This window comes from Bacillus sp. COPE52 (assembly GCF_003355115.1).
Lineage (GTDB): Bacteria > Bacillota > Bacilli > Bacillales > Bacillaceae_G > Bacillus_A > Bacillus_A toyonensis.
The window spans coordinates 3,303,373-3,361,043 of sequence record NZ_CP031292.1 but is presented as its reverse complement, the minus strand read 5'-3'; the positions used below and the strand labels follow the sequence as shown (position 1 = coordinate 3,361,043).

Annotated in this window: 55 protein-coding genes and 3 pseudogenes (1 of these 58 running past the window's edge); 48 read left to right on the top strand and 10 right to left on the bottom strand. The window is 34.8% G+C overall.

Annotated features, from left to right (window positions below; translation table 11 throughout):
• Positions 1 to 226: 226 nt before the first annotated feature.
• A pseudogene (locus tag DPQ31_RS16895) lies at positions 227 to 844 on the top strand (MBL fold metallo-hydrolase); the annotation flags it as partial.
• A gap of 177 nt (positions 845 to 1,021) precedes the next feature.
• On the opposite strand, the gene DPQ31_RS16890 reads toward DPQ31_RS16895, so the two are convergent.
• Positions 1,022 to 1,345 carry a winged helix-turn-helix transcriptional regulator gene (locus DPQ31_RS16890; protein ID WP_208730760.1) on the bottom strand — a complete coding sequence of 108 codons (324 nt, stop codon included), beginning with the start codon at positions 1,343 to 1,345 and terminating at the stop codon, positions 1,022 to 1,024.
• 124 nt (positions 1,346 to 1,469) lie between these two features.
• Here DPQ31_RS16890 and DPQ31_RS16885 point away from each other — a divergent pair, with 124 nt between their 5' ends.
• The 3 genes from DPQ31_RS16885 to DPQ31_RS16875 all read left to right on the top strand — a co-directional run bounded on the left by DPQ31_RS16885 (position 1,470) and on the right by DPQ31_RS16875 (position 4,729).
• Complete coding sequence (locus tag DPQ31_RS16885; protein WP_087970313.1) at positions 1,470 to 2,003, top strand: NAD(P)H-dependent oxidoreductase; 534 nt, start codon at positions 1,470 to 1,472, stop codon at positions 2,001 to 2,003.
• A gap of 256 nt (positions 2,004 to 2,259) precedes the next feature.
• Complete coding sequence (locus DPQ31_RS16880; protein WP_199632191.1) at positions 2,260 to 3,762, top strand: class I adenylate-forming enzyme family protein; 1,503 nt, start codon at positions 2,260 to 2,262, stop codon at positions 3,760 to 3,762.
• 190 nt (positions 3,763 to 3,952) lie between these two features.
• On the top strand, positions 3,953 to 4,729 hold the full coding sequence (locus DPQ31_RS16875; protein ID WP_199634277.1) for a GNAT family N-acetyltransferase: 777 nt from the start codon (positions 3,953 to 3,955) through the stop codon (positions 4,727 to 4,729).
• A gap of 31 nt (positions 4,730 to 4,760) precedes the next feature.
• Here the strand turns inward: DPQ31_RS16875 and DPQ31_RS16870 are convergent, their stop codons facing one another.
• Positions 4,761 to 4,970 carry a hypothetical protein gene (locus tag DPQ31_RS16870; RefSeq protein WP_000801649.1) on the bottom strand — a complete coding sequence of 70 codons (210 nt, stop codon included), beginning with the start codon at positions 4,968 to 4,970 and terminating at the stop codon, positions 4,761 to 4,763.
• 84 nt (positions 4,971 to 5,054) lie between these two features.
• Between DPQ31_RS16870 and DPQ31_RS16865 the strand changes: the two are divergent.
• From DPQ31_RS16865 to DPQ31_RS16845, 5 genes and pseudogenes are all read left to right on the top strand, one after another.
• Positions 5,055 to 5,804: pseudogene (locus DPQ31_RS16865) on the top strand (Nif3-like dinuclear metal center hexameric protein).
• A gap of 164 nt (positions 5,805 to 5,968) precedes the next feature.
• Positions 5,969 to 6,817: a phosphotransferase gene (locus tag DPQ31_RS16860; RefSeq protein ID WP_087948726.1), complete on the top strand. Its 849-nt coding sequence runs from the start codon at positions 5,969 to 5,971 to the stop codon at positions 6,815 to 6,817.
• Positions 6,818 to 6,844: 27 nt separating this feature from the next.
• Positions 6,845 to 7,402, top strand: a complete 558-nt coding sequence (locus DPQ31_RS16855) for a DUF7010 family protein (protein ID WP_087948727.1) — start codon at positions 6,845 to 6,847, stop codon at positions 7,400 to 7,402.
• A gap of 25 nt (positions 7,403 to 7,427) precedes the next feature.
• Positions 7,428 to 8,255, top strand: a complete 828-nt coding sequence (locus tag DPQ31_RS16850) for an MBL fold metallo-hydrolase (protein WP_087948728.1) — start codon at positions 7,428 to 7,430, stop codon at positions 8,253 to 8,255.
• Between the two features lie 16 nt (positions 8,256 to 8,271).
• Entirely contained in the window at positions 8,272 to 8,838 is a 567-nt protein-coding gene (locus tag DPQ31_RS16845) for an SGNH/GDSL hydrolase family protein (protein WP_087970316.1), read from the top strand.
• 43 nt (positions 8,839 to 8,881) lie between these two features.
• Here DPQ31_RS16845 and DPQ31_RS16840 read toward each other — a convergent pair whose 3' ends face one another.
• Positions 8,882 to 9,298, bottom strand: coding sequence for an SRPBCC family protein (locus tag DPQ31_RS16840; protein WP_097959805.1), 417 nt, complete (start codon positions 9,296 to 9,298; stop codon positions 8,882 to 8,884).
• A 79-nt stretch (positions 9,299 to 9,377) separates the two neighbouring features.
• Positions 9,378 to 10,388: an aldo/keto reductase gene (locus tag DPQ31_RS16835; RefSeq protein WP_097959806.1), complete on the bottom strand. Its 1,011-nt coding sequence runs from the start codon at positions 10,386 to 10,388 to the stop codon at positions 9,378 to 9,380.
• Positions 10,389 to 10,789: 401 nt separating this feature from the next.
• On the opposite strand from DPQ31_RS16835, the gene DPQ31_RS16830 reads away from it, so the two are divergent.
• The 5 genes from DPQ31_RS16830 (at position 10,790) to DPQ31_RS16810 (ending at position 15,172) form a co-directional block, all read left to right on the top strand.
• On the top strand, positions 10,790 to 11,134 hold the full coding sequence (locus tag DPQ31_RS16830) for a winged helix-turn-helix transcriptional regulator (protein WP_087970319.1): 345 nt from the start codon (positions 10,790 to 10,792) through the stop codon (positions 11,132 to 11,134).
• A 190-nt stretch (positions 11,135 to 11,324) separates the two neighbouring features.
• Positions 11,325 to 11,651, top strand: coding sequence for a winged helix-turn-helix transcriptional regulator (locus DPQ31_RS16825; RefSeq protein ID WP_098911667.1), 327 nt, complete (start codon positions 11,325 to 11,327; stop codon positions 11,649 to 11,651).
• 311 nt (positions 11,652 to 11,962) lie between these two features.
• On the top strand, positions 11,963 to 13,135 hold the full coding sequence (locus tag DPQ31_RS16820) for a cyclopropane-fatty-acyl-phospholipid synthase (protein ID WP_098911666.1): 1,173 nt from the start codon (positions 11,963 to 11,965) through the stop codon (positions 13,133 to 13,135).
• Between the two features lie 205 nt (positions 13,136 to 13,340).
• Entirely contained in the window at positions 13,341 to 14,402 is a 1,062-nt protein-coding gene (locus tag DPQ31_RS16815) for an oxidoreductase (RefSeq protein ID WP_208730759.1), read from the top strand.
• Positions 14,403 to 14,434: 32 nt separating this feature from the next.
• Complete coding sequence (locus DPQ31_RS16810) at positions 14,435 to 15,172, top strand: GntR family transcriptional regulator (protein ID WP_000146294.1); 738 nt, start codon at positions 14,435 to 14,437, stop codon at positions 15,170 to 15,172.
• A gap of 227 nt (positions 15,173 to 15,399) precedes the next feature.
• Here the strand turns inward: DPQ31_RS16810 and DPQ31_RS16805 are convergent, their stop codons facing one another.
• Complete coding sequence (locus DPQ31_RS16805) at positions 15,400 to 15,744, bottom strand: winged helix-turn-helix transcriptional regulator (RefSeq protein ID WP_000860824.1); 345 nt, start codon at positions 15,742 to 15,744, stop codon at positions 15,400 to 15,402.
• 642 nt (positions 15,745 to 16,386) lie between these two features.
• On the opposite strand from DPQ31_RS16805, the gene spxA reads away from it, so the two are divergent.
• The 8 genes from spxA (at position 16,387) to DPQ31_RS16765 (ending at position 21,633) form a co-directional block, all read left to right on the top strand.
• Positions 16,387 to 16,782, top strand: a complete 396-nt coding sequence (gene spxA / locus DPQ31_RS16800) for a transcriptional regulator SpxA (RefSeq protein WP_000236192.1) — start codon at positions 16,387 to 16,389, stop codon at positions 16,780 to 16,782.
• A gap of 46 nt (positions 16,783 to 16,828) precedes the next feature.
• On the top strand, positions 16,829 to 16,963 hold the full coding sequence (locus DPQ31_RS16795) for a BA3454 family stress response protein (RefSeq protein ID WP_000573527.1): 135 nt from the start codon (positions 16,829 to 16,831) through the stop codon (positions 16,961 to 16,963).
• 110 nt (positions 16,964 to 17,073) lie between these two features.
• Positions 17,074 to 17,208: a BA3454 family stress response protein gene (locus DPQ31_RS16790; protein ID WP_000573526.1), complete on the top strand. Its 135-nt coding sequence runs from the start codon at positions 17,074 to 17,076 to the stop codon at positions 17,206 to 17,208.
• Between the two features lie 218 nt (positions 17,209 to 17,426).
• Positions 17,427 to 17,840 (top strand): Rrf2-family transcriptional regulator SaiR, encoded by a 414-nt coding sequence (gene saiR / locus DPQ31_RS16785; RefSeq protein WP_001083461.1) that lies wholly within the window; start codon positions 17,427 to 17,429, stop codon positions 17,838 to 17,840.
• Positions 17,841 to 18,001: 161 nt separating this feature from the next.
• Entirely contained in the window at positions 18,002 to 18,334 is a 333-nt protein-coding gene (locus DPQ31_RS16780; protein WP_000987479.1) for an IDEAL domain-containing protein, read from the top strand.
• Between the two features lie 296 nt (positions 18,335 to 18,630).
• Entirely contained in the window at positions 18,631 to 19,113 is a 483-nt protein-coding gene (locus DPQ31_RS16775; protein WP_087970325.1) for a DUF2975 domain-containing protein, read from the top strand.
• A 10-nt stretch (positions 19,114 to 19,123) separates the two neighbouring features.
• Positions 19,124 to 19,342, top strand: a complete 219-nt coding sequence (locus tag DPQ31_RS16770; protein WP_000974630.1) for a helix-turn-helix domain-containing protein — start codon at positions 19,124 to 19,126, stop codon at positions 19,340 to 19,342.
• A 971-nt stretch (positions 19,343 to 20,313) separates the two neighbouring features.
• Positions 20,314 to 21,633, top strand: a complete 1,320-nt coding sequence (locus DPQ31_RS16765) for an aromatic amino acid transport family protein (RefSeq protein ID WP_001014167.1) — start codon at positions 20,314 to 20,316, stop codon at positions 21,631 to 21,633.
• Positions 21,634 to 21,796: 163 nt separating this feature from the next.
• Here DPQ31_RS16765 and DPQ31_RS16760 read toward each other — a convergent pair whose 3' ends face one another.
• On the bottom strand, positions 21,797 to 22,279 hold the full coding sequence (locus DPQ31_RS16760) for a VOC family protein (RefSeq protein WP_097959811.1): 483 nt from the start codon (positions 22,277 to 22,279) through the stop codon (positions 21,797 to 21,799).
• 548 nt (positions 22,280 to 22,827) lie between these two features.
• Here DPQ31_RS16760 and DPQ31_RS16755 point away from each other — a divergent pair.
• The 6 genes from DPQ31_RS16755 (at position 22,828) to DPQ31_RS16730 (ending at position 28,993) form a co-directional block, all read left to right on the top strand.
• The gene (locus tag DPQ31_RS16755) at positions 22,828 to 23,301 is read left to right on the top strand and encodes a heme-degrading domain-containing protein (RefSeq protein WP_098911665.1); all 474 of its coding nucleotides are present in this window, start codon (positions 22,828 to 22,830) and stop codon (positions 23,299 to 23,301) included.
• Between the two features lie 45 nt (positions 23,302 to 23,346).
• The gene (locus tag DPQ31_RS16750) at positions 23,347 to 23,820 is read left to right on the top strand and encodes a tautomerase family protein (RefSeq protein ID WP_208730758.1); all 474 of its coding nucleotides are present in this window, start codon (positions 23,347 to 23,349) and stop codon (positions 23,818 to 23,820) included.
• A gap of 601 nt (positions 23,821 to 24,421) precedes the next feature.
• A complete protein-coding gene (locus DPQ31_RS16745; protein WP_208730757.1) occupies positions 24,422 to 25,636 on the top strand; it encodes an MFS transporter in 1,215 nt (404 codons plus the stop codon).
• A gap of 16 nt (positions 25,637 to 25,652) precedes the next feature.
• On the top strand, positions 25,653 to 26,492 hold the full coding sequence (locus DPQ31_RS16740) for an aldo/keto reductase (protein ID WP_208730756.1): 840 nt from the start codon (positions 25,653 to 25,655) through the stop codon (positions 26,490 to 26,492).
• 412 nt (positions 26,493 to 26,904) lie between these two features.
• Entirely contained in the window at positions 26,905 to 27,978 is a 1,074-nt protein-coding gene (locus DPQ31_RS16735; protein ID WP_097959629.1) for a WD40/YVTN/BNR-like repeat-containing protein, read from the top strand.
• A gap of 415 nt (positions 27,979 to 28,393) precedes the next feature.
• Positions 28,394 to 28,993 carry a nitroreductase family protein gene (locus DPQ31_RS16730; protein ID WP_208730755.1) on the top strand — a complete coding sequence of 200 codons (600 nt, stop codon included), beginning with the start codon at positions 28,394 to 28,396 and terminating at the stop codon, positions 28,991 to 28,993.
• A 304-nt stretch (positions 28,994 to 29,297) separates the two neighbouring features.
• Here the strand turns inward: DPQ31_RS16730 and DPQ31_RS16725 are convergent, their stop codons facing one another.
• Positions 29,298 to 29,615 carry a winged helix-turn-helix transcriptional regulator gene (locus DPQ31_RS16725; protein ID WP_001000106.1) on the bottom strand — a complete coding sequence of 106 codons (318 nt, stop codon included), beginning with the start codon at positions 29,613 to 29,615 and terminating at the stop codon, positions 29,298 to 29,300.
• 304 nt (positions 29,616 to 29,919) lie between these two features.
• Between DPQ31_RS16725 and DPQ31_RS16720 the strand changes: the two genes are divergently transcribed.
• The 12 genes and pseudogenes from DPQ31_RS16720 to DPQ31_RS16670 all read left to right on the top strand — a co-directional run bounded on the left by DPQ31_RS16720 (position 29,920) and on the right by DPQ31_RS16670 (position 45,204).
• Positions 29,920 to 30,657: a GTP cyclohydrolase II gene (locus tag DPQ31_RS16720; protein WP_097959632.1), complete on the top strand. Its 738-nt coding sequence runs from the start codon at positions 29,920 to 29,922 to the stop codon at positions 30,655 to 30,657.
• Positions 30,650 to 31,753 (top strand): bifunctional diaminohydroxyphosphoribosylaminopyrimidine deaminase/5-amino-6-(5-phosphoribosylamino)uracil reductase RibD, encoded by a 1,104-nt coding sequence (ribD, locus tag DPQ31_RS16715; protein WP_199632195.1) that lies wholly within the window; start codon positions 30,650 to 30,652, stop codon positions 31,751 to 31,753. The genes DPQ31_RS16720 and ribD overlap by 8 nt, the downstream gene beginning before the upstream one ends.
• Before the next feature lie 59 nt (positions 31,754 to 31,812).
• Positions 31,813 to 32,382, top strand: coding sequence for a 5' nucleotidase, NT5C type (locus tag DPQ31_RS16710; protein WP_000668230.1), 570 nt, complete (start codon positions 31,813 to 31,815; stop codon positions 32,380 to 32,382).
• A 911-nt stretch (positions 32,383 to 33,293) separates the two neighbouring features.
• Complete coding sequence (locus DPQ31_RS16705) at positions 33,294 to 34,523, top strand: aminopeptidase (RefSeq protein ID WP_097959635.1); 1,230 nt, start codon at positions 33,294 to 33,296, stop codon at positions 34,521 to 34,523.
• Positions 34,524 to 34,670: 147 nt separating this feature from the next.
• The gene (locus DPQ31_RS16700; RefSeq protein WP_208730754.1) at positions 34,671 to 36,044 is read left to right on the top strand and encodes an alpha/beta hydrolase family protein; all 1,374 of its coding nucleotides are present in this window, start codon (positions 34,671 to 34,673) and stop codon (positions 36,042 to 36,044) included.
• Positions 36,045 to 36,518: 474 nt separating this feature from the next.
• A complete protein-coding gene (locus tag DPQ31_RS16695; protein ID WP_097959637.1) occupies positions 36,519 to 37,103 on the top strand; it encodes a TetR/AcrR family transcriptional regulator in 585 nt (194 codons plus the stop codon).
• 62 nt (positions 37,104 to 37,165) lie between these two features.
• Positions 37,166 to 37,789 carry a GNAT family N-acetyltransferase gene (locus tag DPQ31_RS16690; RefSeq protein WP_208730753.1) on the top strand — a complete coding sequence of 208 codons (624 nt, stop codon included), beginning with the start codon at positions 37,166 to 37,168 and terminating at the stop codon, positions 37,787 to 37,789.
• 508 nt (positions 37,790 to 38,297) lie between these two features.
• Positions 38,298 to 38,603: an MCP four helix bundle domain-containing protein gene (locus DPQ31_RS29860; RefSeq protein ID WP_395935043.1), complete on the top strand. Its 306-nt coding sequence runs from the start codon at positions 38,298 to 38,300 to the stop codon at positions 38,601 to 38,603.
• Positions 38,575 to 39,102: pseudogene (locus DPQ31_RS16685) on the top strand (methyl-accepting chemotaxis protein); the annotation flags it as partial. The gene DPQ31_RS29860 and the pseudogene DPQ31_RS16685, both read left to right, overlap by 29 nt.
• A 377-nt stretch (positions 39,103 to 39,479) precedes the next feature.
• Positions 39,480 to 41,708 (top strand): putative mucin/carbohydrate-binding domain-containing protein, encoded by a 2,229-nt coding sequence (locus DPQ31_RS16680; protein WP_208730752.1) that lies wholly within the window; start codon positions 39,480 to 39,482, stop codon positions 41,706 to 41,708.
• Positions 41,709 to 41,872: 164 nt separating this feature from the next.
• On the top strand, positions 41,873 to 43,570 hold the full coding sequence (locus tag DPQ31_RS16675; RefSeq protein ID WP_208730751.1) for a M4 family metallopeptidase: 1,698 nt from the start codon (positions 41,873 to 41,875) through the stop codon (positions 43,568 to 43,570).
• An 839-nt stretch (positions 43,571 to 44,409) separates the two neighbouring features.
• On the top strand, positions 44,410 to 45,204 hold the full coding sequence (locus DPQ31_RS16670; RefSeq protein ID WP_097959640.1) for an SDR family NAD(P)-dependent oxidoreductase: 795 nt from the start codon (positions 44,410 to 44,412) through the stop codon (positions 45,202 to 45,204).
• Between the two features lie 199 nt (positions 45,205 to 45,403).
• On the opposite strand, the gene DPQ31_RS16665 is transcribed toward DPQ31_RS16670, so the two are convergent.
• The 3 genes from DPQ31_RS16665 to DPQ31_RS16655 are packed head-to-tail and all read right to left on the bottom strand — an operon-like array spanning position 45,404 to position 47,851.
• Positions 45,404 to 46,399 carry a zinc-dependent alcohol dehydrogenase family protein gene (locus DPQ31_RS16665; protein WP_208730750.1) on the bottom strand — a complete coding sequence of 332 codons (996 nt, stop codon included), beginning with the start codon at positions 46,397 to 46,399 and terminating at the stop codon, positions 45,404 to 45,406.
• Positions 46,400 to 46,458: 59 nt separating this feature from the next.
• On the bottom strand, positions 46,459 to 47,457 hold the full coding sequence (locus DPQ31_RS16660; RefSeq protein ID WP_208730749.1) for an oxidoreductase: 999 nt from the start codon (positions 47,455 to 47,457) through the stop codon (positions 46,459 to 46,461).
• Complete coding sequence (locus tag DPQ31_RS16655; protein WP_208730748.1) at positions 47,447 to 47,851, bottom strand: MerR family transcriptional regulator; 405 nt, start codon at positions 47,849 to 47,851, stop codon at positions 47,447 to 47,449. Before DPQ31_RS16655 ends, DPQ31_RS16660 begins: the two co-directional genes overlap by 11 nt.
• A 426-nt stretch (positions 47,852 to 48,277) precedes the next feature.
• Between DPQ31_RS16655 and DPQ31_RS16650 the strand changes: the two genes are divergently transcribed.
• The 8 genes from DPQ31_RS16650 to gntP all read left to right on the top strand — a co-directional run.
• Positions 48,278 to 49,231: an LLM class oxidoreductase gene (locus tag DPQ31_RS16650; RefSeq protein WP_087970380.1), complete on the top strand. Its 954-nt coding sequence runs from the start codon at positions 48,278 to 48,280 to the stop codon at positions 49,229 to 49,231.
• 13 nt (positions 49,232 to 49,244) lie between these two features.
• Positions 49,245 to 50,198 carry an NADP-dependent oxidoreductase gene (locus tag DPQ31_RS16645; protein ID WP_208730747.1) on the top strand — a complete coding sequence of 318 codons (954 nt, stop codon included), beginning with the start codon at positions 49,245 to 49,247 and terminating at the stop codon, positions 50,196 to 50,198.
• Positions 50,199 to 50,288: 90 nt separating this feature from the next.
• Positions 50,289 to 50,837, top strand: coding sequence for a glucose-6-phosphate dehydrogenase (locus DPQ31_RS16640; protein WP_208730746.1), 549 nt, complete (start codon positions 50,289 to 50,291; stop codon positions 50,835 to 50,837).
• Positions 50,838 to 51,201: 364 nt separating this feature from the next.
• Positions 51,202 to 52,686, top strand: a complete 1,485-nt coding sequence (gene zwf / locus DPQ31_RS16635; RefSeq protein ID WP_208730745.1) for a glucose-6-phosphate dehydrogenase — start codon at positions 51,202 to 51,204, stop codon at positions 52,684 to 52,686.
• Between the two features lie 39 nt (positions 52,687 to 52,725).
• Positions 52,726 to 54,720 carry a transketolase gene (gene tkt, locus DPQ31_RS16630; protein WP_208730744.1) on the top strand — a complete coding sequence of 665 codons (1,995 nt, stop codon included), beginning with the start codon at positions 52,726 to 52,728 and terminating at the stop codon, positions 54,718 to 54,720.
• A gap of 112 nt (positions 54,721 to 54,832) precedes the next feature.
• Positions 54,833 to 55,726, top strand: a complete 894-nt coding sequence (gene gnd / locus DPQ31_RS16625) for a phosphogluconate dehydrogenase (NAD(+)-dependent, decarboxylating) (RefSeq protein ID WP_208730743.1) — start codon at positions 54,833 to 54,835, stop codon at positions 55,724 to 55,726.
• A 109-nt stretch (positions 55,727 to 55,835) separates the two neighbouring features.
• Positions 55,836 to 56,504, top strand: a complete 669-nt coding sequence (gene fsa, locus DPQ31_RS16620; RefSeq protein WP_000667688.1) for a fructose-6-phosphate aldolase — start codon at positions 55,836 to 55,838, stop codon at positions 56,502 to 56,504.
• Positions 56,505 to 56,875: 371 nt separating this feature from the next.
• A protein-coding gene (gntP, locus tag DPQ31_RS16615) for a gluconate permease GntP (protein WP_208730742.1) crosses the window boundary here: on the top strand, positions 56,876 to 57,671 show its 5' portion. 530 nt of this gene lie beyond the right edge of the window; only the first 796 of its 1,326 coding nucleotides appear in the window; the start codon lies at positions 56,876 to 56,878; its stop codon lies beyond the right edge, outside the window.

Genomic DNA, 57,671 nt, shown 5'->3' with positions numbered 1-57,671 from the left:
ATTTGTAAGAATGTCGGTTCTTTTTTCTGTAACAATTGCCAAATCCATTCCAGCTATAACCAGGATAAACACACGAAATTCACGAAACCTATATCGGATTGTATCAAAAGCTTCCAACTCAAGTGATCCTGCTTCGCTTGTTTATCCTCCTACAGAAAAACGGGTGAAAGTTCCACTGTTAAGAGAAAAAGACAGTCTTTAATATTTTAGGTATGGAGAAAAGTGTTCTTTAATGGTAGAATCAGGTAACTCTAAAGATCATGTTGAATTGTTTAATGAAGCTGTGCGTAATGAAGGATTAAGGAAACTGGAAAGAATTGTAATTATACATTGGCACTGGGATCATATTTTAGGGATGCATGCAGTGGAAGGAATTACAATTGCCCACAAAAGAACGAATGATAAATTAGCAGAATTGGCTATGTGGGAATGGACAGATTCTGAAATGAAAAAGAGAGTAGCAGAGGTTGAGATTGAATTTGTAGATACTTGTATACGTAAAGAGTATCCTTTGTTATCTGAAATAGGAGTAGTGACTTCCGATATTTCCTTCAACGGTTATATGGAAATTGATTTAGGAGGTATTGTTGCACAATTACATCATGTAACCTCTCCACATAGTGACGATTCTGTTTACATATTTGTACCTCAAGAAAAAGTATTATTTATTGGCGATGCTGTTGGAGTGGATTATTATAATAATTGCCACTTAGATAAAGAAAAATTGAGGTCTTTAATTACAGCGATGGAAGGATTTGATTTTGATATTTGTGTAGTAGGGCGTGCTGAGCCAGTAAGCAAATCAAATCTTGTTAATATCATGAATTTTCTACTGGAACGTTAAGAAAGATTGTGCCCCCATAATTCTAGTTTTCTTCTTTATTAACTCTTAAAAGTATGAATCTATATCAAATGGGGGTAATCTATTTTCTTAACTTAATAGTTATGTGACAATACTCCTATTACAAAATTTCAAAAGAATTCTTTGTATAGAAGATGTAACAAAGTAGGTAGAATTCTTTTAGTCATTTAATCTTTTCATCTGATGATCTTTTCCCCATTCAAATAGTTCATTCATAATATGCATTAAAGATTTTCCGTGTTCACTTAGTGTGTACTCAACCTTTGGTGGTACTTCTTGATATACGGTACGATGGATAATCCCATCAGCTTCAAGTTGCCGCAGTTGCTGTGTAAGAACCTTTTGTGTAAGGTTTGGAATTTCTCGTTTAATTTCATTTGTTCGCATTTTTCTATCCATCAAAACACATAAAATATAAACTTTCCATTTTCCGCCGATTACATCGAGTGTCGTTGCAATTGGGCAGTCATCATTTTGATTCATAAAACACCTCCAAAGGTACCTCAAGGTTCCTATAGTACCTGAAAGTACGTACTTTTCAATTATATGTGACTCATTCATACTAATACTAAAGGGTTTGAATTATTTATAAGGGGGAAGAAAATATATGAAAACACTTGTAATTGTAGCACATCCTGATATTGAAAAGTCTCGAATTAATAAAAGATGGGTAGAAGAACTTGAGAAACATTCTGATGAAATTACGGTGCATGAACTATATAAAGCGGCACCAAATTGGGAGTTTAATGTTGAAGAGGAACAAAAGCTATTAGTAGAACACGACCGATATATATTTCAATTTCCATTCTACTGGTACAGCTCACCACCACTATTAAAAAAATGGTTTGACGATGTATTAACATATGGATTTGCTTACGGATCTAAAGGGGATAAAGTGAAGGGAAAAGAGTTTGGTGTAGCTATTTCTATAGGTGGATTAGAAACAGACTATGAAAATAGCGGGATCACAATGATTGAGTTGACGAAACCATTTCACGCTACAAGCTTATACACGGGAATGGAATTTATACCTTCGTTTTATTTATATGGTGCAGAATATAAGCTAAGTGATGAAGAGATTAATAATAGTGCGCCTGAGTATGTGCAATATGTGATGAATAAGAAGTATTCTAATATATAAGGAGAAATAGCCATTTACTTGATAAGTAGATGGCTATTTTTAAATCCCGCTATTTGTGGACAGCAGGACTCCTACCTCAAAAATCAGCGAATACGAGGGAGTTAGGTGAGATTTGGGCTGCCTGCAAAAGCCCGATTGGTGAGGGCTGATTAAAGTTTCACTTTATTCGTTTTAAATTCACTAAGTGTAATCTTTAGTAAATTAATAGTTAATCTGATAAAATAAAAACCCTAACATATATAAAGGGGAGTTTTACTTGAGAACGATGCGACAATTATTACAAAAGAGAGCAATGCAATCACCAAATTTGGAAGCGCTTGTAGGCGGAGAAAAAAGATATTCATTTCAGCAGTATAATGAACGAGTAAATCAGTTTGCGCATTATTTGTTACATAACGGTGTGCAAAGAGGGGATCGTATAGGAATCTTATGCAAAAATAATCACCCGTTTCCAAGCGTTATGATGGCAAGCTTAAAAATTGGAGCGGTATTTATTCCGCTAAATCATCAGCTTACTGTTTATGAACTAGAAACGATTGTAAAAGAAGCGAAATTAAAAGTATTAGTTATTGATGAAGAATTTAGTGAAATTTTATTAAAAATTGATGCCGTTAAAGAAATTCCTTATGTAATTAAAACGACAAAAGAAGGCTTCGGTTCATTTGAATTAAAATTACAAGAACAGCCGATGACAGAACCGAACGTAGAAGTTCATGAAGATGATGATGCAATTTATTTATTTACTTCAGGAACGACTGGACAGGCAAAAGCATGTGTAATTGGTCATAAAAACTTACATCACTATTTTGCTGAGGTTGCGGGACAAAGAGAAATTCCAGCAGGTGAACGCTTTTTATCCGTGCATCCATTGTTTCATATGAGTGGCGTGCTTTCTATTTTAAATTGCATTTATCATGGTGTTACGATGATTTTCTTAGCTGATTCGAATCCTACTCTTATTTGGGATAAGATTGAAGAAGAGAAAATTACTACGATGCTTGCATTCCCGGCTGTTTATAGCTACATGCTTGATGAACTAAATAAAAAAGAACGTAACATTTCAACCTTTAAAGTAGCACAAAGCGGTGGAACAAAAGTGCCAGAAACGCTCATTCAAAAATATTTGGAAAAAGGAATCTATATGGTGCAAGGCTATGGTAGTACAGAAGGTTGGGTTGTAACTTCATGGCATCCAATGATGGGAAAAGAAAAGATGTCTTCTGTAGGGAAAACACTAAAACATGTAGAGTTAAAAATTGTTCACCCAGAAACAGGACATGAACTAACAACAAATGAAGTTGGAGAGATACATGTAAGAAGTCCATACATGTTTAAAGGGTATTGGAATAATGAAAAGGCGACAAAGAAGGTAGTAAAAGATAATTGGTTTAACATGGGCGATGCTGGCATGATAGATGACGATGGATTCTTGCATATTATGGGAAGATATAAAGATGTTATTATACGCGGTGGTGACAACGTATATCCAGACCAAGTAGAAGATATTATTCATGAAATACATGGTGTTTTAGAAGTTGCAGTAGTTGGAGTTCCCAATGATTTTTGGGGAGAGGTTCCAACAGCGTATATTGTAAAAGACATTCAAACATTTTTAACAGAAGAAGAGATTATGCAGCATTGTAAAGAAAAATTGGCAAGCTATAAAATACCAGAAGTTGTATTTATGGAAGAATTACCGAAAAATGCTTTAGGGAAAGTGTTGAAGAGGGAATTAAGGGATGCTTTTTTTGCGAAATAAAAAGGGTATTAAATAATGAGAAATCCAGTTATGTAGTATGTATAACTGGATTTTTGTTTATAAAAAACATAATAATTTACTAAATTTTGTATTTTGTGTAAGATGATAAAGAATATTCAATCAATAACCGAGGGTGAGATATAAATGAAACTTCAGGTGAATGTATTGAACCAGGGGTAGGGGAAACGAAGTGGTGAAGAACGACCTTACAGTTATCAAAAATTTATTTGGCTCTTCTAAAAAAGTATTAAATGGCTTACCAAATGCAGTCACAATTGAAGAAATAGAAGAGGATGTTCTTTATGATGTACAAACTTATACAGAGAAGATATGTAGATTTGAAGAGGTTTGTTTTAACTGGGAGTTAAAAAGAGCGAGTATTGTATTAAACAAAAGGTTTAATGGTTATAACTCAAGTGCGAGAGTGTTACTTGATGCAGGTTTTTCTTTGCACGCAGCAAAAATAGAAGTGTGTAGAGGGTTAAACAATGTAGAGGCGCTTGAAAAACAATATACATATTGTTCAATAGAAGAAACATTATCAGAAAAAGAATTTAAATATATTTGGGAACAATGTATGTTGGATTCAGGGAATCAAACTTCAATTTTAACTATCGATGAGCATTTTTATTCAGTGCAAACAGAGTTAGGTAAGGGCTGGGAAAAGTCATGTATTGTTTTTTATGATAAAAATGAGCCAATTGGTATGTCCATACCGCATATAGAATCTGGAACAGAAAGTGAAGGACGGTTATTTTATTTTGGGGTAATGCCTTATTGTCGCGGGAAAGGAATTGCTTCCCAACTACATCTTCAATCTCTACATATGTTAAAGGAAATGGGTGCTACTTATTATATTGGGAGCACACATACGTCGAATCAAAAGATGCAGAGGATATTTTGGAGAAATAATTGTTTGTTGAAAACGGAGATAGAGCTTTATTATAAAATTTTTAATGAGGGTTAGAAAAAGCCCGGCATATAACCGGGACTTCTCCTTATCTATTCAACACTTCAATATATGAAGCATTTCCCGTTGTTCTTAAAGCGGAGCGAAAATTATTATTTTCTAAAGTCTCAGCAACTTGTTTTAATTGCTGCGCATCATCGTGGTGAATAAGTAAACTGTCTGCGCCACTTTCTTCTATATGAATGTGTTCGACATTTCCAATCGCATCATGTACAGCTTTTAAAAATTCAGGTTTCATATTGTCCTCCTATATGTATGTAACGTTGTTATTTAGTATTTCCTTATTTATGAAATATAAAAGTAAATGAAAGGAGAAATGAAAATGAATATAACGCAGTTTAACGAACATATAAAATCGCTATTTGGAGAGCATCTTCATAAATACGGCGATGATGAATATGGTTATACTCATATAAGTAAAGAGGAGTTTCATAAAATCGGTTACACAACAAATTTGACACTAGAGACGATTGAGGAAGCGTATAAAAATGGAGTCGATATGATAGTTACACATCATGCTCCTTGGAGTTTTTTGTTTGGCATGGAAGAGGCTTGTATTGAGAAATTAAAACAATATGAAATGAATCATTTTTGGATTCATTTGCCGTTAGATTTTGTTGAATTTGGTACGTGTACGTCATTATTTAAGGAAATGGGGATAGATACAATTCTAGAATACTCTACGTATTAGGAAGAGGAATTACCTGGAATAGGAGAATTTGAAGAAGCGATTGCATTTTCAAACTTGGTTGAAAAACTTGAAGAAAGAATGGAAGAGAAAGTGAAGAGCTGGAGGAATCACGATAAACCAATAAAACGGATTGCGATTTTAACTGGTGCAGGTAACAATACAAATTTGATTGAGCGAGCATTAGAAAAAGGTTGTGATACGTATATAACAGGAGAAAAAACATTATATACAGTGCAACATGCAAAATTTAAAGGTATCAACTTAATAGTAGGTAGCCACACATTTACAGAAGTGTTTGGTGTAGAAAGTTTGGCTCGTAAATTACAAGAGAGAGATCGTGCAATAGAAATTACTAGATTAAATGAAGATCATTTGGAATAAAGAAATCGCATCGCAATATCATAAATGGAATGAATTATATGATGAAGTAATGAAAGTGTAATTTGTTATATTAAGATGGGTGGGAGGAATCCCCTTATGTCTGTCAAATAATAGTAAAGTTTCCTTTTGAATTAAGGGAATATTCAGAGTGTAAGGGTGAGGGAATGGACATTTCAATAATCGCTGCACAACTAGTTAAAGAGAAGGTTATTTTACATTATCCAAAAAACATGAAAGGTTTGAACGGGGGAACGACAAGTACGATATATTTGTTGGATGAACAATACGTTGTAAAACTGAATGAATCGGATGTAATACGTGAAGAAGCTTATTTTCTTCAGTTTTATAAAAAGAATGATGCGTTTCCAAAGCTTTTATATAAGGATCCGTTAAGTCGATATATTGTTTATTCATTTCTTGAGGGGACTACTTCGTGCAAATCTGGCCATAAACGAAGTATACTGTGCAAACTTGTAAAGGATGTTATCAATAAGTATGAAAAAATTCCAAAGGTGAGTGGCTGGGGATGGAAGGACAGTACGGTTCAATCTTGGAATGAATTTTTAACAGTAACTGTGATGGAAGCTCACGAAAATGTAAAGTCGTACATAAGTGATGAAGAATGTAGACTTGTTTTTAAGTTAGCAAATAGTCCGAATAGAGGGGCTGGAATAGATGAGCCATTTTTATTACATGGCGATTTCGGATTCCATAATTTTATAGTTCAAGAGAATAGGTTACATGGAGTAATTGATCCTTTACCAGTATTAGGAGATCCTATATACGATTTAATTTACGCGTTTTGTTCAACTCCGGAAGATTTAACGAAAGAAGCAATTGATTATGTGATGAAACAAAGTGTATTTCATAGAGAAGACCGTAATTTATATGAAGAAATGGTCATAGGTTTATATTTGCGGATAGATACGTGTTTAAGACACCACCCGAAAGATTTAGAAGATTATTTAGCAGCTTGGCGTTATTGGATGGGCGAGGTTGAGACTACTTTATAGCACAAATATTTTTGGGGAGATGGTGAGATGAATATTGCAGAAGCGAAAAAGGATTTAGCAATCAAAACGAAGAGAGGATTACCGATTATATTAGCTGGTGTTTTATTTTGGATGGTTATGAGTATAACGGGCTTTGTTCTTTCTGAAAAACAAGTGGTGTGGGTATATTTAATCGGTATGGGATGTGTGTTTCCTGTCGGCTTAATGATAGCTGCTATATTGAAAATTGATATGTTTGCGAAAGGAAATCCGTTAGGGATTTTGGCAGGATTAATTGGTGGGATAAATGTATTGAATATTCCGCTTGTATTACTTGCCTATTTTCAATTTCCAGAATGGTTACCTTTTGTAGTAGCAATGTTAATAGGTGTTCATTTTATCCCGTACGTATGGATTTATGAAAGCAAAAGTTATGGTCTATTGTCAGTAGGGACTGTATTCGTGACGTCAGTTTGCGGGATTCTGTTTGCAGAAAAAGGATTTACGGTGATTCCATTGTCGGTTACAGCTGTTTATTTACTTACTTATATAAGTTTATTAATTGAAAATAAAAAAGCAGATCAGTATCAACAAAAATCAGCTTAATAAAAATATAGGGATAGGGGGAATTATGATGAAAAATTTCGTTTGTACAACGTGTGGTGTGGAGTATGCAGCGAGTGTAGAGGAACCGGTGAGTTGTCATATTTGTGATGAAGAAAGGCAATATGTGAATCCGAAAGGGCAGTCTTGGACGACTTTAGAAAACTTGCAAATAAGTGATACATATAAAAATGAAATAATCGAAGAAGAAAACGGGCTTTATAGTATTACGACAAAACCAGGGTTTGCGATCGGTCAAACAGCATTTGTAGTGAAAATAGAATCATATCGATTACTATGGGACTGCATTACTTATTTAGATGAAATGACAATTGCGAAAATAAAAGAGCTTGGCGGATTAGATGCAATTGCATTGTCTCATCCTCATTATTATTCAACGCAAGTAGAATGGGCAGAGACATTTGATGTACCAATTTATATACACGAAGATGATAAAGAGTGGGTGATGCGCCCGAGTAGTCGTATTATTTATTGGTCTGGTGAGTCTTTACAATTAGCTGATGGATTGGTCATTCATCGTTTAGGAGGTCATTTTAAAGGTGGATCTGTCTTACATTGGGAAGAAGGTAATGATGGAAAAGGAATTTTGTTAACAGGTGATATTATTCAAGTTGTAGCGGATGAGCGATGGGTAAGTTTTATGTACAGCTATCCAAACTTAATTCCATTACCAGCGAGAAAAGTGGAAGAAATGGTGAATCGAGTGAAGCCGTTACAGTTTAATCGTTTATACAACGCTTTTCATCGCGTAGTAAAAGAGAATGCAAATGAGGCAGTGGAACGTTCTGCTGAAAGATATATTAAGGCGGTAGAAGGAAAGTTATTTCATACGTAAAAGGAGAGCAAGTCTAATGAAAACGTTAGTATGCTTCGGTGATAGTATTACAGCTGAAGATGTATTTTTTGATGGTACACCTAGATTAACACCAAGGTTACAAAGGATATTCTCAAATTGGGAAGTGGTGAATGCAGGTGTTCCAGGTGATAATACATTCGATGCGTTAAATAGGATTGAAGAAGATGTATTATCACATAAACCAGATTTCGTAACAGTTTTTCTTGGCACGAATGATGCAGTTTCTTTTTCACAAGGGTCATTACAAGCATACAAAGAAAATTTAGAGAAGATTGTGAACCATATTTCGTCAGGTAAAGTACTGCTTATTAGTCCTGCACCAGTTGATGAAGAAAGACAGCATAATAGAACAAATAAAGTGCTCGGTCAGTATGCAGACGTGGTAGAGGAAGTGGCGAAAGAAACAGGAAGCTATTTTCTAAATTTGTATGCTGAAATGATTCAAGAACGGAATTATAAAACATTTGTAGAAAATGATGAAAGAGATGGGCTACACTTTGGACCAGAAGGGTATGAGTATGTAGCGAAGTTGATTGGTGAAAAGTTAAAAGGGATTTTATAAAAAAGCAAAGCGATATCGCTTTGCTTTTCATTGTTTTTAGTAGTCAATCTAGAAATGCTTGCTGCAATGCTTTCAGTCCATCGCTGTAGATGCTATGAAACAGATTTATTGCCTCTTCATCACTAACCTCTACAGGGGTGAAAGTGCCAGACCACTCTACTAATGATGTGTTACTTTCAGTACCTTCTTTCACCTGGATTGTAGATAGATAATTAGTGACTGGGAATGGTGCATTCATGATTGAATACGTGTAGTAGCGTTCTTTCTCATTGAATACTTCTAAGCGTTCTATAATCGTATCACCATCTGGATTAGCTAGGTGACGTACACGACCGCCTTCCGTTAATTTACTGCTAGGTATATAAGGTAACCAGTCTGGAAGGGAGTTGAAACCGCCTATTAATTGCCATACTTGTTCAGGTGAACCGAACACTTCCATAGATGTAGTAGTATGTGCCATGTTCATTACGCTCCTTTTTATCTCGATATTTGCGAGCAAATAATCAGTGGGGGATGACCCCACTGATTAAGGTTTCAAATTATTTTACGTTGATTGGTAGTGGTGCATTAGGTGCTACTAGTTTTTGTTCGCGCATTTCTTCCCAGAATGCTACTGGAATTATTGTGTTTAAAGCGTTTTGATCTTCTACAATTCGTTCTGGTTTACTTGCACCAGGAACAACAGCAGCAACTGCTGGATTTGCTAATGAAAATTGTAATGCAGCAGCTTTGATGCTGATTTCGTGACGATCTGCAAGAGCTTTGATTTTCTCAACTTTTGCAATAATTTCTGGCGATGCTTTTTGATATTCGAAGTGAGCACCTCCAGCAAGAATACCTGAGCTATATGGGCCACCAACAACAATATCCATATTATGCTTAACAGCTGCAGGCATTACTCGTTGCAATGCACGCTCGTGGTCTAGTAATGAATAACGACCAGCTAGTAAAGATATATTTGGCTTCGCTTCTTCTAAATCAAGCATAAGTTCAATCGATTCTACTTTGTTTACTCCAAGTCCCCAGCCTTTAATGACGCCTTCTTCACGTAAGCGTGTTAGCGCACGGAATGCTCCTGTTCGAGCAATTTCAAATTGTGAAATCCACTCATCACCATAAAAGTCTTGTGCTAAATCATGAATGAAAACAAAGTCTAGTCGATCTGTTTTTAAACGTTTCAAACTTTGCTCGATAGAACGAAGTGTTGCATCTGCGCTATAATCATTGATCATTTTATTTTTACGACCAAATTCGAAGAGTCCACCTTTTTCACCTAAATCACGTGCAGATGGATCTTCTAGTTCATCTGAAATCGTTCGACCTACTTTTGTGCTTAAAAAGTAATCATCACGATTTCTTTTTGATAGTGCTTCACCAAGACGAATCTCCGCTAAGCCAGATCCATAAAGTGGAGCTGTATCAAAGTAACGAACGCCATTCTCCCAAGCAGCATCCACTGTAGCGATTGCTTCTTCTTCTGGGATATTACGGTACATATTTCCTAGTGGTGCTGTACCAAAACCGATTTTTTCATTTAGTAATTTACTCATTATAGATATCCTCCTAAAATATATTTGAAAATCAATATATATATCATTTTATTGTCTGACAAAAGGCATGATAAAAGTATATAAACAGTTAAAAAAGTACGTTAGCACTAAAAGATAACATGGGTAATTTCTAACACTGCATGACTCACTCAACTCTTACAAATGCTATTATGAAATGTATTTTACATAATGAAAAGTACGTACTTTAAAGTGATATAGATACTAAAAAGTAATACAGGTACTTTTTGGTGCCGTACTACTCATCTGCTGTTTACGTATGCTATTATGAAACATGTTTAATACAATAAAAAGTACGTACTTTAAGGTGCTATAGATACTTAAAAGTAATATTTAAATCTTTAGCTTAATTGCCTTATAACATTATTAAAGGAGATTTTTATATGAAAACATACAATATTCCTGTAGAGGCGACTTTAGAGGTTATCGGTGGGAAGTGGAAAGTAGTTATCCTTTGTCATTTAAAGAAAGACAAAAAGAGAACGTGCGAATTAAAACAATTAATGTCTGGTATTACGCAAAAAATGTTAACACAACAATTACGGGAACTAGAAGAAGATGGTGTAATCGAAAGAAAAGTGTATAACCAAGTGCCACCAAAAGTAGAATACTCTTTAACTGATTACGGTCATTCTTTAGATTCTATACTCGATTCTCTTTGTAACTGGGGAGAAAATCATCTTGAAAAGAATGGTAACACGTCTATGCTTATAACAGTAGCTGAATAAAGAAGGAAAAAACGAACGAGAATATGTTCGTTTTTTCTTTTTGTATAGAAGGAGATTTTTAAGCGGCATAATTCCTTTTTGGTAATATAGGTACTTTTTTGTGCTGTAGGAACTAAAATGTACCGTATAGAAAATTAGTTATTTTTACGTAACAATAGAGAAGAAATTTAGAAAAAAGGAGGGAGATCGCGTGAAACAATATAATATACCGATAGAAGCAACTTTAGAAATTATCGGTGGAAAATGGAAGGTCGTCATTTTATGTCACTTAACGAAAGGAACGAAGCGAACGAGTGAGTTGCAGCGTCTAATTCCTGAAATTTCTGTTAGAATGTTGACGCAACAATTACGTGAGCTGGAAGATGATGGTGTAATTACACGTGAAATCTATAAAGAAATTCCACCCCGAGTAGAATACTCCTTAACTGATTATGGGTGGTCTTTGCAAAATGTATTAAATCAATTGACCGTATGGGGAGAACAATGCATAGATAGAAAAAATAGTAAAGTTAAGTGAAATCTCTATATGTAATACTAAAAAACACCACCTAATGACGAGGTGGTGTTTTTTAGTATAAAAATTTAGAAAGTAAAAGTAAGGATCTATACCATATTAACGACTGTTTTAGCCGTGATGAATAATTGATTAAGGCTTTAATAGGTACTTAAAAGTGCCTTCATCACTTTAAAGTACGTACTATGCTTCATAATATAACCGTTTTATAATGACACTCGTAGCAAGAAGTCATAATGGTTTTAAGCTATGTTCAAAAAAACTTATTAACTAGTATAGTTTTTTGTTCAATTTTTTTAGTAGGAGATGTCTATATGGTTGAAGAACTTTTTTATAAAAAAATACTTAAAAATCTTTTTTTAGATCCAGTTCAAATTACACTTTGGAATGGAGAAACAATCCAATATGGAGAAGGGGAACCTCAATTTCATGTAACATTCCATAAGCCGCTTTCCAAAAAAGAAATCGCTAAGGATCCTTCTATTGCATTCGGTGAAGCATATATGAATGGGGACCTTGAAATTGAGGGGAATCTTGAAAAAGCAATTCAATCTATTTATAAAAGGCAAGATAGCTTTTTAGGTGATAGTAAGTTGCAATATTTCAAAAGTAAATGGAATTTTTCAAAACAAAAAAATAAAGAAGATATAGCTCACCATTACGATATTGGGAACGATTTCTATAAATTATGGCTTGATGAAACAATGACGTACTCTTGTGCGTATTTTCAAAATGAGCAAGATTCTTTAACGACAGCTCAGCATAATAAAGTGAATCATATTTTGAAAAAGTTGAACCTTCAAAAAGGTGATACGCTATTAGATATTGGTTGCGGGTGGGGTGAGCTCATTACAGCTGCCGCTAAGCAGTACGGTGTGAAAGCGATGGGGGTAACGTTAAGTGAGGAACAATATGCTAAGACTTCCGAGCGAATTAAAAAAGAGGGACTTACGGATTTAGTTGAAGTATCTTTACTTGATTACCGCGATATTAAGAATCGTAAATTTGATAAAATTGTTAGTGTAGGTATGATTGAACATGTAGGGAAAGACAACATTACGCAATACTTTGAGACAGTGAATGAACTGCTAAACGATGGAGGAATTTCGCTTCTTCATTGTATTACTTCTCCGGCTAATGGTGGTGCTACGAATGGTTGGATTGAAAAGTATATATTCCCTGGCGGATATGTTCCTGCTGTTAACGAATTAATCACGAACATGACAAACGAACAATTTTTCATTGTTGATGTGGAAAGCTTACGCAGACATTACGAGAAAACATTACAACATTGGGCCCGAAATTTTGAAAACGTACTGGAGGAAGTTCGCAAAACGAAAGATGAGCGATTCATTCGTATGTGGCGCTTATATTTAAATGCATGTGCAGCTTCGTTCTTCACAGGTAATATTGATTTACATCAATTTGTATTTACAAAAGGCGTAAATGATACAATTCCTATGACACGTTCATATATGTATAAATAAGATCAAATAATCTCATCGTAAAAAAATATATATAAATTAACAGATATATAACTTAAAGTAAAAAGCCGGGATGAAAATCGAAAATGATTTCTATCTCGGTTTTTTATTTGGTATATAACTTTAAGTGTAAAACTATATACTTTTTGTTTTGAAGGTATATAATAAATGTAGAAACAAAAATTTATGAGCAAGGAAGTTGAAGAACATGACATTAACAATGGGCTTTATCGGATTTGGGAAATCAGCTAACCGTTATCACTTACCTTATGTAAACACACGTAAAAATATAAAAGTAAAAACAATTTTTGCACGCCAAATTAATGAAGAATTAGCGGCTCCATATGCGGAGAAAGGTGTTTATTTCACTACTGATTTGGACGAATTGTTGAATGATGAAGAAATTCAAGTAGTGACAATCTGTACGCCAGCGCATACCCACTACGAATTGGCGAAAAAAGTTATACTTGCTGGGAAATCAGTTATCGTTGAAAAACCATTTTGCGATACAGTTGAACATGCGAAAGAATTATTAGCTTTAGGACGAGAGAAAGGTGTAGTAGTTATGCCTTATCAAAACCGTCGTTTTGATGGTGATTTCTTAGCTGTGAAGCAAGTTGTGGAACAAGGATTCCTCGGTGATATTGTTGAGGTCGAATCACATATTGATTATTTCCGTCCTGGTTCAATCACTCACGAAGGTCTAAAAGAAGAAGGTTCATTTTACAGTTTAGGTATTCATACGATGGACCGTATGATTTCACTATTCGGCCGTCCGGATACGGTGACATACGATATTCGTAATAATGAAGTGGAAGGTGCGGTTGATAATTATTTCGATGTTGGTCTACATTACGGCAATCAGCTGAAAATTAAATTGAAAACAAACCATGTTGTAGCGAAAGATTATCCACGCTTTATCGTTCATGGAACAAATGGTTCATTTATTAAAAACGGTGAAGATCAGCAGGAAAATGATCTGAAAGCGGGTATTATGCCTGAGAGTGCAGGATTTGGTGAAGATTCGCCGATGTACTATGGAATTGCTAAATATCGTAACGCAAACGGTGATTGGATTGAAAAACAAATTAAAACGCCGCTTGGTGATTACGGTCGTTTCTATGATGCAGCGTATGAAACAATCGTAAATGGTGCACCAAAACTTGTGAAAGACGAAGAAGCAGTAACGAATATTGAAATCTTGGAAAACGGATTTGCTGCTCCATCACCTTCTGTTTACAAACTTGAGGCTTTACATTTGAATGAATAGAAGAGGGAATACAGTATAAAGGAGGTATGGAAATGGCAAGTGGATCAACACAAGTAAAATACCTCGGCATTTACCAAAAAATTAAACAGCAAATTTTAGACAGCGAATATAAAATTAACGAAAAAATCCCGAGTAGCCCCGTCCTTGCTGAAGAATTTAGCGTTTCAGCACTTACTATTAAAAAAGCGCTGGATTTGTTAGTCAGAGATGGCTACATCATCCGCAGGCGTGGAAGTGGAACCGTGGTTCAAGATTGGCGTCAACAGGAAAAGGCACGAATGATTCAAACTTTAACAGGTACGAAAGCTGTTTACGGCAGTGAGGTAGAAAGTAAAATTATCGAGTTTACGATTGTCGGTGCCGATGAAATTGTTGCTGAAAAATTGGGAGTTTTAATCGGTGATTTCGTCTATAAAATCATCCGCCTTCGAATCATCCACGGCATTCCGACGATTATGGAGCATACGTGGATGCCGATTTCGGTCATCCCAGGTGTTGAAGCTTCCGTTTTAGAGGAATCGATATACTCACACATTCAAAATAAACTTGGTCTTGAAGTAGGGACATCCGTTGTCAGGGTTAAAGGAGTTCGACCAGATGATCGAGAAAAGCAGTTTATGAACTTAACAAATCAAGATTTCCTAATGAGAGTTGAACAAGTGGCCTACTTAACGGATGGACGCACATTCGAGTACTCTTACGCCGATCATCTACCAGAAACCTTTGAATTTGAAACAGTTATTACCGCAAAAAGTTATAAAGAGACATAAAAAAGGTTGAGGCAAGTAGTGTCTCAACCTTTTTCTATGTCTTCGATAGAATTTACACAAATAGAGGAATAGGTATCCCGCTATTTGAGGGCAGTGAGACTCCCACCTCAAAATTCAGCGAAAGCAAAGAGGTTAGGTGGGAGTCTCACTGCCCATAAAAGCCCGATTGGTGAAGGCTAATAATCAGTGGGGGATGAACACCCCCCACTGATTAAAGTTTCACTTTATTATTCATCAGCTGTAATAAGCATGGATGTGTTCCCGTTTTTTTCAAGATGACCTTCTCCCCAAGCGCAGAGGGAATCGAGTATGGCTCCTAAAGATGAACCGTAATCTGTTAAAGAATACTCTACTTTCGGTGGTACTTGATCATATACTTTTCTTTGGATTACATCGTCTTCTTCCAGTTCACGTAATTGCTGTGTTAACATTTTTTGTGTAATACCAGGCATTAAACGTTTTAATTCACTCGTTCTTTTTGTTCCTTTTTTTAAATGACAAAGGATAACAACTTTCCACTTTCCACCAATAACTTCTAAAGTCGCTTCTACAGGAATATTATATGTTTTCATAAAAAAACTCCTTTGATGAATTTAGATGACAGTTTTGGGCCTACATACGTTTGAATACTAAAATTATTTCTTTTTAGTGCCTATAACACTTTAAAGTGCGTACTATTTATTGTGCTAAATATCGTTCATAATAACCAATGTAAGAGAGGAGTAAACAGAACATGAATAGAAAGTTTATATGTTACTTTTTAGTACCTATAATACTTTAAAGTGCGTACTATTTATTGTGCTAAATATATTCCATAATAGCACATGTAAGCAAGAAATGAGTATAATATACTTTGAAGTGCATTTGAAATTGGTGAGAATAATAACTATGGGGACATTCACACAAAAGAAAACGATTTGTTACGTTGATAGATTTAATCCAAGACTTAACAGTTGATTAATCTAACTGTAAAGTTTAAAATTACAGTATAGTTTTAAGAAGTAAGTTGTCATCGTCTGTAAAATGTAGATACAGTAATTGTATGAAAGCATCATTTTAAAAGGAAACGGATAGTTGAGATAAATTAAACATTGTCGAATAAATAACATTACGTGAATTTGATTCTAAACTGTAATTTTTTTTAATACATTTCAATAATCCATATTTAAAATAATTGTACGTTTGATAAAGAACATTAAAGGAGTGAATAAAATATGGTGATTTTATATACGACAGCAAGCTGTGGTTCATGCCGAAAAGCAAAAGCATGGCTTGAAGAGAATCAAATTGATTATACCGAAAAAAATATCGTATCAAACTCTCTTACAGTCGATGAACTTAAATCAATTCTTCGTTTAACTGAAGAAGGGGCTACTGAAATTATTTCAACTAGATCCAAAATTTTTCAGGAATTAAATATAAATATCGAGGCGCTTTCGCTTAATGAATTTTATAAATTAATAATTGAGTATCCTCAAATGTTACGCCGCCCAATAATGTTGGATGAAAAAAGATTGCAGATTGGTTTTAACGAGGAAGAAATTCGTAAATTTTTACCACGTAGCGTTCGAACAGTTCTGAACATAGAATTGCAAAAGTTGGCTAATTAATAAGTAATATTTCTTAAAGGGAATTTTTGAAAGGAGGAAGCAAGAGATGATTGAAGTATGCGTTACAGTGAATTATAAAAATAGAAACTATCAAACAAATGTTATTGTGAGCAAAGATACGATCTGGACAAAAATTAAACAGTTGGCAGAAGAACAAGTCAAGAAACAGTGGGGTTTTTAAGTTTGATTATTTAAAAAGTGAAGTTATAGGTTAGAGATTCTAGCTAAATCCAAAATTTTTCAGGGATTAAATATAAATAAGTGAAATTTTTTGAAAGGAGGAAGCAAGAGATGATTGAAGTATGCGTTACAGTGAATTATAAAAATAGAAATTATCAAACAAATGTTATTGTGAGCAAAGATACAATCTGGACAAAAATTAAACAGTTGGCAGAAGAACAAGTCAAGAAACAGTGGGATTTTTAAAATTATTTTTAGACTTAAAAAACATAAATGATAATAGGTAGTTCAAAAAGATAAATGTAACTAATAGACATCGGTGAGCTCGTATAGAATATAAATGAATGTATTTCTTCATAGTAAAAATTATTTATAAATCTTAACGTTTGACAAACCTATCTGTAATATTTATAGTTACAGTAAGTTGAAAAGTGATTAGCAATTTATATCGTAGGAGGAAGACCATGAACAGTGACTTTACCTTGGCCATTCACAGTTTAACTTATTTAGCACTACAGCCAGACCGGATGTCAACAAGCAATGCTATTTCAGAAAGTGCAGGTGTTCATCCAGTACGCATTCGCAAAGTGCTAAGTTTGTTAAAAAAACATAAGTTTATACAATCAAAAGAGGGAATTGGTGGAGGTTTTATTTTCGCTCGAGATTTAAGTGAAGTTAATCTCTGGCATATTTATCAAATAACCTCAGAAGGTGCTTTGCAACCTAAATGTCCAGAATCGAATGACCAGTGTATTGTAGGCTCGAATATGCGAAAAGTTCTTTTCACTATTTTCTTAGGTGCTGAAGAACATCTAGGTGAATATTTAAAGAACTATACGATGAAAGAAGTAGTCGATCTAATCAATCAAGAACGATAAACGGCTTAATTTCTATATAGCCGTGGAGTTCTTAATGTTTAAATGTAATGAAAAACATTACAGTTCGAGTTGTTTTGTGTATCTTGTTTGTCGTCTCTAAAAAACGAGGAACGAATCCTAATAAATTAATACTAAAATCATTTCTAGGAAGGTGAAAAAGTATGATGTCAAATAATCCTGTTTTAAAAGTAGGAGATTGGGTTCGAGGAATATCAGTAGAGGGTGAATTAATACTTGGTTATATTGAATCATTTGATCATGTAGGGGAAGTAGTTAAGGTTAATGTTGTTAAATGTGACAACAGGGATACAATAAGTAGAACAATGTCCTTTTTAAGTAAACACGTAAAAAAACTCCCTGAATCAAAAGCAATAAACAAGGAACAAATCCTTTATCTTATAGACCTTGCATTATTAACAGGGGATGAAGAATGGTTTATCAAGCTTTCTTCCAAATTAAATTCGATAAACGAGCTAGTGAATGGGGGAGTTTAAAAATTATATTAAATATAATTTCTTTTGGAATCTTTAGTTGTGATAAAATCAATTGTTTTGTGTGAAAAAAAACCATTAAATTAGGGAGTTCAGGAGAAATTTAATAACATGATTTATAAAATTAATATTTTAAAGTAAAAGCATTTCTTTGTAATGAGAAATGCTTTTTATTTTTGTTGAAATGAAAAGGATATTTTGTTAACAATAATAATATAATAAAAAACAACTAATATTTATCGTTAAAAAATAAATTATGTGATAAAATCATTTTGTTATTAAATAAGCGAGGTGCTTTTATGAAACAAGTTACGACACTCTTTTTAAAGCTAGCTATTATTTTTATAGGAATCCTAGTCCTTGTATTGTGCATATTTTTGGTGCCTAAGATTGGGGATTTTGCTGGAGAATTGTATCCAAATATTGCTTATATGAAATCTCTCGTTTTAATCGATATGTACGCGGCAGCGATACCTTTTTACCTTGCTCTGTATCAAGCATTTAAACTTTTAAGCTATATTGATAAGAACGAAGCGTTCTCGGAATTATCGGTAAAGGCTTTAAAGAATATTAAATACAGTGCCCTCACGATTAGTACCTTGTACTTGCTAGGTATGCCACTCTACTATCTTATGGCGGCAAGAGTTGACCCTCCAAGTTTTATACCAATTGGATTGGTTATTATTTTCGCCTCTATGGTAATTGCCGTTTTTGCTGCTGTTCTACAAAGACTTTTACAAGAAGCTATTAATATAAAATCAGAAAATGATTTAACGGTCTGAGGTGGAGGATATGGCAATCATTATTAATATTGATGTGATGTTAGCAAAACGAAAAATGAGCGTAACGGAGCTTTCAGAGAGGGTTGGGATTACGATGGCAAATCTTTCTATTTTGAAAAACGGGAAAGCAAAAGCGGTTCGTTTTTCAACATTAGAAGCGATATGTAAGACTTTGAATTGTCAACCAGGTGATATTTTGGAGTATAAAAGAGACGAAGAGAATCAATAAAAATAGACAATGATTATTTTGTAAATAAGCCTTCCATATGGGGGGCTTATTATATTTTTCGGCTTAGCGTAGTTTTTGTAAAATGCTAGCGGGTTTCCTTATTGTCATCAAGTTAAAAAACGTATTGTCCGAAAAATGAGTTCAATTCTTATAGAAAACTTTGGTGGAAAAGAGATATCCCTTTCCAATAAATGTATATAAATTCGATATTAATAATTTATATCCCGAAAATTTATTTTTCTATTTTGGAAATATATTCATTAATTATTTATTACAATAGTTTTAGTGTATGAGGTGGAATGTATTAAATAACTAGTATATCTTAAAGTAATGGAAAAAATTACTGCATTATGGCTGAAATTCATTATATATTGAAAATTTTTCCTGGTGAAAAATCTGAAAATATAAAAATATTAATTTTATAAATATACACGTTATAATGAGGGCGTCGAGAGAAATTTTATTATCTCTGGAGAAAATATAAAAAATGCGATTACTAGTAAGAAAGGTGTTTGATTAGAGGCGGAAATGTATGTAAAGTGCTTCAGTGGCTTGTGTAATCAATACCATAAATGCTGCCGAAGTTATTAAAGTGATGTGTAGAATTGAGAAAGAAATGCCTCATAAATGAAGAGAGGCCGGTTTAGCTGAAATTACTGTTATAAGTAAAAAAAGAGAAACCACTAAAGTAATACACTGTTATTAGAAATGTTGCAACGTATTTATGAAGTCTATTCTATATTGTTCTCTTAAGGGTTCTTTATATAAAGAGCGGATACTACGAGTAAACTTTTTTGTTAACGCTAACAATTATATTAGGACGCTAACTAGCGAATGTTTCAATTTGGATTCATTATGATGAAGGACATGCAATGTGGGGCAACTTGTAAGGAATTCATTTTCCAAAAAAGGAAGATATTCGTTAGCTATAAAGAGAGACGTAAGAATAGGATACAAGGGGGAGTTATTATATGAACGGGAATACTGCAAAGAAAATAGAAGTTCAAGCTGAAAATACCGCACTAAAAAATGAGCAATATGCAGATCCGAAAAAGTGGCATAAGCAGGATACTACATGGGCATTGAGCCTATTTGGAACTGCAATTGGAGCAGGGGTGCTCTTTTTACCGATTAATGCAGGTTCAGGTGGTTTATTATCATTACTACTAATTACATTGCTTGCATATCCAGTTATGTATTACTCACATAGGGCACTTGCTAAAATGATATACGCTTCTAATTCTGCTGATGAGGGGATCACAGGTACAATTAGAGAGTATTTCGGAAATAAAGCGAGTATCATTTTTAACATCGTATATTTCGGTTCAATTTATACAATCGTACTAATGTATTCGGTTGCGCTTACAAATACTGCAAGTAGTTTTATCGTGCATCAATTGCACATGCCAGAACCTCCAAGGGCTATTTTATCACTTGTATTAGTTCTTGGTCTTATCGCTATACTGAATTTTGGTCAAGATATTACTGTAAAGGTAATGAGTATGCTAGTGTATCCTTTCATAGCTTCTCTACTTTTTATCGCAATATCTTTAATTCCACAGTGGAATACGTCAATGCTTAGTTTTTCAGCTGTTTCTACTGCTTCAACAGGTACAGGCTATTTTGGAACGATATTAATGATTCTACCAATCATCGTATTCTCATTTAATCATTCACCTATGATTTCATCATTTGTTGTGAAACAGAGAGCTACGTATGGAATAGAAGCTACTGATGCTAAATGTGCGCAAATACAAAAAGTTTGTTATATCATGACATTCGCTGTAGTTATGTTCTTCGTTTGGAGTAGTACATTAAGCTTGACTCCAGAGGATTTAAAAATGGCAAAAGAGCAAAACTTATCAATCCTTTCATATCTTGCTAATGAGCTTAATTCACCTGTAATCACGATTGCAGCTCCAATCATTGCTTTTGTGGCTATTACAAAATCTTTCCTTGGCCATTATATCGGAGCATTTGAAGTAATGCGTGACATGATTATTAAGTTCGGTAAATCACGTGGAAAAGATATAGAAGAAAAAACAATTAAGACAATCGTCCTTACTTTTGTTGTATTATCATGCTGGTTTGTTGCTTATACAAATCCAAGTATTCTTGGACTTATTGATTCTCTAAGCGGTCCATTAGTTGCTGCTATCTTATGTCTATTACCGATGTATGCAATCAATAAAGTACCAGTACTAGCTAAATACAAAGGGAAAATGAGTAACGTATTTGTTATTATTGTAGGTGTACTTACTGTTTTAGCAAGTATTAAGTCATTATTCTAATTCACGATTGTTAGTTTTAGTGTGAAAATAGTGGACACGAAAAACTTTTTGGACAAACTTCTCAAGTTGGAGAGTTTGTCCTTTTTTATTCAATCTATCAACTTAGCGACAAAAAGCCACCTTTCATATATTAGGTGGCTTTTTCGGTATTAATATATTTTAATTATTCACGTCTGAATGGACCTTTTGGAGCAATTAGTTCTAAATTAGTACCATCTGGATCACGGAAGTAGGCAACGCCTGTACCAAATCCAGATTTCAAGCCGTCTTCTTCTTGAAAGACAATTGGATCTCCATCTGGTTCTACTCCAATTGCTTTTAGACGTTCTACAGCAGCATCGATATCTTCTACTTCAAAACAAAGATGCATCGCACTAATTTGATCATTTGAGTAAGATGCTTTATCTGATTTAGGGACAACGTATTCTAGAATATCGATATTCAAATTGTCTAAGTGAAGGTTGGCGTATTTAATACGAGTATCTTCAAGTCCTTGAGTTTGCGCCATTCTCTTTCCGCCAATTTCATCGATGTTTGATACTTTCTTACCTGTTAATGCTTCGTAAAAAACGATAGATTTTTCTAAATTACTTACTGTAATTCCGACGTGATTTACTTGTGAAAAGCTTGCTGTTTTTTCACCCATTTTTGTTGCCTCCTATTTTTAGGTGGTGTAATGTATTCGTTTCACCAATCTTTTACTGTAATTAAAATGAGCTTTTAGTAGAAGTTCTATTCTATGTCTTTTGTAACAACACACGAGAAATATAAGAGTGTTTTTTAATCAGAAAAGAATCTAGTATCCGCTAGATTCTTTTATTTTTCGTTTGTCTTGATACAAAAATTTGATGAATTTAAATTACAGCCATTGAGCAAAAAAGTTTGATATGAAAAATATTATTCTTTAGTACATACATTTTTAAGATGTTAAATATATTTCATAATAGTCTCTGTAAGATAGGGATAAGTAAAATAGTACTTTAAAGTACCTATAGCACTTTAAAGTGCGTACTTTTTATAACTTTGAATATCATTCATAATAGCACCAGTAAGAAGAAAATAAGCTTTACGGTACTAGCTACTTGATGTTACAGCAGTTTATTTAGATTCAGATTGATTGAAAGTTGATACTTTAGAATTCAATAATTGCCCGAAATACCAGAGTGGCATAAAACGATTATGGAGGTTAAAGATATGACTAATTCAAATTTGAATGAAATAAGTAAACAAATTGTAAAAGAGGAAGAAACACTTCAATTTACCTCTTTTACAAATGAAGATGCCTTGCAACTAGGCTTATTTATCGTTGAAACAGCAAAGCGAGAGGGGAAATTGATTGCTGTTGATATAACGAAAAATGGTGTGCAATTATTTCATTTCAAGATGACAGGGACAAATGAGGAAAATACGAAATGGATTGAGCGTAAAAAACGAGTCGTTTCCCTGCATGACCGTAGCTCATATTATATGCAGATACAAAGTGAAATAACTGGAGTCTCATATAATGAAAAATATCTTTTAGATACTTCGGAATACGCTGCGTTTGGTGGATGTTTTCCTATCAGAATAAAAAACGTAGGGGTTATTGGAATGATAACAGTTTCAGGATTACCACCAGAAGAAGATCACGAATTGGTAGTAAGAGCAGTTAAAAATCATTTGAACTAATCGTTGTAGTTAATGAATAAATAATTAATTTTAGGGGGCAATACTATGCCATTAATTGAACTAAATACTTGGCCAACCATGTCAACAGAAGAAAAGAAGGAATTCATTTATAATGTAACGGAACTTACAATAAAACGATTAAAAATTGTCCCTGACAAAATTCAAGTGTTAATCACGGAACTTGAGAAAGAAAATTGGGGGAAAGCTGGAGCTGTAGCAAGTGATGCTACCTTTTCTGAGAAAAGTAGGGTGTCCAATTGGGAAACAAAAGGGTCTTATGGTACACCGGATAGTAACGTTGATGGAATGGGTATCATTAAGATTGATATATGGAATACATTTGATCAAGAGACAAAGGATAAGTGGGTAAACGAACTTACACAATTAACCTCTAAATATACACATGCACCTTTGGATAAAGTGCTAATTATTATTCGTGAAATGATTCCAGGAAACTGGGGACAAAGCGGTGTAACAGGAGCCGATAAAGACTTTCTTTCTAAAAGTCGTACATTTTAATGATTAAATAAAAAAGGCAAAAATGAACATATTTCTGTTCGTTTCTGCCTTTTTTATTTGTCTGCGGTAATGAATATGATCTTTTACATTTTCAAGTAATATCCTCTAAAGTCACCTCTACTGGAAGAGTGTATTTCTTTATATGAAACCCTTCTTCGTTGAATGTAGATGTCAATTTTTGAGCAAAATAAGCTAGGTTATGTAAATGTTACTTTTTAGTACCTATAGTACTTTAAAGTACGTACTTTTTATTAGGATCAATATAATGCATAATAGCACATGTAAGAGAGAAACAAGCTTTACGGTACTAGTAACTAACTATGTTACTTTTAGTACCTACAGCACTTTAAAGTACGTACTGTTAATTATGTTAAATACATTTCATAATAGTATTTGTAAGAGCGGAGTGAGAAATGAGAAGTACGGTACTAAAAAGTACGGTACTAAAAAGTGCCTACAGTACTTTAAAGTGCGTTCTTTAAAAAGAGAATGAAACCATTCATAATAGCGTTTGTAGAGATAAAATATATTTTTTGAAAGATAAAAGGGCCTTTTTATCGCACTATTATGATAGGAATTGTAGGGGAGAGGGGAAACTCAATTGAATTCATATACAGCATCGTCTTCAGAAGTTCAGACGAATCGAAGAAGTATATTTGCGTTATTAGCGCTAGCGATTAGTGCGTTCGGGATTGGGACAACTGAATTTGTTAGTGTCGGTTTATTACCATCTATTTCGGAAGATTTACATGTGTCGGTGACAACAGCTGGTTTAACCGTTTCTTTATATGCGTTAGGCGTAGCATTTGGTGCTCCAGTATTAACGTCGTTAACAGCTAATATGTCACGAAAAACGTTATTAATGTGGATTATGATTATTTTCATTATTGGTAACGGAATTGCAGCTGTCGCAACAAGCTTCACTGTATTACTTATTGCGAGAATTGTGTCTGCGCTTTCGCATGGTGTGTTTATGTCAATTGGTTCAACGATTGCTGCGGCACTTGTACCAGAAAATAAACGTGCTAGCGCGATTGCGATTATGTTTACTGGTGTAACAGTTGCAACTATTACAGGTGCACCAATTGGAACGTTTATCGGTCAACAATTTGGCTGGAGAACATCATTTTTAGCAATTGTGGTAATTGGAATTATTGCTTTAATCGCTAATAGTATTCTCATTCCATCTAATATGAAAAAAGGTTCGTCTGTATCATTCCGTGATCAATTTAAACTGATTACGAATGGAAGACTGTTACTTGTTTTCATCATTACTGCACTTGGATACGGTGGTACATTTGTAACATTTACGTATTTATCTCCGTTATTACAAGAAGTAACAGGATTTAAAGCTAATACGGTTACGATCATTTTATTAGTGTATGGAATCGCCATTGCGATAGGGAATGTGATTGGCGGGAAATTATCGAATCATAATCCAATTCGAGCGCTATTCTACATGTTCTTCATTCAAGCGATTATATTATTTGTGTTAACATTTACAGCACCATTTAAAGTAGCTGGATTAATTACAATTATTTTCATGGGACTATTCGCATTTATGAATGTTCCAGGGTTACAAGTATATGTCGTAATGTTAGCTGAACGATTTGTACCGAGTGCTGTCGATGTTGCATCGGCAATTAATATTGCGGCGTTTAATGCTGGGATTGCTCTTGGTGCTTATTTAGGCGGTATTGTAACGAACTCGTTAGGGTTAATTCATACAGCTTGGGTAGGCGGCATTATGGTAGTAGGTGCTGTTATTTTAACAGCATGGAGTATGTCATTAGAAAAACGAGATCAAGTAAAATAAAAGGAGAGAAAATAAAATGAAAAACTTACAAAGTACAACAACATTGCATAACGGTGTAGAAATGCCTTGGTTCGGTTTAGGTGTATTTAAAGTAGAAGAAGGTCCAGAACTTGTAGAAGCGATTAAATCAGCAATTAAAGCAGGATACCGCAGTATCGATACAGCTGCAATTTATGGAAATGAAACAGCTGTAGGTGAAGGAATTCGTGCAGGTATTGAAGCGACTGGCATTGCAAGAGAAGAATTATTTATTACTTCAAAAGTATGGAACGCAGATCAAGGATATGAAACAACAATCGCTGCATACGAAGAGAGTCTAAAAAAATTAGGACTAGATTATTTAGATTTATATCTTGTTCACTGGCCTTCAGAAGGAAAATATAAAGATACATGGAGAGCGCTAGAAACACTTTATAAAGAAAAGCGCGTACGTGCAATTGGTGTAAGTAACTTCCAAATCCATCACTTACAAGATGTAATAAAAGATGCAGAAATTAAGCCAATGATCAACCAAGTAGAATACCATCCTCGTTTAACACAAAAAGAATTACAAGCTTTCTGTAAAGAACAAGGTATTCAAATGGAAGCATGGTCACCACTAATGCAAGGTCAATTATTAGATAATGAAACATTACAAGAAATTGCTGAGAAACACGGTAAAACAACAGCCCAAGTTATTTTACGTTGGGATCTTCAAAATGGAGTTATTACAATTCCAAAATCAACGAAAGAACACCGCATTATTGCAAATGCTGACGTGTTTAACTTTGAATTAACGAAAGAAGATATGGAAAAAATCGATGCGTTAAATCAAAATCACCGCGTTGGTCCAGATCCTGATAATTTTGATTTCTAAGATTAAAGAATGGGTAAAAAGAGTGCAAAGTTGCACTCTTTTTTTATTTTTTATTCAATAAAATGCTTCTGTTTATATTATGACTTTTAAATTACTTTAGGCGATTTAAAGAACTGATTCTAAAACAGTATTAAAGTTTGACATGTAATCATGCATTCTATAATATGTATGCTATAGCATGTATTTTGTAAGTTATTTGGAGGTGGCATATGGACTTATATGAGTTAACAGGATACCGTGTTCATCATACTGATGTGAAGTTAACAAATGATATAATGTAAGTTATTAATCACATATTTCTTATAAAATTTATCATTTATATGCTATAGCATATAAATATCATCTCATAACTTGTAAAGGGAAATTTTTAAATCATACAGTAAATATATTATGAAACGAGGAGATTTTAGCTATGGAAAAATTCATATTAGCGTTTGATAGAGAACTTGTAATTGCAGAAAGAAAAGATTCAACATGGAGTGTCCATTCGCAGTTTGTAGGTGTTAATCCAGTTGCTTTAGCTTCAGATCCATACGACCAAGAAAGAATATATTGTGGTACTTTTGATAGGGGATTATGGAGAAGTAAAGATGGAGGAAGTTCATGGGAAGTGATTGGTACGTTACCTTCCTTTGGTGAAGTGTTCCCAGCCAATGCTATTTATATGAGAGCTATTACAGCAGTTTCTGTATCTCCAGCGAAGGGTGATAACGGTAACGGGATCGTATATGTAGGAACTGAACCGAGCGCAATGTTTGTATCCAAAAATGGAGGAGACAGTTTTGAATTGCTAACGGATTATCGACAAATGCCATCGTATTCATCATGGTTCTTTCCTCAACGAACATATACACACCATGTAAAATACATTGAAATTGATGCTAATAATCCAGAAACCATTTATACGACTATTGAGGTTGGGGGATTAATTAAAAGTGTAGATGGCGGTATGACATGGACTGAGGAAAAAGAGGGGAATTATCCTCAAGATATTCACGTTCTTAAATCACATCGCAATGCACCGAATCGCTTATACGGGGTTTTAGGTGATTCATTCTTGAAAGAACCAGGTCACGAGTATGCGGAGAGCTGTGATGGAGGTAAAACTTGGAACTATATTTGTAGTGGGCTAAAGCATCATTACGCATATCAAATGGCAGTTAATCCTAATGATCCGGAAAATATTATTATTGCGACATCGTCAAATCCACACGTAGCACATGATTACAATAATGGAAATTGTGAATCATATATTTATAAGAAAGAAAAAGATCAGCCTTGGGCAGAAATGAATGCAGGTTTACCAACTCCCAAAGGCACAATCATACCAGTATTAAAGGCAACAAGTGATGGGACGTTCTATCTGTTTAGCAATAAAGGAGTGTATCAGTCAGTAGATGGTGGTTCAAATTGGGCGTCATTAGAGATTCCTTGGGAGAACAGATTTATGGAACAACATCCTTATGAGATGTTAATCATTAAATAAGTGACGGGTATAGTTTTAACTACTATTCGTTAAGAATGCTTAGCTGAATTTAAAATTAAAATGTATTAAGCCAGGTAATGTGTTATAAACGCTTCCTGGCTTTTTTATTGACTATAATAATGAGTCAATTTAACGCTATTATCTTTGGTGATTAAATTCATATTTGTGTAAATATGAAACAAACAGGATACATTAATAGAGAATGGATAAAATAGTACCGAATGATGATTAGATTTTATGAATGATGTTATAAGACGTTTTTTAGGTCAACTGAAGGAAGCAGTGTGTTTAGGTTCAGAATGATTGGTAATTGATGTTATGGAGTTCAATCATTAAAAAATGAAAGAATTTAAACGCATATTATCTTCGAGATGTATTTTTTGAAGGATATTAGAACTTAGGAGGAGATGACGTTATGACAAAAGATTTTTATACTGCACTGAAAGAAAGACGTACTTACTATGGAATTAATAAAGAGGTACAAGTATCAGATGAAAAAATTAAAGAAATCGTGGAGTTTGCTGTGAAATATACTCCATCCGCTTTCAATTCTCAAACTGCGCGAGTAGTTGTATTATTTGGTGAAGCTCATGATAAATTATGGGATATTACAACTGAAACATTAAGAAAAGTAGTTGGAGATGGAGATTTTTCAGGAACGCAACAAAAAATGGATTCCTTTAAAGCTGGTTATGGAACAGTGCTATTCTTTGAAGATGAGGCAATAGTGAAATCGCTTCAAGAAAAATTTGCTGCATATGCTGAAAACTTCCCAATTTGGTCACACCAAGCATCAGGTATGCACCAATTAGTCGTGTGGACGGGATTAGAAGCAGAGGGATTAGGGGCATCTTTACAACATTATAATCCATTAATCGACGATGAGGTAAAACAAGAATGGAATGTTCCTGACAATTGGAAATTAATTACACAAATGCCATTTGGTAATCCAACAGCTGCACCAGGAGAAAAAGAATTTCAACCGCTTGAAGAGCGTGTGAAATTTCATAAGTAATAAAGTGAAACTTTAATTAGTAGTGTCTTACTGTCCGCAAATAGCGAGGGAAGCTAACTGTATTGTGAAAATAAAACTGTTTCGTCAAAAAAAGTTTATTCGTTCTTTTTATTAATCGAGTATGTATGAATAAAAGGCGTTGAAAATATAATTTTAATCTTTAAAGGAACAAGGTTATCGTTTTGATCACCTTGTTTTATTTATTAAAAACGCTAAGTTTTCATAAATGCTTGAAAAACTAGCGTTTTAATCATAGGTATTTGTAATTTGATTACTTAAAACTATATACGAAAAAGCTTTTATACTATTCCTCAAGTTCTATCCATTCCTGTGACCATTCTTCTATTCCGCGAATAATAGTTTCTAAAGCAAATCCTTTTTGAGTTAAAGAATATTCTATACGAACTGGTGTCTCAGGAAAGACTTTACGTTCGACAATTCCTTCTAGTTCTAATTCTTTCAATCTTTCTGAAAGTAATCTTCCGCTAACAGGAAGAGAAGATTCAAGCGTACAAAAGCGCTGAGATCCAGAGAAAAGTTGGTAAATAATTAGTGCTGTCCATCGTTGACTAAAGAATTTCATTCCTTTTTCAAAGCGAGGGCATAATGTAGAATCATTCATTTTCCTTCACCTCCTAAAACAAATTATATAACATCTTACTATTAGTAACAAATGTTTTTATAATTAATTACTTGACGTAAATTAATTACGATTGTATACTCACTTACATAAAGTAACTAAGTTGTTTTATGTAAGTGAAGTTCTTTTCTTTAAATGGCCAAAGTTGTAATGATACATATTGCATATAAGCTGAGAGAAAAAAGAATATCATCTGTAAAAACACTTACGTTGTGTAAGTTAAACAATAAAAAATATAACGATGGAAGGGAATTTTTTAGAGATTCTCTATACTTGGAGGTACTTAATGGTTACAACAGATACAATTCATATGTTAGAAGATAAAATTAAATTTATACATCAAGATGGAAAGGATATTTATTTAGTAGGTCCTATCAAATTGCCAATTAATTTATATGGGGAGACTAAAGTTTTCCAATGGTATTCTTGGTTGCAATGTAGTGAGGTTACAAATAGTGTAGAAGGAATTATCGAAAAACTTTCATCTATTAATTTAGCTGATATGCAACAATCTAGTGTGCTTGTATATGGTGATTTTGAGAATTCTGAAGATGCCCTAATTCGTATGCATAGTATTTGTCACACGGGTGATATCTTTGGTAGTAAACGTTGTGATTGTGGATTCCAATTAAAGCAGTCTTTACAAATGATTACAGAACATGGTTCAGGTGCTTTATTTTACTTAGCGAATCATGAAGGAAGAGGGATTGGCTTGTTTAGTAAAGCGATGACGTACCTCTTGCAAGAAAATGGGTTAGATACAGTAGAAGCTAATCTAAACCTAGGTTTTGAAGATGATGTTCGAAACTATGATGATACAATTGAAGTGTTAAAAGCGCTACGCTCAAAACCTGTAAAACTTATTACAAATAATCCGAAAAAATTAGAAGCGTTACAAAAAGCTGGATTAAATGTTACGAGTCGTGAACCGTTATGGGGTGATGTCTCAGAGTTTAATGAGAAATATTTGCAAACGAAGATTCAACGTTCTGGACATTTTGAAGGGGGACACTTACATGCTTGAGCATGAATTGTATATGAAGTTAGCACTAGAAAATGCCAAGGCTATGAAGGGACAAACCACTCCAAATCCACTGGTTGGATCTGTAATTGTAAATGATAATCGAATTGTAGGGATCGGAGCACATATGAAGGCCGGAGAACCACATGCCGAAATACATGCGATACGTATGGCGGGAGAACAAGCACGTGGTGGTACAATCTATGTAACTCTTGAACCTTGTTCTCATCATGGAAGAACAGGGCCTTGTGCAGAAGCAATTGTACAAGCAGGAATTAAGAGAGTAATAGTTGCTACACTTGATCCAAATCCAATTGTTTCTGGACGTGGAATTAAAATTCTGCAAGATGCTGGTATTGAAGTACTTGTAGGAGTGTGTGAAGAAGAATCTAAAAAGATGAATGAAGTCTTTAATAAATATATTATGACAAAGCGCCCATTTGTAACGATTAAATCGGGTGTTACATTAGATGGGAAAATTGCTACTTCTTTATCGGATAGTAAGTGGATCACATCTACAGAAGCAAGACAGGAAGTACACCAAATACGAAATGAAAATGCAGCTATTTTAGTAGGAGCGAATACTGTACAAAAGGATAATCCATCATTGACAACTCGTATTCCAAATGGGCGAAATCCAATTCGAGTAATTTTGGACTCAACATTACGCATACCAATGGAAGCTCACGTTGTTACAGATGGAGAAGCTCCTACCTGGATATTTACAACAAGTAATCATGCAGCGGAAAAAAGGAAGGCATTAGAAAATGCAGGAGTCAAAGTATTTGTTACTAGCGGAGAAAAGCATATAAACTTATATGAAATGCTTGATGTTTTAGGGCAAAAAGGAGTTTCCTCCCTGCTTATTGAAGGTGGTGGAGAGGTAAATGCTTCGTTTATTGAAAATGAATTGATGGATAAACTTATTTTATATTTCGCACCTAAAATTATTGGGGGCAGATTGGCGCCTAGCTTTGTAGAGGGGACTGGTATTACTAAAATGCAAGATGCAATTGAATTTAAGGATATATCATTTACCCAGGTTGGAAAAGATTATAGATTTATTGGTTATCCAGAATATCGGAAAGATGAGAAATAAGGAGAAAAAAAGCTACTTATATTTTCCGATAAATGGATTGCAGAAAGGAGCGATGAAGAGTGAAGTTTGGATTTGATATCGATGATACATTAATTGATTTGAGGCAGCATGCTTTTCATTTATATAATAAAAAATTAAACAAAAAAGTAGGATTGGATGTATTTCATTCTTTAAAAACAATTGAAATTCATGAAGCATTTGGCATGACTTCGGAGGAAGGTAGTCATATGTGGAATAGTTTGCTGGATGAGATTTATTATACTTCTTGTTCACCGTTTCCGTATGCAGTAGAGACATTGCAAGAATTAGAAAGACAGGGACATGAAATTTACTATATAACGGCGCGACCTAAAGAGCATGGAGAGCAAACAAAAAAATGGTTAATAGAAAAAGGTTTTCCGGTACATGAAGATCGCTTTTTCTATGGAATGAAGGATGAAGAAAAAATACACTTCATACAAGAAATGAAATTAAACTATTTCTTTGATGATAAGCCGGCTGTCTTAGAAACATTAATAGGAAAACCGATAAATGTGTATGCAAAAACTACTTCTTACAATCAACATCTCAATATCCCGCGTATTACAACTTGGACAGAGTTAGGAAATATTATAAAGAAAAGTATGTAAAGATTTAATTAGAAAATTAAATAGAGCCAAGAGCATATTGAGTATTACAATTTTAGAGGAAAGACATATGTCATATGTCTTTCCTCATTTTTTTTGGGATTACAGGGAATACAACATATCCATCAACTTAAGAATTTTATAACACCCAAAGCAAAGATGGGATTACAGGGAATACAACATATCCATCAACTTAAGAATTTTATAACACCCAAAGCAAAGAAATGTACAATTTCGCGTGAAGTTGTACATTTCTTTGTTTTAGGCGGCACTTCAAAATGTTAGCTTGATGGGCATGGGGTACCGCCCACATTTTAACGAAAGTATATGCTAAGAAAGTTTTGACATAAAAAAGCCGATTTTTACCCAGTTAAGAGTACATCGGCTCGTTAATATTTAGCAGTAATTTCTTATCCATTTATGCATAAAGATTTTACCGTTATCGCTGCCTTTGTTAGAATCCAGTTTTACATAGGTTGCTACCAAAAATTTAAAAAAATAAATTTAATTGCTTGAAAATTCATTTAGAATGATTTATATTTGCATTAAATGATAGAATTATCTATCAAAAACAACTTTATACAAAGAAAGGTGTGATTGAGATTGTTAAACGCCCCATTGATGGGAAGCATTTAGGTGCAGCAGCATTGAAATGATTGGAAAGAAATGAGTGAGCCTTCATAATAAAGAACGCTATAACTTTATGTAGTGCTTGATAACCTTGTATTAGATTATTTGGTAAAAACATCGAAATTCATTGAAATATATTTCTGTCTAAGTTGTTATCATGTCTTGATGAAAAACGTAAAAAATAGACAAGAGAAAATCCTGGAAAACCTGTTCAGAAAGTATGGTATGAAGGCAAGCTTGTGAAGTGAATTCAAAAACAATTGGACAAAAGTGAGGTAAATAATATGACTTTTGAAGAAAAATTACAAGCATATGCAGAACTTACGGTAAAAATTGGTGTCAATATTCAACCAGGGCAATACTTATTAGTCAATACATCAGTGGATGCATTGGATTTCGTCCGTATAGTTGTGAAAGAGGCTTATAAGGCTGGGGCTGGGCGTGTTCATGTTAATTTTTCGGATGAGGAAATGGATCGTGCTTACTTTGATCATGCCTCAGATGAAGAATTTAATCGTTTCCCAGAATGGATAGTCAAAATGAATGATGAGCTGATTGAACGTAATGGCGCACTATTAATAATAGATGCTACAGACCCCGATAGATTTACAGGTATTTCAGCTGATCGTCTAGCTACCTATCAAAAGGTATCAGGAGCTGCTCTAGGAAACAATCGCAACGCCGTAATGAAGGATTTAATAGCTTGGTCGATGGTAGCAGTTCCTTCATCAAAGTGGGCATCGAAGGTGTTCCCGAATTTAGCAGCTGAGGATCAAGTACCAGCATTATGGGAGGCTATTTTTAAAGCTGTTCGTATCGGTGAAGGAAATGCGGTTGAAAAATGGCGTGAACATGTAACAAATTTAGAATCTCGTGCGGTCCTATTAAACAATAAAAAATATGCGATGCTTCACTATACAGCGCCAGGTACTGATTTAACAATTGCATTAGCGCCACAGCATAAATGGATTACTGGAGGTGGTAAAACGCCAGATGATACTATCTTTATGGCTAATATGCCGACAGAAGAGGTTTATACGTTACCGATGAAACAAGGTGTAAATGGCTATGTAAGCAATACAAAACCATTAGTTTATCAAGGGAATATTATCGACGGTTTTAAACTGACATTTGAAGAAGGAAAAATTATTAAAGCTGAAGCACAGATAGGACATGGTTTATTACAGGAGCTTATTAATGTGGATGAAGGCGCCTGCTATTTAGGTGAGGTAGCACTTGTACCACATCTATCGCCAATTTCAGCATCGGGGATTTTATATTTTAATACATTGTTTGATGAAAATGCCTCGAACCATTTAGCGATTGGTAAAGCTTATCCAACTTGCTTAGAGGGTGGAAGGGATTTAGATAACGATCAGCTTGAAACGTTAGGTGCAAATAGTTCAGTAATACATGAGGACTTTATGATTGGCAGCAGTGAGATGGACGTCGACGGTATTCTACCAGATGGAACTGTAGAGCCAATTTTCCGTAAAGGTAGCTGGGCATTTTAAGTTTTTAATTTGAAGAAAGGAGTATAGTGGATGAAACGATTATTAAGCATAATTGGTGCAACTATATAGGTGTTTCATCTGTTTTTGCTGAGACTGAAAACTACCTCTTTAATTTAGAAGTAAAATGCATTTAAAGGAGATAGGCCAATGAATTTCTGGGAAGTCGTTTTGATAGTTGTGAATTTTAGTCTATTGAGTTGGATACTGTTTGTAGCCGGGGAAACGAAAAAATGGTCTAAATTAGCTACTTTGGTTGCTATTGTAATGGTTACAGTTCAGCTATTGTCAGAAGGTTTTAGATGGCAGATGATTCCGACATATGTATCCCCAGTTATCTTAATTTTATGCTATTTATTAGCTGGACGGAAAAAGGACTTTAGAAGCCGGGGGATATTTATAGTTAAGACTTTGTTGTTGTGCATCTATTTGTCTGTAGCAGTTGCGCTACCCTTACTTATGCCAGTATTTTCATTTGAAGAACCAACTGGTCCACATAGGGTCGGTACGAAGCTATATCATTGGATTGATCATCAAAGAAATGAACCATATTCGAAAAATCCAACTGATCGACGCGAACTGATGGTGCAAATTTGGTATCCTGCAGCTGAAAAAAGCAAGGGGGATCAAGAACCTTATATTCGTAACATAAATGAGCTCTCCAAGGGATTGGAAAAAACATTGTCTATTCCTGCATTTGCATTCAGCCACTTGGAATTGGTAAAATCTCATTCGTTTATGGATTTACAACTCTCAGACTCAGAGAATCAATATCCCATATTACTTTTCTCTCATGGTTTTAATGGTTTTCGTAATCAAAACACGTTTGAAGTTGAGGAGTTGGCTAGTCAAGGATATATTGTTCTAAGTATCGATCATACTTTTGATACTGCAGCTACCGTCTTTCCAGATGGTCGAACTGCTTACGTACAGCCCTTCAATTTAACTGATGACGAAGGGGATAGCCACATAAAATTATGGGAGGAAGATGTCACCTTTGTGCTTAATCAGATAGAGAAACTTAACCAAAACGATGAGGCCGGCTTCTTTACAGGAAGGCTTGATACCTCACGAATTGGAATGTTTGGGCACTCTTATGGTGGAGCTACCGCAGCACAAATACTTGCAAAAGATTCTCGTGTTAAAGCAGCTATCAATATGGATGGCGCTTTGTATGGGGAAATTTTACCTGAAAGTGGGATTGGAAAACCATTTCTGCTCATGAGTGCAGTAGAGCCTGATGAAGCAGATCCCGATAAAGTGAGGGAGCGATATGGACGTGGGTTAGCTGGCGGTGGTATGTCAATGGTCATTCCTCATACAGATCATACAAGCTTCACTGATTTACATTTGTTCTCCCCTCTGTTGCAGAGCCCAGGTGAAAATCCAAAGGAAGTTCATCGCGTTATCAACGAATTCAGCTTGGCATTTTTTGACCAGTATGTAAAACAGAAGGATGATGGCTCAACCCTTAAAGGGCTCATGACCAAATACCCAGAAGTGAATTTTAAAGTAAACCGATAACTTTATGCAGAAAGTACCTTCATTATAAAATATTCAGTAATTAAATGAAGTACAAATGGATTCAATAAAAGTAGAAAAATTACTGTAATTATTAATTCTTCATGAAAAAATGCTGGAAAAATTAGCAAGAAGGATAACCATATTAGTGAAAAAAATAAAAATATCACAAGGGAACATCGTGAAAAATAGCTTAAAAAACCCAGCTAATGTAATTGTTTTCTCTACTAAGAAAGCGAATCGTACCATTTCCTTTGGTTTTTGTATGTATTACATCAAAAAATTAATTTCTTCATCTTCATCTACATAATAAAAATAAAACATTCAAAGTACTATCAGTTTCAGTAATATAATTCTTTTGGAAAAGCTAAATTTAGCAGCTGGACACTTTGTTTGAGATTGTTTATCATGTTATCAAATGATATATTTATCTATCAAAAAATGACGACTTTATATAGAAAAAGGGAGAGATTGACGATGAAGAAAGACTTATCAACGTTAAAGGAAGCGAGATTTAACGCAATTCTTGATTCGGCTACTATATTACTTGTTGAAAATCCTACTGCTTCGATGAATGAAATTGCGGAATATGCGGGAATTGGCATTGCTACACTCCATCGTTACGTCGAAAGCAGAGAGAAATTGATGCTGTTCTTGGGCCATCGGGCTATACAACTTGTAAGTGATACCGTAAACCAGATCCCACTGGATGAGGAAAGAAGCGAAAACTATATTCCAGAACTCATTGAAGAGTTAATCCCTTTAGGTGACAAAATCTATTTTCTAGGTCATGATGCATCTGTATTTAACAACAAAGAATTAGGTGAAGCCGAAGAGAAGCTGAGGGAACCTATACGACGCGTTATTGAGCTGTTACAACAACGTGGTTACTTTCAGCAAACGGTTAGCAGCGAATGGATTTTGAATACGCTTTATGCCCTGATTTTCCATACTTGGGAACAAGTACATGAAGGAAATGTAGCTAAAAAATCTGCTGCAGAGCTTGTTTTAAATACATTTTATTATGGTTTCAAAGCTAAGGATGATTTGAGAAGGGAGTGAACTAATACAAACCCATGATAATTAACATCAATAATATATAAAGCGAAAAGGAGTACTGGGAAATGAATCAAATCTCTATAGTAAAGGCTGTTCAACAATCCATGGTCGGCGCCCAGCTAAATATAATGGCATTGGAATACATGGCGTTTCCACTTGCAGGATCTGAGGAGAAGAACACAGTCGAAGGGACATTTTGTAAGCTATGGCGGCAGGGGAACAACCGTTTTAGTCATCAATACGCTTATGAAGCTCAAATGGACGGGAAAACTTTAGGGATGATTACTTGCTATCCCATCCCCGTTTTAAATCGTCTTGCCTGGTCCACTTTTAAACAGCTGCTTTCATTCCGAAAGTTGGGTTTTCTTGTTTATAACATTCGGAATATCAAAATGCTTTATTCCATGATTACCTTGAAGGAGGGAGAAGATGACGAGTTTCACATCGGAACAATCGCCTTATTTCCCGAAAGTCGAGGATTGGGGATAGGTACCAGACTACTTGAGTTTGCTGAGGAACAGGCTTCCCTGCAAGGCTTTGCCAAATGCTCTCTAACAGTAAAGAAAGAGAACCAACTTGCCATTAAATTGTATCAGAGATTAGGTTACCAGATTACAAGTGAAATCAATAAACCAAAGTTATCGTTGTACAGAATGGTCAAAAACGTAGGACGTTACAACCTTTTATAAAAAATTTGTAACGTATTAGGGCAGTACTAATGGTACCGCCCCATCACTATCAAGCCAAGATTAAATAAAAATCAACTAAATTAGATTTTTTTCAAAAATTTAATATAAACTATTCGAAAAATTGCACTAAATATTCAGAATAATAAAAAACTAACCTGAAATTAAACGTATATTACCTTAGCTTGATGGGCATGAGGGAATACCACCGTTTCTTTAAAGTGTGATGTGCTAGGAGTACTTCTGATAGAGAGGAAATAGAAAAATGAGCAATAAGAAAAATATTTTTAGGCTGGTCTTGTATGGAAGCGTAATTTATATATCAATGATGGGTTCCCCTGGTGCCACAATATTTGTGGATATTTTGGATGAGAAGTTCAAGAATTAATGGGGTGTGTTCATAATTATGAATTTTTGGATTCTTATTATAAAATACATTATTTAAACTGTATATTAGAATGAAAAATAATGGGAATTACTAAGAAACAGTAAGGTTGGTACAAAACTAAACATATTAATAACTATATCAAGTATTGCATGTATAGTATTATCCCTAATAGGGTTTTGGGGATTAGAAAGAGGGAAAAGTACTTCCTCTAATATGTATGAGGATAATTTACTACCAGTTGAGTGGATTGGGATTGTAGAATCTAATTTTTATCACGTTAATATGAACTTTATGGAAATAATGTTATCAAAAGATGAAAAAAGAATGAACGAATTAATAAGAGAAATGGATGGAATTCGTAAGGAAAATGATTATCTTTTAAAGCAGTTTGAGGCTAAAGAACCTTCTTGCCTTAAATGCTGCTATTGAAGCGGCACGTGCTGGAGAGAATGGGAAAGGATTCGCAGTGGTTGCCGCAGAAGTTCGAGACTTGGTTGAGCAATCTAAAGAATCTGCAAAGGAAGTTAATCATTTAATAAAATCCATTCAACAAGATACCAAAGATACAGTTAATGTTATGCAAAAAGGACAACAAAAGGCAGTAGAAGGAAAAGAAGCTGCTCACAAAGCGAATCAAACTTTCTTGTCTATTATGAGAGATATTGATAAAATTACAGGTCAAATTCAAGAAGTATCCGCAGCGACAGAAGAGATGTCAGCTGGTACAGAAGAAGTAAATGCTTCTCTTTCGCTAGTTTCTGAAACTGCAACAGAAGTAAAGAAGGAGACTCTTCAAACAGTAAAGTCAATTCAATCACAGGCCGTATCAATTGAACAAATATCAATTCAATCCAACAAAATGAAAGAAAAGGTGGAAGAATTAACGGAACTGGTTTCGAAATTTAATATTACAGAACAAAAAGGATGAGTAAATCGTAAAAGATTAAGTACGGCTATCAGCCTAAAAATAATTGATTTTTCACGATTAAAAAGATTTTAGTAATTAATTCAATCACAAGTGTACTAACATGTAGATAAAAACACATGAAGACTTAAGGGGCTTCGTGTGTTTTTTTATTGAATAATGTATGAAATAATATTGGATCATTATACGATATTTCGGAATTTACCATTAAATATTTGTATATGCAAAATTACATACATATATTGATTGATAATCATGAATTAATGTAACTATAATAATTACACTGATAAATAACTTACTGGCCATAATTATAAGTGAGGAAGGAGGAATTTGTTTTATTGTATTTTGTATATAAAAAAAATAGAAAAGGAGATGTACAAATGAAAAGGTTACTTGTTATAGGCATCGTGTATACAATGTTTTTCCTCATAGGAAATATACACTTACATGCTGACGAACGAACAAATGTCAAAGAAATTACTAGTTTAGAAGAGCCTATGTGGATATTTCAAGCAGGAATAAGTAAGGGGAAATATCATGATCGACAAGATTTAGGATTTATTTTGCAGAGAAATACACCATTAAAGGTAAGACAAACGAATCCTAATTTTAAAGACAAATTAACAGTACGTTTATTGTCTAATGACTCAAAAAATGAAAAATCCATACAAGTAGGAAATGAATGGATTACGATTCAAGGTGATACGCCTTTAGTTCCTTTCATAGATACTCCGTATGGTGAAGAGCACGCTACACTTGAGTACCAAATAGGAAATGAAAGTGCTACTAAGCCTCTTCCCATTTATAAACAACAAGGAAGTGTATCTCAATTTTTTAGTACATGGGATCAATTTGATGGGGAGTATGCGTTAATTCAAGGGGAGAGTTTTCAATTATTTGTACCTAAAAAAGATAAAGAGTTAGTAAGATCTTTAAAAGATTTTCAATCGTTGGATGAGTTAATTGCATATTATGAGGATATTTTTGCGATGTATGATTCAATTATTGGTTTAGATGGCTCAACGGTTGAAAATAAAAAAAGTCAAAATCGTTATTTCTTAAAAGCAGATATATCCGGTGCTGGCGGTGCCTATTATGGCGCAAATTGGACAGCCAATAGTACAGATAGTACAAAGATGTGGTTAGATAAACTAAGTTGGGGAACTTTACATGAAATCGCTCATGGATACCAAGCTGGTTTTGATAATCAAGGAATATTTACAGGAGAAGTTTCTAATAATCTATTTGGTGTTCAATATCAATATAATAAATACGGCAAAAAAGCAGATCAAGTTGGTTGGTTATTTAATTTTGGGAAGAAGGAACAGGTAGAACGGAATTTATACAATGCTTTAATGAAAGAAAATAAAAATTATGATGACTTAGATTTACGACAAAAACTTATTCTTTTAACGATGGCGAAACAAAAAGCTGGCAATGAAGCTTTTGCAAAAATGTATCAAGGTTATCGAAAACTAGCTAGTAATGCTGCTTTTAAAAAAGGTGACCATTATTTACCAGATTTAATGAATCAGTATTATAGCGAGAATGTACAAGTTGATTTTACACCCGTTTTTGAAAGATGGGGCTTTAAGCTTAATCATAAACAAATAGAGATGAATAGGGCGAAAGGTTATCCGGCAGTTACTTCTTTAGCGTATATAGTGCCTGAATCACAATTAGCTAAGGCGAGAGCTCTAGTTGATCCTGATATTCCGATAAACTCTAACTTTGAAATAGTTACGAATCAGCAAATTGCTTCACTTGGGTTAAAAGGGAATTTGCATATCCATTTAAATACAAATGAAATAGATACATTGAAAGGAGGAAAGATTAAATTAAAAGAAGGGAATACAGTTATTCAAGAAAAAACAATTGAAACAGCAGATATCAATTTACAAGACGTACCAAATGGAATCTATACGGTTGAGATTTCAGGTGGGAAAACGGATAGTATGTACCATTTCAGTACGTATTATGCCTATGTAAAGGAAAAGGATAATAGTCTAACGATTGATGTTAACGAAATGAAAGTGAGCAATTTGGTAAATGAAACGATTCAATTCCTAGGATTAGGAGATGATCAGTTTGCCGAACTAAATACAGACTTAGAGCAAAAGCGAGCTGTTTTTACGGTTACTACTAAAACGCCTCATAGCTATTATGCAGGTGAAAAATATGCATCAATAGAGGTGTTTAATGAGAAGGGTGAAAAAATTTATACGAAGGAAATGGAAGGAACAAATGTAACAATTGTAAAAGATATCATCCCACTAAAAGAAGGATATAGAATTAAAATCTATCATGATGAAGTAAAAAAACGATTAACTAGTAAAGCTACTATTATCAATCCTATGAATAAAACAAATGAATTTATAATGACAAAATGGGGATTGAAAAATACTTATTTGCAAAATAATCCAGAAAAAAATCTTATACAAAGAATTGATGAAGAAATGGAAGCGATTATAGGCAATCCGTTTTTAAAAGAGATACCAATGCAAAAATTAGAAATGAAAAAGAATGTGTGGATGGCAATAAATATGTTATCAGAACCACAAAAAATAACGTATATAAATAAATATAAAGATAGCTTATATAATGAGTAATTTTTGAGAAATGAATTGAATCTAAAAAGTAGCAAACCAATCTATTAACCTATGTATATAGAGGTATGTAAAATCGATTGGCTATAGTTAAAATTTTTATCTAAGCTTAAAATTGTAAAATACATTTATTTAATTTAATAATACGATTAAAAAGGGGTAAAAATATGAAGAATTTCGTAAAGGTAGGTTTAACTACAGGAGTGGTGTTATCGGCGATTATGCCTTATGGAGGAGTACATGCGGCAACAGAAGATTTAAAAGTGGAAACAAAGGAGGATACGTTCCGAACAGGTAATTTAACAGCACCTTCTCAAAAATCAGCAGAAAATGTAGCGAAGGATGCGCTGAAAGGGAAAACAGAACAAGCATTATCATCAAAGCAAATTAACACGGAATCAAAAGTTAATTATAATGTTACGCAAAGTCGTAAATCTTATGATGGTACTACATTGGTGCGTCTTCAACAAACATATGAAGGACGTGATGTATACGGATATCAACTAACAGCACATATTAATGATGATGGTGTCCTTACGAGTGTTTCGGGGGATAGTGCCCAAGATCTACAACAACAAGAAGATTTGAAACAACCTATTACTCTATCAGAAGAGGATGCAAAGAAGCAGCTTTTTAAAATCTATGGGGATAATCTCACATTTGTTGAAGAAACAGAAATTAAACAAGTGGTATATGTAGATGAAAATACAAATAAAGCTACAAACGCATATCAAATTACTTTTAGTGCATCTACACCTGAATATGTATCTGGTACGGTATTAATTGATGCTTTTGTTGGGGATCTATTAAAAGAACTCGTTCAAAAATTGGGTATACAAGTAGACAGCAGTATTGTTCAATCCGCAACATCAAATAAATCACAAGATCCTTCTAAATTAACAGGCACAGGAAAAGATGACTTAGGTATGAATCGTACATTTGGAATTTCACAACGAAGTGATGGAACGTACACTCTTGCAGATTATTCTCGTGGTAAGGGAATTGAAACGTATACTGCGAATTATAAAGATTATAATAATTATAGAAGAAATGTATGGGGTTATTTGGATGATTTAGTAACAAGTAATTCTACAAATTTTACAGATCCTAAAGCAGTTAGTGCACATTATTTAGCAACGAAAGTATATGATTTTTATCAAGAAAAATACAGCCGAAACAGCTTTGATAATAATGGGCAAAAAGTAATTTCTGTCGTTCATGGCTGGAATACAAATGGTAAGAATATAGGGAATCCTAAGCAGTGGTTTAATGCATTTAGCAATGGGGCTATGCTAGTATATGGAGATCCAATTGTTAGAGCATTTGATGTGGCAGGACATGAGTTTACACACGCGGTTACAAAAAATGAGTCTGGACTTGAGTACGCAGGAGAAGCTGGTGCCATTAATGAGGCTCTATCTGATATTTTAGGAGTAGCAGTTGAAAAGTATGCAAATAACGGAAAGTTCAATTGGACAATGGGGGAACAATCAGGTCGTATATTTAGAGATATGAAAAACCCATCATCTATCTCTTCTAGATATCCAGAAGATTATAGACATTATAACAATTTACCTATTGATGCTGACCATGATTATGGTGGTGTACACACGAACTCTAGCATTATTAATAAAGTAGCTTATTTAATTGCTAGTGGTGGAAATCATAATGGAGTAAACGTACATGGCATTGGAGAAGATAAAATGTTTGATATTTTTTATTATGCAAATACAGATGAATTAAATATGACTTCTGATTTTAAAGAATTAAAAGAAGCTTGTATTCGTGTAGCAACGAATTTATATGGTAAAGACTCATTAGAAGTACAAGCTGTCCAACAAGCCTTTAAAGCAGCTTATATTTAATATTATTGTGATGAATTGCAACCCCTTTTATTTTAATATAATGATTGATTTGTATATGTAGACAAAAAACTTGTAGAATTTTTCTGCAAGTTTTTTTAGAATGTTATCCCGCTATTTGCCAGGCAGTAAGACCCCGCCTCAAAATTCAGCGGAAGCAAAGAAGTTAGGTGGGGGTCGGGCTGATTAAAGTTTCACTTTATGTTATATGGTTTTTAGTTAATTAGGATAAAAAATAATCCTATAACTGTATGTAAGAATGTATAATTTTACACTCTTTTTTATGATAGAAAAGGATACTACCTTAGTAAATATAAAAAGTTAGAAATTATAGTATATAGGGCACTTTTTTGTTCCTATGGAACTTTAAAGTGCGTAATTTTCTTTCTAGTTAATATAGATCATAATGGTATTTACTAGTTGGTTTTAGCTTTACTCTGCTGTTGATTTGATTTTTTAACATTACAATGATTTGAATCAGAATTATCGAGTAGATCAAAATGCTGATAAATTCGATTTCTAATTCAGTATAGAGTGCATAGCTACATAATTTTCGTTTATCCCGCATTAACGGGCAGTAAGACCCCCACCTCAAAATTCAGCGGAAGCAAAGAAGTTAGGTGGGGGATCAACTGCCCGTAAAAGCCCGATTGGTTCAACTAATAATCAGTGGGGGATGAAAAACCCCCCCCACTGATTAAAGTTTCACTTTATACTCTTTCGAAAAAAGGGTGGATTTGCTTATTTTATGTTAAAGATAAGAGAAGTGAATGACAATATAAACGTAATTATTTATTCCAACGTAAGTCAATCATTTAGCACATGAATTTGGAGGGATCTATATGCATATGCAATTAAAAGGAAAAACAGCACTGGTTACTGGATCTACGGCAGGGATTGGAAAAGCAATTGCCACTTCATTAGTAGCAGAAGGAGCTACTGTACTTATTAATGGACGTCGTGAAGAAAATGTTAATCAAACGATAAAAGAAATTCGAGCGCAGTATCCTGATGCTATCCTTCAACCCGTAGTAGCTGATTTAGGAACAGAACAAGGGTGCCAAAATGTGATTGAAAAGTACCCTGAAGTAGACATTCTTATTAACAACTTAGGAATTTTTGAACCTGTAGAATATTTTGATATTCCTGATGAAGATTGGTTTAAATTTTTTGAAGTCAATATTATGAGTGGTGTTCGACTTACTCGCTCGTATTTAAAAAAAATGATTGAAAGAAAAGAAGGAAGAGTTATTTTTATTGCTAGCGAAGCAGCTATTATGCCATCTCAAGAAATGGCTCATTATAGTGCGACTAAAACGATGCAACTCTCACTTTCTCGCAGTTTAGCTGAGCTGACGACAGGAACGAATGTGACTGTTAATACTATAATGCCTGGTTCGACTTTAACGGAAGGAGTGGAGACTATGTTAAATAGTCTGTATCCTAATGAGCAATTGACAATAGAAGAAGCTGAGAAGCGATTTATGAAAGAGAATCGACCAACCTCTATTATTCAAAGACTTATTCGACCAGAAGAAATTGCCAATCTTGTCACTTTCTTAAGTAGCCCACTTTCCTCAGCGATTAATGGTTCCGCGTTGCGAATAGACGGGGGATTAGTACGTAGTGTATTTTAATAAAAAAGCAAATTGCGGTATGAAAACAGCCGAATTTTTCTACTATAAGAAAAATTCGGCTGTTATTTTTTACTTGTTGTAAAGGAGGAAAAGTGTTTAGCGTTGTGTCATCTCTTAAGAAAAAGATAAGGTGGTTTAAAGCAATTTCGCTGTTATTTTCAAACAACAAATATTTGTTATTTGTATTATTTAGTGAACGTTACCAAACGTTTTTCAAGACTATTTTTCCTATTGCTTTATTTGATTCCAAATACTCATGTGCTTGTGCAACTTCATCAAACGTAAAAGTTTTCGAATCTAGCAATGGGCGAAGTTTTCCTTCTTCTACTATTTGCGTTAGTTTATTTAAAATTTCCCCACAAGCGTCACGTTTATCTGTATGTAATATTTTTAACGCCATAAAAGTAACGTGCAGAGAGAGTCCTTTTGCGTGTAAAGGAGAGAGGTCATGGGTTGAACGAGCTGCAATTGTTACGACAGTTCCATTGACTGCAGCAGCTTCAAAAGAACGATCGAGATTCTTGCCACCTACTGTATCAAATATAACTTCAAATCCGTTGCCATTCGTATGTTTTTGCACATATTCTTGAACAGATTCTTCTTTATAATTAATAGCTACGTCAGCTCCCAGACGATGAGCTATTTCAATTTTTTTCTGCTGAGAAGCTGTTGTAAAAACTTTAGCACCAGCCCATTTAGCTAATTGAATGGCTACGTGTCCTACGCCACCAGTTGCTCCATGAATGAGTACATTTTGACCAGATGTAATATTTGCACGATCAAATAAAGATTCCCAAGCTGTAATTGCAACTAATGGTAGAGCTGCTGCTTCTTCCATTGTTATATTGTTAGGTTTGTGAGCAATTAATCGCGTATCAGCAAGCATAGACTCTGCAAGTGCACCACCAGTTTCTTTAAAACCTCCGGCACACCCGTATACTTCATCGCCAGCTTTGAATTTCGAAACACCTTCGCCGACTTCTATAACAATACCAGCGACGTCCCCGTGTAATATAGATGGAAATCCAGGAGCAACTGATGAAACAGCGCCACTGCGCATTTTCGTATCGATTGGATTTACACTAGTTGCTTTTACATGGATTAGAACATGACCAGGTAAAAGTTTCGGTTTTGCAACTTCTTCTAATTGAAATACAGATGAATCTCCAAAAGAATGGATAATTTGTGCTTTCATTAATCCTTACCTCCTGTTCGTGGTTATAGCATAGCAAAGTACAAAAAATAAGTATAATATTATGATTTAGTTAAAAAATGAACGCCGGTTAGCGTTTCACTTAATTCCCAAAGCATGTCTGCATAGTCTGTATTACTAGCCCAAGGTCTAACTCCTGATGGCTCTGGATTGTCAGCAGAAACAGCTTCTGCAATATCAACATTTTCGCAATACACGCCACCTTTGTCATCAAGTTGATCGTTTACGGCGCACCATACAATTGTAGCGGCCCCTTCTGGGATACTTTTAAATTCTTCATCGTATTTTATTAAAGCTCGATTTCCATGCTCGTCCAGTGCTCCCATTGAACGCATTTCTTCATCAGTTAAATTTCGAGATAAACTTGTGACGATTGTTCCAGGGTGGGCAGAGAATGCACGTACATGAAATTCTTTACCACGTTTATCTAATTCGACCGCAAATAATGCATTTGCTGTTTTGGATTGTCCGTAAGCTTGCCATTTGTCGTAATGACGATTTGTAAAGTTTGGATCGTTATAATCAACACCACAAATACGATGACCGCGCGAACTAACTGATACAACTCTTGCTCCATTTGCTTTAACTAAAGCGGGCCAAAGTCTTGCTGTTAATTGGAAATGACCTAAATGATTTGTTGCGAACTGGGATTCATATCCTCGTACATCGCGTTTTAATGGGTTAGCCATTATTCCTGCGCCGTTTACTAAAATATGTAGTGGACGTCCAGTACTAAGAAATCTATTTGCAAAAGCATCTATAGAATTAGGATCAATAAGATCTAGTTTTTCCAATTCCACCCGCGGAATATTTGCAGTAGCTTCTTGAGCTTGTTCTATTCTTCTGGCTGGTACGATAACTGTAGCGCCAGCTTCCGCAAGTACGCGCGTGATTTCAAGTCCTAATCCTGAATATCCTCCAGTTACAATAGCTATCTTTCCGCTTAAATCTTTTCCACCTAGAGCCTCTTTGGCGGTAGTTCTTGCACCGAATCCAGAATAAATTGGTTTTTGAATTGTGTTTTCATTATTATTGTTCATTGTGTAACTCCATCTCCGTTCCTTCATTAACTTTCCCTGTTTTTATACGCTCAAAGTGAGTAATTTTATAATTTATAATATCTAAAGTTGCTTGCAAATTCGTTAGTTGTATTGTGATTTGTTTTTGATGTTCCTCAAGTATTGTTTTGCAAACTTCATCGTTTTTTTCTCGTGAAAATTTCATATATTCTTGTATTTTATTTAATGGCATTTGTGTTCTTTTTAGATGATTAATGAAAAGTATTCGATCGATATCTAATTGAACATATTGCCTATTATTATTCCCATTTCTATTAGCTGGGGGAAGAAGGTTAATTTTTTCGTAGTATCTAATTGTATCTGTACTTAATCCTGTTTTTTTTGCAACATCTGATATTGTGAATATATTGTTCATTTGTAATTACACTCCTTTCACTACAAGTGTATGACTTGAAGTTAACTCCAAGTCAATCATTTTGTTTGAGGAATTTTTATAAAGAGAAGGAGATTGCATGAAATAGTGTAGCGCACATGCAAAAGCAACTTTGGAAGTTGCTGAAGGAAAGGGAATTGTTATTTTGTGTAGCATGAATTAGTGCTGAAAGTGATAAGCAAGCATGTAGTATAGGTACTTAAAAGTGCCTACATCACTTTAAAGTACGTACTGTTATTCATGTTATGACCGATTTATAATAATACTCGTAGCACAAAGAAAGTTATAACGATTACAATCGACAACAACGTGGTGCTACAGCATTGCCTATGAAATTTGAAAAGAAATATCAAGAGAAAAGAAAAGTATAGATTTATATGAATGAAGGAAAGTGAGTGAGTGAAACACATGGAAAAGTTTGCGAATCATTTTGGATATAATCGTATGTTTGCGAAAGATCAACTTACGTTAGGAGTTCACATTCCGATTGAAAATTATCAGTTTCATGCTCCAACGATGGAAAAACAAGTAGAGTTAGTACAAAAAGCGGAACAATACGGTTTTACAGGTGTATGGCTTCGCGATGTATTGCTGCAAGACCCTGACTTTGGTGATCCTGCAACAGGTCAAATTTACGATATGATGATTTATTTGACATATTTAGCAAGCAAGACAGAGAAAATCGCATTTGGAACGTCGGCAACAGTGTTGTCACTTCGTCATCCATTGCGTGTAGCAAAAGAAATTGCTACATTAGATCAACTATTTCCAGAAAGAATTATGCTTGGCGTTTCATCTGGTGACAGACGTGCCGATTTCAAAGCGTTAGGTGTTAGTCATGAAACACGAGGTGAAAAGTTTAGAGAAGCATTTGCTTACTTGGAAGAGATTTTGTATAAAAACTTCCCAACAATTGAGTCGACACTAGGAGAAGTGCATGGTGCAAATTTAGTTCCAAAACCGTCTAAACGTGTTCCAACCTTTATTACAGGTTTTAGTCAGCAAAATATGGACTGGTTCGCTGAACATGGTGATGGATGGATGTATTACCCACGTAGTCCGGTACATCAAGCAGCAGCAATTGGACAATGGAGAGAACGAGTAGAGGATTATCATCCAGATGTATTCAAACCATTTATACAACCGATGCATTTAGACTTATCGGAAGATCCAAATGAACGTCCTACACCAATACGTTTAGGTTACCGTACAGGGCGTAAGGCGCTAATTGAATTACTTGATATATATAAAAGTATTGGTGTAAATCATTTATTCCTTGCTTTATTTGATGGTCAACGCCCGGCTAATGAAGTGTTAGATGAGCTAGGAGAAGAAGTGCTACCTCATTTTCCAGCATTGTAAAGGAGTGTAAAGAATGAAAGCGATAGGACTTATGCAATATGGAGATAAAAGTGTACTACAAGAGATTGAAATGCAGACACCGCTATTGGGAGACAACGATGTACTGATTGAAGTATATGCAGCTGGTGTAAATCCCGTGGATTGGAAAATACGCGAAGGTTTACTTCAAGACGTAATTTCTTATGAATTCCCGCTCGTTTTAGGATGGGATGTTGCAGGGGTAGTTGCTGCTATAGGGCCGAACGTTACAGCATGTAAAGTGGGGGATGAAGTATATAGTCGTCCGGATATTGAACGAAATGGCGCTTATGCAGAGTATGTGGCAGTAGATGAGAAGTACGTAGCGAAAAAGCCGAGAAATCTATCCTTTGAAGAAGCGGCATCAATCCCTCTTGTAGGATTGACAAGTTGGCAAAGTTTAGTGAAATTCGCTAATGTTCAAAAGGGTAATAAGGTTTTAATTCATGCTGGATCTGGCGGGATTGGTACGTTTGCTATTCAACTAGCAAAAAGCTTCGGTGCACATGTTGCAACTACGACTAGTACGAAAAACATGCAGTTTGTAAAGGATCTAGGAGCTGATACTGTCATTGATTACAAAACGGAAGACTTTTCTTCGCTTTTGCATAATTACAATATTGTATTTGATGTGTTAGGCGAGGATGTACTAAAGGATAGTTATAAAGTACTTGCACCAAATGGAAAGTTAGCGTCTATCTATGGTCCGAAAGGTATGGAAATTCCGCAAACTGAAATAGCAAGAGAGAAAAATATTCAGAGTGACCATATATTTACTGAACCTAACGGATATGAACTTTCTCTTATTACAGAATTAATTGAGGACTGGAAGATTAAACCTGTTGTAACACATGTGTTGCCTTTACATGTAGAAGGCGTAAAAAAAGCACACCACATAAGTGAGTCAGAACGTGCTCTTGGCAAAATTGTATTAAAGAAACATTGGTAAAGTATGAGGATTTAGAGAGAGCGTTGTGCTAAGTAGCGAATGAGCTAATATATTCTTTTCTAGCAATTGTTTTAAAAAGGGAGATAGCAAATGGATTCAATGACATTTCTTTTATTCGGAGCGACAGGGGATTTAGCGAAACGCAAAATTTACCCTGCTTTATACAAACTATTTAGTAATGAAAATATACCGCAATCTCTTTCGATTATCGGTATTGGCAGAAGGGGAATGTCAGATGTGGAATTTCAAACAATAGTAGGACAATCCCTTACTACATTTTCTAGAAAATCTACTGATGACGAATCAGGAGTAGAAGAATTTATTAGCACATTTCGTTATTGTCAATTAGATACAGCGAATATAGAGGACTATCAAGATTTGTTGAGTCTTGTAAAGAGGCGTGAAATAGAATTAAACATTCCTGAAAACCGCATGTTTTACCTATCTGTTATACCAGAAGTATTTGATGTCATTGCTTTAAATATTAAGGAAAGTGGATTGTGGGCTACAAAAGGATTAAACCGTCTTATTATAGAGAAGTCTTTTGATTATAATGTAACGTCTGCTCGCGAGTTTAACGAAAAATTAATTGAATATTTTGACGAAACTGATATTTATTATATCGATCATTATCTTTGAAAATGAATGGTAACTAGGAATACACTTAGAAAAGTATTACGAAATAAATAGTATTTAATTCAAGACATTTTTATTGACGATAATAATTTATGTGGTTAATATACTATACATAAGATTATTTAATTACTAAAAGTAATCAAATATAAAATGTTTCGTTAAATTCTATAAATAAGTAAGTTGTAGTAGAAATGCTTTGAATTGCCACTATTAATATTGGGGACAATGAGAGAGCGAAAGGTATAAAAAGAATTGGAATTAGATAACTCTTTGTTTTTTATAAAACAGGAAGTATAAGAGTATGAGCTTCTGTACAATTCATTTTTAGTATATTGACGAGGATTATACAACAAGAGGGGGACTGAACTTGGAATCAATGACCTTTGTTTTATTTGGAGCGACAGGGGACTTAGCGAAACGCAAAATTTACCCCGCGCTATATAACTTATATAGAGATCAAAAGCTTCCAAAGCAAATATCTGTTATCGGGCTTGGAAGACGTCAAGTATCTCATGAAGATTTTCAAGAAAGAATAAAAGAATCAATAGAGACGTTTTCTCGTCAGAGGGAAGAAGGTACTCCGGAACTCGAAGGTTTTTTAGATAACTTTCGCTATTGTCCATTAGATGTGAGTAAGCCGGAAGACTATGAGAGGTTATTACAAGTCGTTCGTGAAAGGGAAGAAGAACTACATATAAAAGGAAATAGAATGTTCTATCTTTCAGTTGCTCCTGAATTTTTCGAGACCATTGCTTTAAATATTAAGGAAAGCGGACTTGATAAAACAGATGGATGGAAACGCCTGATGATTGAGAAACCGTTTGGGCACGACCTTACATCTGCTCGTGAGCTTAATGATAAGCTTAGTCGCACGTTTGAAGAAGACGAGATATACCGTATTGATCACTATTTAGGTAAACCGATGATTCAAAACCTTGAAGCACTAGAATTTGCAAATCCTGTTCTCCAATCGATTTGGAATAAAGAACATATAGCGAATGTACAAATCACAGCTAGTGAAACAGTTGGGGTTGAAGAAAGAGCCGGATATTATGATCATGCAGGAGCCATTCGTGATATGGTTCAAAATCATATGTTACAAATATTAATGATGACTGCTATGAATCTGCCGGAAAAAATTAACGCATGTGAAATTCGAGAGGAAAAGCGAAAGGTAATGGAGACGCTTCGTAAAGTGAAAAAAGAAGACGTTCAAAACCATATCATTCGCGGACAATATGGTGCAGGTGAGATAAACGGTCAACAAGTTGTAGCATATAAAGAGGAGCCAGGAGTAAATCCTTCTTCTAACATAGACACATTTATTGCTGCTCGCTTGTGGATCGATAATCCATTTTGGACTGGCGTTCCCTTTTATATACGAACAGGCAAACGAATGAAAGAAAAGTCTACTCGTATTGTAATCGAATTTAAAAATACGTTAAAACAGCAATATCAAGATAGTAATCCAAATGCAGCACCTAACTTGTTAATAATTGAAATTAGCCCAGGTGAGAACGTTTCATTACAGTTAAATAGTAAAAATCCATTGAAAAATGGAGAAATTGAACCGATGCGTATTAACTTTACTTGTGAGCAAGCGGATGTGGGAGTACCTGAAGCGTATGAAAGACTCATTCATGATGCTGTGAGTGGAGACGCTACATTCTTTGCACATTGGAGAGAAGTTGAATTGTCATGGGAATGGGTACAACCAATTCTTGAAGCATTCGAAGAAAACTTATTACCACTTCATGAATATGAGTCGGGTTCATATGGTCCAGATGCGTCTAATGAACTATTGCAAGAAAGTGAATTTAAATGGTGGTTAGATCAAGAAACGAAAAAATAGGTACTTTCTTTCATGAAAGCATTTAGGGGGACGATTACTATGACACAAAACATAAATCAATTAGCAGTGAATACAATTCGTACGTTATCAATTGATGCTATTAATGCGGCAAATTCAGGTCATCCAGGTCTTCCGATGGGAGCAGCGCCAATGACTTATGCATTATGGGCGAATCATTTAAATCATAATCCTAATCATCCAAAATGGTTTAACCGTGATCGCTTCGTTTTATCGGCGGGACATGGATCTAGCTTATTATATAGCCTACTTCATTTAGCTGGATATGACGTTTCAATTGATGACTTGAAAAACTTCAGAAAATTAAATAGTAAAACGCCAGGACATCCTGAGTTTGGTCACACTTCAGGAGTTGAAGCAACTACAGGACCGTTAGGGCAAGGGATTGCCAATGCTGTCGGAATGGCAATGGCAGAAGCGCATTTAGCAGCGAAGTTTAATAAGGATGGTCACTCTATTATAGATCACAATACGTACGCTTTAGTTGGAGACGGTGATTTAATGGAAGGTGTCGCTTATGAAGCGATGTCAATGGCAGGACATATGAAACTTGGCAAGTTAATTGTGCTGTATGATTCAAATGAAATTTCACTTGATGGTGAATTAAACATTGCTTTCTCTGAAGATATGCAGAAAAGGGTAGAATCTGCACATTGGCAATATGTAAGAGTTGAAGATGGAAACGATGTTGATGCGATTACAAAAGCGATTCAATTAGCGAAAGACAATACGGACCAACCTACTCTTATAGAAATTAGAACCATTATAGGTTACGGAAGTCCAAAAGTTGCTGGAACGAACAAAGCACATGGTAACCCGCTTGGAGTAGAAGAAGCGACAGCGACAAAACAAGTGTATGGTTGGCATTATGAAGAAGACTTTTTTGTACCTGAAGAAGTAACCGCTCATTTTAATGAACTGAAACAAAAAGGTATTGAAAAAGAACATGACTGGAATGAGCGGTTCAACTTATACAGAGAGTCAAACCCTGCACTAGCAGATGAATTAGAAAAAGCGATTACAGGTGAAGTTTTAATCGAAGCGAAAGACATTTTATCCTTCGATACTGAAAAAACGATTTCAACTCGTGTTGCAAGTGGGGAAGCTATTAATCATTATGTGAAATCGATTCCTTCTATTTTCGGTGGAAGTGCAGATCTTTCTCATTCTACGATGACAGATATAAAAGGTGAAGCAGTGTATGCGGTAGAATCGTATGCTGGCCGAAATATATATTTCGGTGTACGTGAACATGCAATGGGCGCGGCAGCGAATGGACTGGCTCTTCATGGAGGAGTAAAACCGTTCGTAAGTACATTCTTTGTATTTAATGATTACCTTCGTCCGTCTATTCGACTGGCTGCATTGCAAAAGTTACCTGTTACTTACGTATTCACACATGATTCGATCGCTGTAGGAGAAGATGGTCCAACGCATGAACCAATTGAACAATTGGCAGCTCTTCGGGCAATTCCTGGTTTAACAGTTATCCGCCCATCAGATGCAAATGAAACAGCAAGTGCGTGGGCTTATGCTTTACAGCAAACGGATGGTCCAGTCGTTTTAGTACTCAGCCGTCAAAATTTACCGGTGTTTCATGAAACGAAAGCGAACATAGAGAATCTTTCTAAAGGCGCTTACGTATTAGCACAAACGAATGAAAATCCGGATGTGATTTTAATTGCGACAGGTTCTGAAGTATCCTTAGCTGCTAATGCAAAAGCGAAACTAGAAGAAGACAATGTCTCTGTTCGTATCGTTGCAATGCCAAGCTGGGAGCTATTCGATCACCAATCGAAAGAATATAAAGAATCCGTTCTTCCGTCTTCTGTAACGAAACGAGTATCTCTTGAGATGGGTGTATCTCTCGGTTGGGAGCGTTATGTAGGACAAGAAGGAAAAATATTATCGATTGAAACATTTGGAGCTTCAGGAACTGGGGCTGAAGTCATGAATCTATTTGGATTTACGACAGAAAATGTTGTTCAAATTACAAAAAATGTATTGAATTCTTAAGCTATGACTGTGAATACCTTTCTGGACAGATCAACTTATCAGTGCTGAAAGGTATTCAAAATCGTAGTGATATGAATTTTTAATAAAAGATGATTTGAGGAGGAATTATATTATGCAAGTAGGATTAATTGGTTTAGGTAAAATGGGATTAAATTTAGGGAAAAATTTAATGGATCATAAACATGAAGTAGCAGCATTCGATTTAAATACGAGTGCAGTGGAAGAAATGAAAGAGTACGGGGCTACAGGTGTATCAAGTTTAAAAGAACTTGTTCAGTCATTACAATCACCAAGAATTCTTTGGGTTATGGTACCACACGCTGTTGTTGATTCTGTTATTGATGAGGTTACGCCATTGCTTTCAAAAGGAGATATTTTAATTGAAGCGGGTAATTCACATTATAAAGAGTCTATTCGCCGATATGAGCAACTAAAGAAAGATGGCATTCACTTTATGGATGCAGGAACTTCTGGCGGAATGGAAGGCGCTCGTAATGGTGCTTGTTACATGATCGGAGGAGATCAAGAAGCTTGGGACATCGTTGAACCTATCTTCCGCGATACTGCTGTAGAAAATGGATTCTTATATGCCGGAAAAGCTGGTAGTGGTCACTTCTTAAAAATGGTTCACAACGGAATTGAATACGGTATGATGGCTGCTATTGGTGAAGGATTTGAGATCCTAGAGAAAAGTGAATTTGACTACGATTATGAAAAAGTATCAAAAGTATGGAACAACGGTTCAGTAATCCGTTCATGGTTAATGGAATTAACAGAAAATGCATTTTCTAAAGATGCAAAACTGGATGAAATTAAGGGTGTTATGCATTCTTCTGGTGAAGGAAAATGGACAGTAGAAACAGCATTAGATCTTCAAACAGCAACTCCTGTTATCGCAATGTCGTTATTAATGCGCTATCGCTCATTAGACAATGATACATTTACAGGAAAAGTAGTAGCAGCTCTGCGCAATGAATTTGGCGGACATGCTGTAGAAAAGAAATAAAGTGAAACTTTAATAAGTAGGGGCTTTATTCCACACCAATCGGGCTTTTACGGGATAAGCATATTAAACATGTAACTCATCAACGTTTAAAAACTGGAGGGAATTGATCATGAAATTTTTTATTGATACTGCAAATCTTGAGGACATAAAAAAAGCATATAAACTTGGAGTTTTAGCTGGTGTTACAACGAATCCTTCTTTAGTAGCAAAAGAGGGCGTTAAGTTTGAAGACCGTATCGCAGAAATTTGTCAGGCAGTACCTAAAGTTGAGTCTGTTTCGGCAGAAGTAACGCCAGATGCTGTTACAGCTGAAGAAATGATTGCTCAAGCAGAAGAATTAATTAAAATTAACGGTGGCGATAAAAACGTCACGATAAAACTTCCAATGACGCTAGCAGGATTAGAAGCTTGTCGCTATCTTACTGAAAAAGGTGTGAAAACGAACGTTACACTTATCTTCACGGTGAACCAAGCACTTTTAGCTGCTCGAGCAGGTGCAACGTATGTTTCTCCATTTTTAGGACGTTTAGATGATATTTCTGAAGATGGTGTGCTCTTAGTTGCGAAAATTGCTGAGCTATTCGATATTCATCAATTAGATACACAAATTATTGCAGCTTCTGTCAGACACCCAGATCATGTAACTCGTGTAGCGATGGCAGGTGCTCACATTGCAACAATCCCTTATAAAGTAATTGAGCAACTTGCTATGCATCCATTAACAGATCAAGGTATTGAAAAGTTCGCTGCAGATTGGGCGAAAGCACCTAAATTATAATATATGAAAGTGAAGGAGGCTTTCCGAAAATTGCTTTTCATGAGAGGACAGATTCCTAGGTAACTTCATCGTTTAACTTGGATCCTGAGTTAGGAGTCTTACTACGTGAAAACAGTAAGAGAAGAAAGTGTCATTCACTTTTGAAGAAGGAAAATTTGCTCGCATGAAGCATGTATCACAATAACATTATAATTATTAAAGAGAAATCCCCTTATTAGAGAGAGTAGTTAACGTGTATCTCTGATAAGGGAGATTCTTTTTATATAAATCATTATTATGTGAAAATATCTCTTACTCAAGAAAGAACTATATAAGTTCTCTTAATTGTATAGTAATTTTGAAAGGGTTTACATAGAGGGGTGGAACTGAGTATGAATATGTACCTTTTAATGATTACATTATTATCAATTGTAATTGTTATTTTAGGAGTATCGTGGTGGAGATGGCATGCGTTTATTAGTTTAACGATTGCAAGTTTGTTTTTAGCAATTATGTCTGGAATGCCAATGGATAAAATAGTGAGCGCTTATGAAACGGGAGTCGGAAGTGTTCTCGGGCATTTAGTAGGTATTTTAGTATTAGGTACAATTCTAGGGAAAATGATGGCAGAGTCAGGTGCTGGAATGCAGGTGGCAGAGTTCTTTATTAAATCCTTTGGAATAAAAAACTTACCATGGGCGATGTTAATTGCAGGTTTTATTATTGGAATTCCGGTGTTTTTTGAAGTAGGCATTTTAATATTATTGCCGTTAGTAATTTCTATTCATAAAACAACGAAACAAAATATTTTATTGATAGCATTACCAGCAATTGCTGGGCTATCTGTTGTACACGGCCTTGTTCCTCCGCATCCAGGGGCAATCGTTGCAATTGGTATTTATAAAGCGAATCTTGGGAAGGTACTATTGTATTCACTCATTATTACATTTTTTGCAGCGGTTATTGCAGGTCCTATATTCGCTAAATGGATTCACAAACGTGTAATTCCTGAAAATGAGCCAGAATTGATTCGTGTAAATACAAAATCAACGAAATTACCAGGAATAGGAGTTTCATTTTTAGTTATATTGTTACCTGTTATGTTAATGGTTTTAGCTGCAGCAGCTCCTTATGTGCCTCTTTCTAATACTTTAATGAAGATTATCACATTAATCGGTAGTCCTATAA

Coding starts and splice junctions, on each gene's coding strand:
- DPQ31_RS16890 (WP_208730760.1), bottom strand. CDS start 1,345: ATGAATCAAAATGATGACTGCCCAATTGCAACGACACTCGATGTAATC.
- DPQ31_RS16885 (WP_087970313.1), top strand. CDS start 1,470: ATGAAAACACTTGTAATTGTAGCACATCCTGATATTGAAAAGTCTCGA.
- DPQ31_RS16870 (WP_000801649.1), bottom strand. CDS start 4,970: ATGAAACCTGAATTTTTAAAAGCTGTACATGATGCGATTGGAAATGTC.
- DPQ31_RS16860 (WP_087948726.1), top strand. CDS start 5,969: ATGGACATTTCAATAATCGCTGCACAACTAGTTAAAGAGAAGGTTATT.
- DPQ31_RS16855 (WP_087948727.1), top strand. CDS start 6,845: ATGAATATTGCAGAAGCGAAAAAGGATTTAGCAATCAAAACGAAGAGA.
- DPQ31_RS16850 (WP_087948728.1), top strand. CDS start 7,428: ATGATGAAAAATTTCGTTTGTACAACGTGTGGTGTGGAGTATGCAGCG.
- DPQ31_RS16845 (WP_087970316.1), top strand. CDS start 8,272: ATGAAAACGTTAGTATGCTTCGGTGATAGTATTACAGCTGAAGATGTA.
- DPQ31_RS16840 (WP_097959805.1), bottom strand. CDS start 9,298: ATGGCACATACTACTACATCTATGGAAGTGTTCGGTTCACCTGAACAA.
- DPQ31_RS16835 (WP_097959806.1), bottom strand. CDS start 10,388: ATGAGTAAATTACTAAATGAAAAAATCGGTTTTGGTACAGCACCACTA.
- DPQ31_RS16830 (WP_087970319.1), top strand. CDS start 10,790: ATGAAAACATACAATATTCCTGTAGAGGCGACTTTAGAGGTTATCGGT.
- DPQ31_RS16820 (WP_098911666.1), top strand. CDS start 11,963: ATGGTTGAAGAACTTTTTTATAAAAAAATACTTAAAAATCTTTTTTTA.
- DPQ31_RS16815 (WP_208730759.1), top strand. CDS start 13,341: ATGACATTAACAATGGGCTTTATCGGATTTGGGAAATCAGCTAACCGT.
- DPQ31_RS16810 (WP_000146294.1), top strand. CDS start 14,435: ATGGCAAGTGGATCAACACAAGTAAAATACCTCGGCATTTACCAAAAA.
- DPQ31_RS16805 (WP_000860824.1), bottom strand. CDS start 15,744: ATGAAAACATATAATATTCCTGTAGAAGCGACTTTAGAAGTTATTGGT.
- spxA (WP_000236192.1), top strand. CDS start 16,387: ATGGTGATTTTATATACGACAGCAAGCTGTGGTTCATGCCGAAAAGCA.
- DPQ31_RS16795 (WP_000573527.1), top strand. CDS start 16,829: ATGATTGAAGTATGCGTTACAGTGAATTATAAAAATAGAAACTATCAA.
- DPQ31_RS16790 (WP_000573526.1), top strand. CDS start 17,074: ATGATTGAAGTATGCGTTACAGTGAATTATAAAAATAGAAATTATCAA.
- saiR (WP_001083461.1), top strand. CDS start 17,427: ATGAACAGTGACTTTACCTTGGCCATTCACAGTTTAACTTATTTAGCA.
- DPQ31_RS16780 (WP_000987479.1), top strand. CDS start 18,002: ATGATGTCAAATAATCCTGTTTTAAAAGTAGGAGATTGGGTTCGAGGA.
- DPQ31_RS16775 (WP_087970325.1), top strand. CDS start 18,631: ATGAAACAAGTTACGACACTCTTTTTAAAGCTAGCTATTATTTTTATA.
- DPQ31_RS16770 (WP_000974630.1), top strand. CDS start 19,124: ATGGCAATCATTATTAATATTGATGTGATGTTAGCAAAACGAAAAATG.
- DPQ31_RS16765 (WP_001014167.1), top strand. CDS start 20,314: ATGAACGGGAATACTGCAAAGAAAATAGAAGTTCAAGCTGAAAATACC.
- DPQ31_RS16760 (WP_097959811.1), bottom strand. CDS start 22,279: ATGGGTGAAAAAACAGCAAGCTTTTCACAAGTAAATCACGTCGGAATT.
- DPQ31_RS16755 (WP_098911665.1), top strand. CDS start 22,828: ATGACTAATTCAAATTTGAATGAAATAAGTAAACAAATTGTAAAAGAG.
- DPQ31_RS16750 (WP_208730758.1), top strand. CDS start 23,347: ATGCCATTAATTGAACTAAATACTTGGCCAACCATGTCAACAGAAGAA.
- DPQ31_RS16740 (WP_208730756.1), top strand. CDS start 25,653: ATGAAAAACTTACAAAGTACAACAACATTGCATAACGGTGTAGAAATG.
- DPQ31_RS16735 (WP_097959629.1), top strand. CDS start 26,905: ATGGAAAAATTCATATTAGCGTTTGATAGAGAACTTGTAATTGCAGAA.
- DPQ31_RS16730 (WP_208730755.1), top strand. CDS start 28,394: ATGACAAAAGATTTTTATACTGCACTGAAAGAAAGACGTACTTACTAT.
- DPQ31_RS16725 (WP_001000106.1), bottom strand. CDS start 29,615: ATGAATGATTCTACATTATGCCCTCGCTTTGAAAAAGGAATGAAATTC.
- DPQ31_RS16720 (WP_097959632.1), top strand. CDS start 29,920: ATGGTTACAACAGATACAATTCATATGTTAGAAGATAAAATTAAATTT.
- ribD (WP_199632195.1), top strand. CDS start 30,650: ATGCTTGAGCATGAATTGTATATGAAGTTAGCACTAGAAAATGCCAAG.
- DPQ31_RS16705 (WP_097959635.1), top strand. CDS start 33,294: ATGACTTTTGAAGAAAAATTACAAGCATATGCAGAACTTACGGTAAAA.
- DPQ31_RS16700 (WP_208730754.1), top strand. CDS start 34,671: ATGAATTTCTGGGAAGTCGTTTTGATAGTTGTGAATTTTAGTCTATTG.
- DPQ31_RS16695 (WP_097959637.1), top strand. CDS start 36,519: ATGAAGAAAGACTTATCAACGTTAAAGGAAGCGAGATTTAACGCAATT.
- DPQ31_RS16690 (WP_208730753.1), top strand. CDS start 37,166: ATGAATCAAATCTCTATAGTAAAGGCTGTTCAACAATCCATGGTCGGC.
- DPQ31_RS16680 (WP_208730752.1), top strand. CDS start 39,480: ATGAAAAGGTTACTTGTTATAGGCATCGTGTATACAATGTTTTTCCTC.
- DPQ31_RS16675 (WP_208730751.1), top strand. CDS start 41,873: ATGAAGAATTTCGTAAAGGTAGGTTTAACTACAGGAGTGGTGTTATCG.
- DPQ31_RS16670 (WP_097959640.1), top strand. CDS start 44,410: ATGCATATGCAATTAAAAGGAAAAACAGCACTGGTTACTGGATCTACG.
- DPQ31_RS16665 (WP_208730750.1), bottom strand. CDS start 46,399: ATGAAAGCACAAATTATCCATTCTTTTGGAGATTCATCTGTATTTCAA.
- DPQ31_RS16660 (WP_208730749.1), bottom strand. CDS start 47,457: ATGAACAATAATAATGAAAACACAATTCAAAAACCAATTTATTCTGGA.
- DPQ31_RS16655 (WP_208730748.1), bottom strand. CDS start 47,851: ATGAACAATATATTCACAATATCAGATGTTGCAAAAAAAACAGGATTA.
- DPQ31_RS16650 (WP_087970380.1), top strand. CDS start 48,278: ATGGAAAAGTTTGCGAATCATTTTGGATATAATCGTATGTTTGCGAAA.
- DPQ31_RS16645 (WP_208730747.1), top strand. CDS start 49,245: ATGAAAGCGATAGGACTTATGCAATATGGAGATAAAAGTGTACTACAA.
- DPQ31_RS16640 (WP_208730746.1), top strand. CDS start 50,289: ATGGATTCAATGACATTTCTTTTATTCGGAGCGACAGGGGATTTAGCG.
- tkt (WP_208730744.1), top strand. CDS start 52,726: ATGACACAAAACATAAATCAATTAGCAGTGAATACAATTCGTACGTTA.
- gnd (WP_208730743.1), top strand. CDS start 54,833: ATGCAAGTAGGATTAATTGGTTTAGGTAAAATGGGATTAAATTTAGGG.
- fsa (WP_000667688.1), top strand. CDS start 55,836: ATGAAATTTTTTATTGATACTGCAAATCTTGAGGACATAAAAAAAGCA.